The 57,671-nt window shown below is 68.0% G+C and carries 47 protein-coding genes and 4 pseudogenes (1 of these 51 running past the window's edge); 28 read left to right on the top strand and 23 right to left on the bottom strand.

All coding sequences use genetic code 11. The annotated features are described in order from the left end of the window. The 6 genes and pseudogenes from purM to dcd (VF329_03750) form a co-directional block, all read left to right on the top strand. A protein-coding gene (gene purM, locus VF329_03775; GenBank protein ID HEX7080110.1) for a phosphoribosylformylglycinamidine cyclo-ligase crosses the window boundary here: on the top strand, positions 1-564 show its 3' portion. 468 nt of this gene lie to the left of the window's left edge; 564 of the gene's 1,032 nt are visible here — the last part of the coding sequence; its start codon lies beyond the left edge, outside the window; its stop codon occupies positions 562-564. Further along, on the top strand, positions 561-1,220 hold the full coding sequence (gene purN, locus VF329_03770) for a phosphoribosylglycinamide formyltransferase (GenBank protein ID HEX7080109.1): 660 nt from the start codon (positions 561-563) through the stop codon (positions 1,218-1,220). The genes purM and purN overlap by 4 nt, the downstream gene beginning before the upstream one ends. After that, positions 1,217-1,975 carry a DUF3108 domain-containing protein gene (locus VF329_03765; GenBank protein HEX7080108.1) on the top strand — a complete coding sequence of 253 codons (759 nt, stop codon included), beginning with the start codon at positions 1,217-1,219 and terminating at the stop codon, positions 1,973-1,975. Before purN ends, VF329_03765 begins: the two co-directional genes overlap by 4 nt. Positions 1,976-2,011: 36 nt before the next feature. Further along, positions 2,012-2,344: pseudogene (gene dcd, locus VF329_03760) on the top strand (dCTP deaminase). 132 nt (positions 2,345-2,476) lie between these two features. After that, positions 2,477-3,549 (top strand): annotated as a pseudogene (locus tag VF329_03755) (LAGLIDADG family homing endonuclease). A 28-nt stretch (positions 3,550-3,577) separates the two neighbouring features. Then, positions 3,578-3,811: pseudogene (gene dcd / locus VF329_03750) on the top strand (dCTP deaminase). Between the two features lie 212 nt (positions 3,812-4,023). Here dcd (VF329_03750) and apbC read toward each other — a convergent pair. Further along, positions 4,024-5,112: an iron-sulfur cluster carrier protein ApbC gene (gene apbC / locus VF329_03745; GenBank protein HEX7080107.1), complete on the bottom strand. Its 1,089-nt coding sequence runs from the start codon at positions 5,110-5,112 to the stop codon at positions 4,024-4,026. A 251-nt stretch (positions 5,113-5,363) separates the two neighbouring features. On the opposite strand from apbC, the gene VF329_03740 reads away from it, so the two are divergent. Genes VF329_03740 through VF329_03730 form a run of 3 tightly spaced genes read left to right on the top strand, consistent with a single transcriptional unit; the run spans position 5,364 to position 9,979 of the window. Continuing rightward, positions 5,364-7,808, top strand: coding sequence for a HEAT repeat domain-containing protein (locus tag VF329_03740; protein ID HEX7080106.1), 2,445 nt, complete (start codon positions 5,364-5,366; stop codon positions 7,806-7,808). A gap of 4 nt (positions 7,809-7,812) precedes the next feature. Then, complete coding sequence (locus VF329_03735; GenBank protein HEX7080105.1) at positions 7,813-8,901, top strand: PilT/PilU family type 4a pilus ATPase; 1,089 nt, start codon at positions 7,813-7,815, stop codon at positions 8,899-8,901. A gap of 16 nt (positions 8,902-8,917) precedes the next feature. Then, on the top strand, positions 8,918-9,979 hold the full coding sequence (locus VF329_03730; protein ID HEX7080104.1) for a type IV pilus twitching motility protein PilT: 1,062 nt from the start codon (positions 8,918-8,920) through the stop codon (positions 9,977-9,979). A 13-nt stretch (positions 9,980-9,992) separates the two neighbouring features. On the opposite strand, the gene VF329_03725 is transcribed toward VF329_03730, so the two are convergent. Continuing rightward, positions 9,993-10,802, bottom strand: a complete 810-nt coding sequence (locus tag VF329_03725; protein ID HEX7080103.1) for a hypothetical protein — start codon at positions 10,800-10,802, stop codon at positions 9,993-9,995. Then, positions 10,799-11,194, bottom strand: a complete 396-nt coding sequence (locus tag VF329_03720) for a DUF6152 family protein (GenBank protein ID HEX7080102.1) — start codon at positions 11,192-11,194, stop codon at positions 10,799-10,801. The genes VF329_03725 and VF329_03720 overlap by 4 nt, the downstream gene beginning before the upstream one ends. A gap of 203 nt (positions 11,195-11,397) precedes the next feature. On the opposite strand from VF329_03720, the gene metG reads away from it, so the two are divergent. From metG to nth, 8 genes are read left to right on the top strand one after another with little or no spacing between them, the layout of a single operon-like run. Further along, positions 11,398-13,419 (top strand): methionine--tRNA ligase, encoded by a 2,022-nt coding sequence (gene metG, locus VF329_03715; GenBank protein ID HEX7080101.1) that lies wholly within the window; start codon positions 11,398-11,400, stop codon positions 13,417-13,419. A gap of 52 nt (positions 13,420-13,471) precedes the next feature. Further along, positions 13,472-14,050: an electron transport complex subunit RsxA gene (gene rsxA / locus VF329_03710; protein ID HEX7080100.1), complete on the top strand. Its 579-nt coding sequence runs from the start codon at positions 13,472-13,474 to the stop codon at positions 14,048-14,050. A 33-nt stretch (positions 14,051-14,083) separates the two neighbouring features. Further along, complete coding sequence (gene rsxB / locus VF329_03705) at positions 14,084-14,581, top strand: electron transport complex subunit RsxB (GenBank protein ID HEX7080099.1); 498 nt, start codon at positions 14,084-14,086, stop codon at positions 14,579-14,581. After that, positions 14,574-16,100: an electron transport complex subunit RsxC gene (gene rsxC / locus VF329_03700; protein HEX7080098.1), complete on the top strand. Its 1,527-nt coding sequence runs from the start codon at positions 14,574-14,576 to the stop codon at positions 16,098-16,100. The genes rsxB and rsxC overlap by 8 nt, the downstream gene beginning before the upstream one ends. 26 nt (positions 16,101-16,126) lie before the next feature. Further along, on the top strand, positions 16,127-17,167 hold the full coding sequence (gene rsxD, locus VF329_03695; GenBank protein ID HEX7080097.1) for an electron transport complex subunit RsxD: 1,041 nt from the start codon (positions 16,127-16,129) through the stop codon (positions 17,165-17,167). Continuing rightward, positions 17,148-17,774 (top strand): electron transport complex subunit RsxG, encoded by a 627-nt coding sequence (rsxG, locus tag VF329_03690; GenBank protein HEX7080096.1) that lies wholly within the window; start codon positions 17,148-17,150, stop codon positions 17,772-17,774. Before rsxD ends, rsxG begins: the two co-directional genes overlap by 20 nt. 20 nt (positions 17,775-17,794) lie before the next feature. Beyond that, positions 17,795-18,559 carry an electron transport complex subunit RsxE gene (rsxE, locus tag VF329_03685; GenBank protein HEX7080095.1) on the top strand — a complete coding sequence of 255 codons (765 nt, stop codon included), beginning with the start codon at positions 17,795-17,797 and terminating at the stop codon, positions 18,557-18,559. After that, positions 18,556-19,266 carry an endonuclease III gene (gene nth, locus VF329_03680; GenBank protein ID HEX7080094.1) on the top strand — a complete coding sequence of 237 codons (711 nt, stop codon included), beginning with the start codon at positions 18,556-18,558 and terminating at the stop codon, positions 19,264-19,266. The genes rsxE and nth overlap by 4 nt, the downstream gene beginning before the upstream one ends. On the opposite strand, the gene lpdA is transcribed toward nth, so the two are convergent. Genes lpdA through aceE form a run of 3 tightly spaced genes read right to left on the bottom strand, consistent with a single transcriptional unit; the run spans position 19,238 to position 25,547 of the window. Then, positions 19,238-21,100 carry a dihydrolipoyl dehydrogenase gene (lpdA, locus tag VF329_03675; GenBank protein HEX7080093.1) on the bottom strand — a complete coding sequence of 621 codons (1,863 nt, stop codon included), beginning with the start codon at positions 21,098-21,100 and terminating at the stop codon, positions 19,238-19,240. The two genes, nth and lpdA, sit on opposite strands and share 29 nt — an antisense overlap. Next, a complete protein-coding gene (gene aceF / locus VF329_03670) occupies positions 21,097-22,836 on the bottom strand; it encodes a dihydrolipoyllysine-residue acetyltransferase (GenBank protein HEX7080092.1) in 1,740 nt (579 codons plus the stop codon). Before aceF ends, lpdA begins: the two co-directional genes overlap by 4 nt. 14 nt (positions 22,837-22,850) lie before the next feature. Further along, positions 22,851-25,547 carry a pyruvate dehydrogenase (acetyl-transferring), homodimeric type gene (gene aceE, locus VF329_03665; GenBank protein ID HEX7080091.1) on the bottom strand — a complete coding sequence of 899 codons (2,697 nt, stop codon included), beginning with the start codon at positions 25,545-25,547 and terminating at the stop codon, positions 22,851-22,853. Between the two features lie 147 nt (positions 25,548-25,694). Here aceE and VF329_03660 point away from each other — a divergent pair, with 147 nt between their 5' ends. Then, positions 25,695-27,212, top strand: a complete 1,518-nt coding sequence (locus VF329_03660; GenBank protein ID HEX7080090.1) for a leucyl aminopeptidase family protein — start codon at positions 25,695-25,697, stop codon at positions 27,210-27,212. Next, positions 27,212-27,877: a ribonuclease T gene (gene rnt / locus VF329_03655; GenBank protein ID HEX7080089.1), complete on the top strand. Its 666-nt coding sequence runs from the start codon at positions 27,212-27,214 to the stop codon at positions 27,875-27,877. Before VF329_03660 ends, rnt begins: the two co-directional genes overlap by 1 nt. A gap of 114 nt (positions 27,878-27,991) precedes the next feature. Here the strand turns inward: rnt and grxD are convergent, their stop codons facing one another. Next, a complete protein-coding gene (grxD, locus tag VF329_03650; protein HEX7080088.1) occupies positions 27,992-28,327 on the bottom strand; it encodes a Grx4 family monothiol glutaredoxin in 336 nt (111 codons plus the stop codon). Positions 28,328-28,673: 346 nt separating this feature from the next. On the opposite strand from grxD, the gene VF329_03645 reads away from it, so the two are divergent. After that, on the top strand, positions 28,674-29,186 hold the full coding sequence (locus tag VF329_03645) for a urate hydroxylase PuuD (protein HEX7080087.1): 513 nt from the start codon (positions 28,674-28,676) through the stop codon (positions 29,184-29,186). Positions 29,187-29,312: 126 nt separating this feature from the next. Beyond that, positions 29,313-30,182, top strand: a complete 870-nt coding sequence (gene nadC / locus VF329_03640; GenBank protein ID HEX7080086.1) for a carboxylating nicotinate-nucleotide diphosphorylase — start codon at positions 29,313-29,315, stop codon at positions 30,180-30,182. A 24-nt stretch (positions 30,183-30,206) separates the two neighbouring features. Here the strand turns inward: nadC and VF329_03635 are convergent, their stop codons facing one another. The 4 genes from VF329_03635 to VF329_03620 all read right to left on the bottom strand — a co-directional run bounded on the left by VF329_03635 (position 30,207) and on the right by VF329_03620 (position 35,843). Continuing rightward, on the bottom strand, positions 30,207-32,774 hold the full coding sequence (locus tag VF329_03635) for an EAL domain-containing protein (protein HEX7080085.1): 2,568 nt from the start codon (positions 32,772-32,774) through the stop codon (positions 30,207-30,209). Positions 32,775-33,192: 418 nt separating this feature from the next. After that, positions 33,193-33,672, bottom strand: a complete 480-nt coding sequence (locus VF329_03630) for a MaoC family dehydratase (protein HEX7080084.1) — start codon at positions 33,670-33,672, stop codon at positions 33,193-33,195. Between the two features lie 36 nt (positions 33,673-33,708). Further along, on the bottom strand, positions 33,709-34,527 hold the full coding sequence (gene proC / locus VF329_03625; protein ID HEX7080083.1) for a pyrroline-5-carboxylate reductase: 819 nt from the start codon (positions 34,525-34,527) through the stop codon (positions 33,709-33,711). Then, positions 34,527-35,843 carry a dicarboxylate/amino acid:cation symporter gene (locus tag VF329_03620; GenBank protein ID HEX7080082.1) on the bottom strand — a complete coding sequence of 439 codons (1,317 nt, stop codon included), beginning with the start codon at positions 35,841-35,843 and terminating at the stop codon, positions 34,527-34,529. The genes proC and VF329_03620 overlap by 1 nt, the downstream gene beginning before the upstream one ends. A gap of 347 nt (positions 35,844-36,190) precedes the next feature. Between VF329_03620 and VF329_03615 the strand changes: the two genes are divergently transcribed. The 3 genes from VF329_03615 (at position 36,191) to VF329_03605 (ending at position 38,517) form a co-directional block, all read left to right on the top strand. Continuing rightward, complete coding sequence (locus tag VF329_03615; protein HEX7080081.1) at positions 36,191-37,360, top strand: beta-ketoacyl synthase N-terminal-like domain-containing protein; 1,170 nt, start codon at positions 36,191-36,193, stop codon at positions 37,358-37,360. A gap of 105 nt (positions 37,361-37,465) precedes the next feature. Further along, entirely contained in the window at positions 37,466-37,894 is a 429-nt protein-coding gene (locus VF329_03610) for a hypothetical protein (GenBank protein HEX7080080.1), read from the top strand. 8 nt (positions 37,895-37,902) lie between these two features. Continuing rightward, positions 37,903-38,517, top strand: coding sequence for a nuclear transport factor 2 family protein (locus VF329_03605; GenBank protein HEX7080079.1), 615 nt, complete (start codon positions 37,903-37,905; stop codon positions 38,515-38,517). Between the two features lie 84 nt (positions 38,518-38,601). Here the strand turns inward: VF329_03605 and VF329_03600 are convergent, their stop codons facing one another. Then, entirely contained in the window at positions 38,602-39,240 is a 639-nt protein-coding gene (locus tag VF329_03600) for a TetR/AcrR family transcriptional regulator (protein HEX7080078.1), read from the bottom strand. A gap of 64 nt (positions 39,241-39,304) precedes the next feature. Further along, positions 39,305-39,889 carry a nitroreductase gene (locus VF329_03595; GenBank protein HEX7080077.1) on the bottom strand — a complete coding sequence of 195 codons (585 nt, stop codon included), beginning with the start codon at positions 39,887-39,889 and terminating at the stop codon, positions 39,305-39,307. Between the two features lie 125 nt (positions 39,890-40,014). On the opposite strand from VF329_03595, the gene VF329_03590 reads away from it, so the two are divergent. Further along, complete coding sequence (locus VF329_03590) at positions 40,015-41,121, top strand: NAD(P)/FAD-dependent oxidoreductase (GenBank protein HEX7080076.1); 1,107 nt, start codon at positions 40,015-40,017, stop codon at positions 41,119-41,121. A 15-nt stretch (positions 41,122-41,136) separates the two neighbouring features. On the opposite strand, the gene VF329_03585 is transcribed toward VF329_03590, so the two are convergent. From VF329_03585 to VF329_03570, 4 genes are all read right to left on the bottom strand, one after another. Beyond that, positions 41,137-42,177 (bottom strand): CocE/NonD family hydrolase, encoded by a 1,041-nt coding sequence (locus VF329_03585; protein HEX7080075.1) that lies wholly within the window; start codon positions 42,175-42,177, stop codon positions 41,137-41,139. Positions 42,178-42,197: 20 nt separating this feature from the next. Further along, entirely contained in the window at positions 42,198-43,460 is a 1,263-nt protein-coding gene (locus VF329_03580) for a sialidase family protein (protein ID HEX7080074.1), read from the bottom strand. Continuing rightward, positions 43,453-44,049: a methyltransferase domain-containing protein gene (locus VF329_03575; protein HEX7080073.1), complete on the bottom strand. Its 597-nt coding sequence runs from the start codon at positions 44,047-44,049 to the stop codon at positions 43,453-43,455. Before VF329_03575 ends, VF329_03580 begins: the two co-directional genes overlap by 8 nt. Before the next feature lie 635 nt (positions 44,050-44,684). Then, positions 44,685-44,834 carry a hypothetical protein gene (locus VF329_03570; GenBank protein ID HEX7080072.1) on the bottom strand — a complete coding sequence of 50 codons (150 nt, stop codon included), beginning with the start codon at positions 44,832-44,834 and terminating at the stop codon, positions 44,685-44,687. A 76-nt stretch (positions 44,835-44,910) separates the two neighbouring features. Between VF329_03570 and VF329_03565 the strand changes: the two genes are divergently transcribed. Further along, positions 44,911-45,492 carry a cytochrome b/b6 domain-containing protein gene (locus VF329_03565; protein ID HEX7080071.1) on the top strand — a complete coding sequence of 194 codons (582 nt, stop codon included), beginning with the start codon at positions 44,911-44,913 and terminating at the stop codon, positions 45,490-45,492. Further along, positions 45,492-45,977: a DUF456 family protein gene (locus tag VF329_03560; protein HEX7080070.1), complete on the top strand. Its 486-nt coding sequence runs from the start codon at positions 45,492-45,494 to the stop codon at positions 45,975-45,977. Before VF329_03565 ends, VF329_03560 begins: the two co-directional genes overlap by 1 nt. Positions 45,978-45,998: 21 nt before the next feature. Here the strand turns inward: VF329_03560 and VF329_03555 are convergent, their stop codons facing one another. The 3 genes from VF329_03555 to VF329_03545 all read right to left on the bottom strand — a co-directional run bounded on the left by VF329_03555 (position 45,999) and on the right by VF329_03545 (position 47,768). Continuing rightward, positions 45,999-46,409, bottom strand: a complete 411-nt coding sequence (locus tag VF329_03555; protein HEX7080069.1) for a PGPGW domain-containing protein — start codon at positions 46,407-46,409, stop codon at positions 45,999-46,001. Positions 46,410-46,470: 61 nt separating this feature from the next. Further along, the gene (locus VF329_03550) at positions 46,471-47,271 is read right to left on the bottom strand and encodes a M90 family metallopeptidase (GenBank protein HEX7080068.1); all 801 of its coding nucleotides are present in this window, start codon (positions 47,269-47,271) and stop codon (positions 46,471-46,473) included. A gap of 122 nt (positions 47,272-47,393) precedes the next feature. Then, a complete protein-coding gene (locus VF329_03545; protein HEX7080067.1) occupies positions 47,394-47,768 on the bottom strand; it encodes an SPW repeat protein in 375 nt (124 codons plus the stop codon). 583 nt (positions 47,769-48,351) lie between these two features. Between VF329_03545 and VF329_03540 the strand changes: the two genes are divergently transcribed. After that, positions 48,352-50,433: a DUF5916 domain-containing protein gene (locus tag VF329_03540; GenBank protein ID HEX7080066.1), complete on the top strand. Its 2,082-nt coding sequence runs from the start codon at positions 48,352-48,354 to the stop codon at positions 50,431-50,433. Positions 50,434-50,456: 23 nt separating this feature from the next. Here VF329_03540 and VF329_03535 read toward each other — a convergent pair whose 3' ends face one another. From VF329_03535 to VF329_03525, 3 genes and pseudogenes are all read right to left on the bottom strand, one after another. Then, positions 50,457-51,170, bottom strand: coding sequence for a hypothetical protein (locus tag VF329_03535; GenBank protein ID HEX7080065.1), 714 nt, complete (start codon positions 51,168-51,170; stop codon positions 50,457-50,459). A 635-nt stretch (positions 51,171-51,805) separates the two neighbouring features. Beyond that, positions 51,806-57,163 carry a DUF4011 domain-containing protein gene (locus tag VF329_03530; GenBank protein HEX7080064.1) on the bottom strand — a complete coding sequence of 1,786 codons (5,358 nt, stop codon included), beginning with the start codon at positions 57,161-57,163 and terminating at the stop codon, positions 51,806-51,808. Positions 57,164-57,531: 368 nt separating this feature from the next. Beyond that, a pseudogene (locus VF329_03525) lies at positions 57,532-57,663 on the bottom strand (AAA family ATPase). Positions 57,664-57,671 lie beyond the last annotated feature (8 nt).

Raw genomic sequence — 57,671 nt, 5'->3', positions numbered from 1 at the left:
GCGGGCTTTTGCGTCGGGATCGTCGAGCGCGCGCGCCTCGTCGACGGGCGCACCATTGCCGCGGGCGACCGCGTGATCGGCCTCGCGTCGTCCGGTGCGCACTCGAACGGCTTCTCGCTGATCCGCCGCGTGCTGGAGCGCTACCCGCAGGACCTTCGGGCATCGACGTGGGGCGGCGCGCCGTTGCTCGGCCAGCTGCTCGCGCCGACCCGAATCTACGTGAAGCCTTTGCTCCGGCTGCTCGCCGAGGTGCCCGTGAAAGGCCTCGCGCACATCACGGGCGGCGGCCTCATCGAGAACATTCCCCGCGTGCTGCCCGGGGGCCTCGGCGTGCGCCTCGACTCGGCCGCGTGGACGCGCCCGGCCGTCTTCGACTGGCTCGAGAGCCGCGGCGTCGCGGTGCACGAGCTCCACCGCACGTTCAACTGCGGGATCGGCATGGTCGTGATCGTCGCCGCGGGCGACGCCGAGCGCGCGATCGAGCGGCTCGAGCAGGCCGGGGAGCGCGCGGCGCTGATCGGCGAGGTGATCCCCGATTCGGCCGCCCGGGTGCACGTTCTTTGAGCGCGCAGCCTCTGCCCGGCGTCGTCGTGCTGATTTCCGGTGAAGGCACGAATCTCCAGGCGCTGATCGATGCGGCCAGAGACGGGAGGCTGAGCGCGGAGGTGCGCGCGGTGATCAGCGATCGCGCCGACGCCCGCGGTCTCGCGCGGGCCCGGGACGCGGGCATCGAGGCGCGCTACATCGGCCGCCGGGAGCACGCCGACCGGGGCGCGTACGAGCGCGCGCTCGGCGACGCGATCGAGGCGCATGCGCCGGCCGCGATCGTGCTGGCCGGATTCATGCGCGTGCTCGGCGCGGCGTTCGTGCGCCGATTCGAGGGCCGAATGCTGAACATCCACCCGTCGTTGCTGCCGCGGCACCGCGGCCTCGACACGCATCGCCGCGTGCTCGAGGCCGGCGACGCCGAGCACGGCGCCACGGTCCACTTCGTGACGGAGGAGCTCGACGCCGGGCCCTTCGTCATCCAGTATCGAATCCGCGTGCGCCCCGGCGATACGCCCGAGACGCTCGCCCGCCGGGTGCAGCGCGGCGAGCACCTGATCTTGCCGCGTGCGACCGGCTGGCTGGCCGGCGGCCGCCTGGCGCTCGAGGACGGCCGCGCGGTGCTGGACGGCGAGACGCTCGCGAGCCCCGTCCTCGTCGAGGAGGAACGATGACGTCGATACGAAGCGCCCTTTTCGCGAAGCGCGCGACCGTCGCGGCCTGCTCGGTGCTCTTCGCCGCGCTCGCCCTCCTCGCCGCCGTGCCGCACGCGGCCGGCGCGCGGCCGCCGACCTACCAGGCGCGCTATGCGGTCGAGTACAAGGGGCGCGGAGCCGGCGAGTCGGCACATATCGTCACGTACGACGAGGCCGAAGGCCGCTACCGTTTCGTCTCGAGGACGACGGCGCACGGAATCGCGCGCCTGTTGCGGCCGCGGCCGATCGTCGAGCAGAGCGATTTCGTGCTACGCGACGGCGGGCCGCGACCGCTCGAGTTCTCGTACGAAGACGGCACCCGCAAGGGCGAAGACGATTTTCGTGTCGAGTTCGACTGGGAGGCTCGCAAGGCCGAGGTCACGACGACCAACGGCATGCGCGAGATCGAGCTCGCGCCCGGCGCGCTCGACCGTGGCACGCTCCAGATCGCGCTCATGCTCGATCTCGCGAACGGCGGCGACGTCGGTCCTTACGGCCTCGTCGACGACGACGGGCTTCAGACATATCGCTACGCCATCGAAGGCACGGAGACGGTGGCCGCTCCGGCCGGCACGTACGAGGCCGTGAAGGTATCGCAGCGGCGAGAGGGCTCGTCCCGCGAAACGATCGTCTGGGCGGCCCCCGCGCTCCAGTACGTGCCGGTCAAGATCGAGCAGCGCCGCGACGGCGAGACGTTGACGTCGCTCGTGCTCGAGGCCGTGGAAGGCCTTTGATCCGGCCCGAAAGATCACGGAGACCTTTCCCGCGAGATGAGCATCAAATCCGACCGCTGGATCACCCGCATGGCCCGCGAGCACGGGATGATCGAGCCGTTCGAGCCGACGCAGGTGCGCGCGAACGGCAACGGCAAGATCGTCTCCTACGGCGTTTCGAGCTACGGCTACGACGTGCGCTGCGCCGACGAGTTCAAAATCTTCACGAACATCAACACCACGATCGTCGATCCCAAGAAGTTCGACGAGCGTTCGTTCGTCGATTTCAAAGGGGACGTGTGCATCATCCCGCCCAACTCCTTCGCCCTGGCGCGCACGGTGGAGTACTTCCGCATCCCGCGCAACACGCTCACGATCTGCCTCGGCAAGTGCGTCACGGGAGACACGAGGGTCGTGGACGCCGACACGGGTGCGCTCGTCCCGATCCGGGAATTCGGCTGGGGACGAAAAACTCTCGGCCTTCGCAACTGGGCGCTCGGGCCGCAGCGCGTCGCCGCCGTCATGCCGAACGGACGGAAGCCCGTCTTCGAGCTTGCGACGCGGGCGGGATTGAGGATCCGTGCCACCGGAAACCACCCGTTCCGCAAGCTCACGGGCTGGACGCCTCTCGAGCAGCTGCGGCCGGGCGACCGAATCGCCGTGGCGCGGCGGATTCCGGTATTCGGCAAGACGCCCCTTGCCGACTGGGAAGCGACTCTGCTCGGTCTCGCGATCTCCGCGCGCCGGGGCCGTGCACGCGACGATGCCCCGGTATTCGCTTGCGCGGATCCGGCGCTCGTCGAGTGCCTGCGGCGGGCCGTCGACGCCGCGGGTTTCGGGAAAGTCGTTCGCCGGGGGCGATCCGGCTACCGATGGGTCGACTCGAGAAGCCGCGGCGGCGTGACGCAGGAGAATCGGGCCGCCCGATGGCTCGAGCATCAGGGTATCGACGCCGCGCCGGACGACAGATGCGTTCCTCGAGCGGTCTTCACGGCGCCGCGCGAGTCGGCGCGGCTTTTTCTGCAAGCCTTGTTTTCGGGCGGCGGGGAAATTCACACCGGGGCACAGAGCGGCTCCGTGGAGTACCCGTCGAAGTCCAGACGGCTGGCCGAGGACGTTCATCACTTGCTGCTCCGTTTCGGCGTCTTTTCGTCGATCCGCGAAGAGCGCACGAAGGCCGGCGCGGCGACGCACCGGATCAGGATTGCCGAGCGCGAGCAGATCCTGCGTTTCGGCCGGGAAATCGGTTTCCTGCCGGGCTCGATCGAGCAGGTTCGCCTCGAAACGGAGCTCCTCCCATTGCTGTCCGCGCAACCTGCTCGCTTGCGGAGCCGCCTCGACACCCTTCCTCGCGAAGCCTGGTCTTTGCTGAGCGGCACCGCTGCGAGCCGCGCGCGAAGCTTCGGCTCGATCGGATGGCTCGAGGTTGCGGTCCGGTCCGTGCCCTGCGCATCCTCCGCGCAGCTCGCGGTAGCCACGGCCACTGACGAGCTCTCGGCTTTGCTCGACGGTCCGGTTTGGGACGTCGTGGAGAACATTCGAGCCGCGGGAGAAGAAGAAGTCTTCGATTTGGCGGTGCCTGCGGTCGAGAACTTCGTCGCGAACGACATCGTCGTTCACAACTCGACGTATGCGAGATGCGGAATCATCGTCAACGTCACGCCCTTGGAGCCCGAGTGGGAGGGGCACGTGACGCTCGAGTTCTCGAACACGACGCCGTTGCCGGCGAAAATCTACGCCAACGAGGGTGTCGCGCAGATGCTCTTTCTCGAATCCGACGAGGTCTGCGAGGTCTCGTACAAGGATCGCGGCGGCAAGTACATGGGCCAGCGCGGCGTCACGCTGCCGAAGGCTTGATCACTCGAAGCCGCGAGGACGTTCGCGAGGACGTTAAGGTGTCCCGCAAACATCTTGGCATGGTGCTTGCCGGGACCGCCGTGAATACGTCCCTGTAGGCTCGCTCGCGGGCGTCCCTGCCCGGGGTCCCCGCGCGAACGCAGTGAGCGCTTGGGTGGCGTGCGCGAGCGTCCCGGCAAGCACCATGTAATAGATGCTTGCGAGACACCACATCACTCCTCGACCGTGATCTTCGGGAACAGCCGGCTGTAGTCCTTGCCGCTCACCGCGAGCTCGCCGGCCGCGCGCAGCGCGACCGCTCGAAACGCGCTGCCGACGGGCCCGTCCGGCGCCGTGATCGCGCTCGGCGTGCCGCTGTCGGTCTCCTCGCGGATACGCCGGTCGAGCGGTAGCGCGCCGAGGACCGGCACGCCGTACTCCGCGCTCAACCGTTCCGCGCCGTGCTCGCCGAAGATCGGCTCCCGGTGTCCGCAATTCGAGCAGACGTGCAGGCTCATGTTCTCGACGATCCCGAGCACGGCCACGTTGACCTTCCGGAACATCTCGATGCCCTTGCGGGCATCGGCGAGAGCGATGTCCTGCGGCGTGGTGACGATCACGGCGCCGCTCACGGGCACGCGCTGCGCGAGCGTGAGCTGAATGTCGCCCGTGCCGGGCGGCATATCGACGACGAGGTAGTCCAGCTCGCCCCAGCTCGTCTGGCCGAGCAGCTGGTTCAGCGCGGACGTGACCATCGGCCCGCGCCAAGCCATCGGTTGACGCTCGTCCACGAGAAACCCGATCGACATCGCCTTCACGCCGTGCGCCTCGAGCGGCTCGATCGTCTTGCCGTCGCGGCTTTGGGGCCGCTTGCCCATCAGGCCGAGCATTCGCGGCTGGCTCGGTCCGTAGATGTCCGCGTCGAGAAGCCCGACGCGTGCACCTTCGACGGCGAGCGCGAGCGCGACGTTCACTGCGACCGTCGATTTGCCGACGCCGCCTTTGCCGGACGCGACGGCGACGATGTTCTTGACGCCTTTTATCGGCTCGAGCCCGCGCTGCACGGTGTGCGTCTCGACGCTCCAGTCGATCTCGACCGTGACCGGCGCCTCGACCGCGCCGCGGCAGTGCTCGGCGAGCGCGTCCGCGATCGCGTCGCGCGAACGCTCGGCGGGGAAGCCGAGACGCACGCGAACGCAAAAACCCGCGGCGGACGAGTCGATCGTGAAGGGGCTTCCGCGGCCCCCGAGGGCCCTGCCCGTTTGCGGCAGAACGAACTCCTCGAGGCGCGCCCGGAGCCGCTGCTCGAGAGTAACGGTCATCGTGCGGTCGGACATGAGGTGGAGCACCGATTGTAACCTAATGCAGCCGCGCCGGCGGGCGGCGCGCGGGCCCTGTCCACGCATCCCAAACCTGTGATCCTCGTTACATTTTGGCGAATACGCTATGGCATAATTGCCCGCGTCCTGCTCCCGATTATGTCGGGTCTCGAGCGGAGGCGAGACACGGCAGCGACGCGGGACACTCAAAGTAAACAAGGACTTCGACCCCTGGATCGCACTCCCCGGGCGGAATGAATTTCATCACTGCACTTCAAGCGGACAGGCTGATCTCGCAGATCCAGGATGCCGCCGATCCGAGCTCGCCCGCCGCAAAGAAGGCGTTCGAGAAGCTCGGCAAGCTCGGCACCGGAGCGATCCCGAAGATCCTCGACGCGCTTGCCTCCGCCGACCGCCGCCAAACCGCGGAGTACGTCGAGATACTGAGCTCGCTGACGAACGACAAGACGCTGCACCTCGTGGCCCGCGGGCTGGCCGACTCGGAGCCGCGCACGGTGGCCGGCACCGCTTGGGCGCTGTCGACCAACAAGCGCTTCAACATCAACCGGCTGGTGGATCTCCTCGGCGAGGACGACTACTCGAAGCCGGCGATCATCGAGGTGCTCACGGCCCACAAGGACCGGCTCAACGTCCGTCAGCTGCTGGCGCAAATCTACTACCTCCAGCCGAACGAGAAGGCGGCGGTGTTCCGGCTGATCGACGAGGTCGCGACGGAGGATCTCGTCCCCGACCTGATCGACCGCATGGACGGGAAGGATCCGGTCGTGAAGATGCACATGATCAACGTGATCACGCGCTTCAATCACCCGGACGTTCATCGCGTCGTTCAGGAGCAGCTCAAGGATTCGAACAAGCTCGTGAGGCAGGCCGCGCTCGCGGCGGCGCCGAAGCTCGGCAGCGCGCTCGACACGGAGCTCGTCTGCAGCCTGCTTCTCGACCCCGACATCGACGTGATGAACAAGGCGGTGGACGTGATCGTGCAGATCAACGATCCGGACACCGTGAAGTACCTGTTGCCGGCGCTGAAGGCGGAGAACGAGTTCTGCCGGCGCGCGGCCGTGGAGGTTTTGAACGAGATCGGCACGACGAGCAGCGTGAAGTACCTGCTCGAGGCCGTCGCGGACGAGGACTGGTGGGTGCGTGCGCGCGCCTCTGACGCGCTCGCGCGGATCGGCGGCCCGCGCGTCGTCGATGCGGTCCTCGAGCTGATCAAGGACAAGGACGAGAACATCCGGCGCGCGGCGATCGAGATCCTGAACACGTGCAAGGACAAGCGCGCGGTCGACCAGCTGATCCTCGCGACCCAGGACAAGGATTGGTGGGTCAGCGAGCGGGCGGCGGACGCGCTCGCCGAGATCGGCAGCTCGAAGGCGGTTCCGGCCATTCTGAAGATGCTCGCCCGCAATGACCGGTCCGTGCCGGTCGCGCTCCGCGCGCTCGGCAAGCTCGGCGACCACAAGGTGCTCGGCAAGGTGCTGCCGTACTTGAAGCGCCCGGAGAAGGAAGTGAAGCTCGCGGCGATGGACGCGGTGGCGGAGCTCGCCGGCGAGCAGCAGGCCGAGCCGATCCGCACGTTCCTGCAGCAAAGCGCCGCGGCGGGCGACGACACGATCGCGCGCGCGGCGGCGAAGGCGCTGCAGCGCCTCGACGCCCGCACGGCCGGCACCGGCCAGTTCACCGCCACGGGCACGTTGAGCCCCACGCCGTCGCTGAGCGCCACGGCCGTGCCGGCTGTCCCGTCCACCCCTCCTCCGGCGCCGGCCTCGGCCACGGCGAGGACGCTGCTGATCGAGGGCGCGGACGTCGGGCCGACGGCCGAGGCCCAGGCCATCGACGTGAACGCGCTCCAGCCGGGCGACCTGATCGAAGGACGCTATCGCTTCATCCAGAAGATCGGCAAGGGCGCCTTCGGCACGGTCGTCCTCGTCGAGGATACCGTCGTCGAGGAGCGGCTGATTCTGAAGTTCTTGAACCCGAACGTCGCGTCGGACGAGGAGATGATGAAGCGGTTCGTGCACGAGCTGCGCTACTCGCGCCGCATCACGCACAAGAACGTCATCCGCATCTACGATTTCCTCTACGTCGGCGGCGGCTATGCGATCTCGATGGAGTACTTCCCGTCGCACACGCTCGGCACCGAGATCGCCAACGAGAAGCCGATGAGCCCGAAGAAGGCGGTGCGCTACGCGATGGACATCTGCCTCGGCATGCAGAACGCGCACCAGCAGGGCATCATTCACCGCGATCTGAAGCCCGCGAACATCCTGATCAATGACGCGGGGCTCCTGAAGATCGTGGACTTCGGCGTCGCGGCCGCGGCGAAGAGCGGCGACACGCAGCTCACGAAGACCGGCTACGTCATCGGCTCGCCGAAATACATGGCGCCCGAGCAGATTCTCGGCAAGAAGGTGGACGAGCGCGCGGACATCTACAGCCTCGGCGTCATCATGTACGAGATGCTGTCCGGCGCCCCGCCCTACAGCCGCGGAGATCACATGTCCGTCATGTATCAGCACGTTCAGGGCAAAGCACCGCCGCTCACGGACGCCAATCCGAGCGTACCTCCGGAGCTCGCGGAGATCGTCGCGCGCGCGATGAGCGTCGACAAATCGAAGCGGTTCGGCACGATGGAGGAGCTGCGAAGCGCGCTCGCCGCCGTCGCCCAGAAGCTCGTGTGACCCCATGGCGCGTATCGACGCGTTTCTGAAGCTCGGCCTCGCGCAAGGCTGCTCCGACGTGCACCTTGCGGTCGGCGTGCCGCCGATGCTCCGCCTTCATGGCGACCTCATGCCGATCAAGTTCCGCGATCTCGGGGACGCGGAGCTCGAAGGCTACGTCGACGAGATACTCACCGAGTCGCAGAAGGAGCGCTTCCGCGCCGGGCACGATCTCGACTTCTCCTACGTCACCGAGGACGGCGGCCGCTTCCGAGTGAATCTCTACCGCAAGGCCACCGGCATCGGCGCCACGTTCCGCAGCATCCCGACGCAGATCCCGACGCTCGAGAGCCTGAATCTTCCGCCCGTGATCACGCGCTTCTGCGACCTCCATCAGGGCATGGTGCTCGTTACCGGCTCCACCGGCACCGGCAAGTCGACGACGCTTGCCGCGATGATCGACCACCTGAACACGACGCGGAGCCTCAACATCATCAGCCTCGAGGATCCGATCGAGTTCGTGCACCCGAGCAAGCGCTCGCAAGTCATACAGCGCGAGCTCGGCACTCACATCCACAGCTTCGCCGACGGCGTACGTGCGGCGCTGCGCGAGGACCCGGACGTGATCCTCGTCGGCGAGCTTCGCGACGGCGAGACGATCAGCATGGCGATGACCGCAGCCGAGACCGGCCACCTCGTGCTCGGCACGCTGCACACGACGAGCGCCGTGAAATCCGTCGACCGCATCATCGACGCGCTGCCGACGGAGCAGCGCGAGCAGACGAAGAGCTTTCTCGCGCATTCGCTGCACGCGGTAGTCACGCAGAACCTGGTGAAGACGCCGGACGGGCGCGGGCGGCGGGCGATCGTCGAGATTCTGATCATGAACCGCGCGATCGCGAAGCTGATCATGACCGAGCAGACGCATCAGATTCCCGCGCAGCTCCAGACGGGCAAGGACGTCGGCATGCAGCTGATGGACCAAGCCCTCCTCGACGCGATCGCGAAACGCCAGATCGACGCCGACGACGCCTACCGGTTCGCGAACGACCGCAAGAAGTTCGAGCGCTTCGTCACCGACACGACCGTGCTACCGAGCTCGAGCGCGGTGTGAGAACGGGAAAGCCGCCATGTCGATGATCGAGGACTTCCTGCGCAGCATGCACCTCCGGAACGGCTCGGATCTGCACGTGATCGCCGGCGATCCTCCGCGGATGCGGGTGAACGGCGATTTGATCACCGTCCAGAACCAGAAGCTCGACCCGGAGGAGCTGCGCACGGAGCTCGCGGCGCTGATGAGCAAGACCGCCCTCGAGCAGTTCAATCGGCACGACGCCGCGGACTTCGCGCACACGATCCCGGACGTCGCGCGCTTCCGAGTGAACGTGTTCCGCCATTTGAACGGCGTCGGCGCCGTGTTCCGCAGCATTCCCGCGAAGGCGCTGACCCTCGAGCAGCTGAACATGCCGAAGGCCGTCCACGAGCTGAGCCGCGCGAACCGCGGCCTGATCCTCGTCACCGGCAAGACGGGCTCGGGAAAATCCACGACGCTCGCCGCCGTCATCGACGCCATCAACAGCCGCCTGAAGGGGCACATCATCACGATCGAGGATCCGATCGAGTTCGTGCACCAGCGTAAGCTCTGCCTCATCAGCCAGCGGGAAGTGGGCGTGCACAGCCCATCGTTCTCCGCGGCGCTTCACTCCGCTCTGCGCGAGGATCCGGATGCGATCCTCGTCGGCGAGCTGCGCGATCTCGAGACGATGAGCATCGCGATGACGGCCGCCGAGATGGGAATTCTCGTGATGGGCACGCTGCACACGAACGGCGCCGCCGCCACGATCGACCGCGTCGTCAACATCTTCCCGGCGGACAAGCAGGATCACGTTCGCAACATGCTGTCGACGTCGCTGCGGGGCGTCATCTCGCAGCAGCTGCTGAAGAAAAAGGACGGCTCCGGACGAGTCGCGGCCCTCGAGATCCTCGTCAACACGCCCGCCGTCGCCAACTTGATCCGTCAGGGCAAGCTCGAGCAGCTCGAGAACGTCATGCAGTCGAGCGCGTCCACCGGCATGTGCACGATGGACTCTTCTCTGAAGAAGCTGCTCGACGACGGCATGATCTCCGGGCAGGAGGCGTACCTCCAGGCTTTCGACAAGACGAAGTTCGAGCAGTACAAGGATATCGCGTGACGCACGGCCGCGCTCAGCGGTAGTGCTCGGAGCTCTTCTCGTTCTCGGTGCAGAAATACTCCAGCAGATCGTCCTCGGGCAGCAGCGTGAGCGTGGGCTTATAGGTGATCGGCCGCGTGTAGGCGGCCGGATCGTCGATCGTGATCTCGATCTCGAGATGGCCCGCATTCGGCCGGCGGAAGCGCTCGATCACGCGGAGCTCGGAGCTGTTCGGGTGCCCCATGCCGTCCAGCCAATGCCGATCGTTGAACCCCACGGTCTCGACGACGAGCGTGTCCCCCTCCCATCGGCCCGTGGAATAGCCCATCCACCGCGGCACCGGATTCTCCACCGGCCGTCTGCCGTCGAGGAAGATCTGGCGAAACACCGTGTTCTCCTCGTAGAGAATCAGGACCAGCGACGGCGTCTGCACGATCTTGTACGGAAGCGGAACGCTGTTGATCCACGGCACGCCGGTCGGTTTGCAGTGCGCGACCGGAATCTCGGCGGGCGAGCCCTCCGTGCGCTGCCGGAACAGGTCCGCCGCCCACGGCTGGAAGGGCACGTCCTCGGGCTTCATATCGGCCGCGATCGAGATGAAGTACTTGGGGAACGGAATGTGCTCGACGCTGACGATGTTCATCGTCGGATCGATGTCGGGAATCCAGACGCCGGACAGATCGGGCTTCTCGTCCGCCGTCTTCGGCGCCGGCGCCGAAAGGTCCGGCTCCCCGTCCGCGGTGCGGGGGAACGAAGCGTCGACGCGCTTCGCCCACTGGGCCTGCGCGGAAGACGCGGCCGCGAACGCGACGGCTAGCGCCGCCGCGGCGACGACGGGTCTCATCGCCCGCTCCTGCCGGCCGGGCCCGTGAGCAGCGTTTCGCCCGTCGCGGTCAGCACGATCGCCTTGGCGTTCGCCGTGTTCGAGCCGTCCTTCGCATGGTAGCCGTCGACCCTGACGACGTCGCCGACCTTCATCGAGTCGCGCGTCCAACCGTTGCGCATCAGCAGGTTCGGGCTCGCGAGCTCCACCGCCCAGCTCGCGACCTTTCCGTGCTCGTCCGTGACATCCATGTAGAACCAGGTATGCGGGTTCTGCCACTCGAGCTTCGTGACCATGCCGGTCAGCTCGATCGGCTTGTCCACGTCGAACGTGGCGGAGAATGCGTGGTGGGATTGCGCCGCGGGAAGAAATGCGATGCCGAGGAAGAGTGCGACCAGCCTGCCGATGCTCATGACGGCTCCTCCTTGGAGAAAGAAGGAAAGCAAAGACCAGCCGCGGACGAGTATAGGCGATCGCGGGCGCCGGGGGTATCGGCGCGAGCTGCCCGTGCCTGCCCGTACGCGCGCCATGCTCGGAGTGCGCCAAATTCTCCCCGCAGCCGCATCGGGACGCCTCCGGATGGCATAATTGCACGGCCCCCATCGGAGCTCCCGGAGTGACCGCACAGAGAAGGATTCTCGTCACCAGCGCCCTGCCCTACGCGAACGATTCGCTGCACCTCGGCCACGTCGTCGAGTACGTGCAGACGGACGTCTGGGTGCGCTTTCAGCGCATGCGCGGCCACACGTGCTATTACGTGTGCGCGAGCGACGCTCACGGCACGCCGACGATGCTGCGCGCCGACCGCGAAGGCATCTCCCCCGAGGAGCTGATCGCGAGAGTCAGCGAGGAGCACGCCCGGGATTTCGCGACGTTCCGGATCAGCGTCGACAACTACCTCACGACGCACGCTCCGGAGAACGAGGAGCTCACGCGCGGAATCTATTCCCGGCTGCTCGCGGCCGGGCACCTGCACCGGCGCACGATCGAGCAGGCGTACGACGACGTCAAGAAGATGTTCCTGCCCGACCGTTACGTCCGCGGCACATGCCCGGTCTGCGGCAAGGAGGATCAGTACGGCGACTCCTGCGAGCGCTGCGGATCGACGTACTCGCCGATGGACCTCGTCGATCCCGTGTCGGTCGTGTCCGGCACGCGTCCGAGCGTGCGCCGGTCGGAGCATCTGTTCTTCCGTCTGGGCGACTTCGAGGACGAGCTGCGCGATTGGGTGCCGCATCACGTCGACGAGGTCATGGTCCGCAAGCTGGACGAGTGGTTCGAGGCGGGCTTGAAGGACTGGGACATTTCCCGCGACGCGCCCTACTTCGGCTTCGAGATCCCCGGCGAGCCCGGCAAATACTTCTATGTGTGGTTCGACGCGCCGATCGGCTACATGGCGAGCTTCCTCGACCTCTGCCGGCGCTGCGGAATCGACTTCGACGCCTATTGGGGGCCGGACAGCGACGCCGAGCTCTATCACTTCATCGGCAAGGACATCGTGTATTTCCATACGCTGTTCTGGCCGGCCGTGCTGAGCGGCGCGGGCTACCGTCGCCCTTCCGGAGTGTTCGTGCACGGTTTCCTCACCGTGGACGGGCAGAAGATGTCGAAGAGCCGCGGCACGTTCATCAATGCCGCCACGTTCGCGAAGCACGTCGACCCCGACTACTTGCGCTACTACTTCGCGTCGAAGCTCGGGCCGAACGTCGACGACATCGACTTGAGCCTCGCGGACTTCGTCGCCAAGGTGAACGCCGATCTCGTGGGCAAGGTCGTGAACATCGCGAGCCGTTGCGCGGGCTTCGTGCACCGCCTCGGGGACGGAAGCCTCGCCGCCGCGCTGCCGCGCGCCGATCTGCTCGAAGCGTTCGCGGGCGAGAGCGACGCGGTCGCGGCCGATTACGAAGCGAGGAACTACGCCCGCGCGATGCGCCGCGTGATGACGCTGGCCGATCGCGCCAATCAATACATCGACGAGGAAAAGCCCTGGGTCAAGGCGAAGGACTCAGCGCGGGCCGCCGAAGTGGTCGGCGTCTGCACGCTGGGGCTGAACCTCTTCCGCGTGCTGATCGTCTACTTGAAGCCGGTGCTGCCCGAGCTGGCCGCGCGATCCGAAGCCTTCCTCGCGATCCCGCCGTTGACCTGGGACGACGCGAAACGTCCGCTGCTCGGGCATGCGATCGAGAGATTCCGGCCGCTTCTCGAGCGGGTCGATCCGGCCGCCGTGGAGGCGGTCGTCGAGGAGACGCGCGCGGCGGCCGAAAGCCGAAAGGGAAACACCATGACCGACCAGGCGCAAATCGAACCCGCGGAGATCGACATCGATCTCTTCTCACGCATCGATCTCCGAGTCGCGCGCGTCGTCACCGCCGAGCACGTCGAAGGCGCGGACAAGCTGCTGAAGCTCACGCTCGACACCGGCGGCGCCGAGCGTGTCGTCTTCGCCGGCATCCGCGGAGCCTACGAGCCGACCGCGCTCGAGGGGCGGCTCGTCGTGCTCGTCGCCAACCTGAAGCCGCGCAAGATGCGCTTCGGCACGTCGGAAGGCATGGTGCTCGCGGCGAGCGGATCGGACCGCGGGGGCGTCTTCCTGCTGCACCCCGACGAAGGCGCCGAGCCCGGGATGAAGGTGAGCTGAGAAGCTCGCGCGCACGGCTCGAGGTGCGGCCCACGGACGGAACGAGGCGACCATGGAGCTTTTGCTGATCATCATCGCGGCCGCGCTGGTCAACAACTTCGTGCTCGTGCAGTTCCTCGGCCTATGCCCGTTCATGGGCGCGTCGCGACGCGTGGAAGGCGCGGTGGGCATGGCGCTCGCCACCGGGCTCGTGCTGACCACGGCCTCGGGGCTGAGCTACCTCGTCGACAGCCTGCTCCTGATCCCGTTCGACCTCGAGCATTTGCGCCTGATCGCCTTCATCCTGGTGATCGGCGGGGCCGTTCAGCTCACCGAGATTCTCGTGCGGCGGCTGTCGCCGATGCTCTACCGCGTGCTCGGGCTCTACATCCCGCTGATCGCCAGCAACTGCGCCGTGCTCGGGGTCGCGCTCCTGAACTCCACCGCGAGCCGCAGCCTGGTCGCGGCGCTGTTCTACGGTGCCGGCGCCGCCCTGGGCTTCGGAATCGTGCTCGCGATGCTCGCCGGCCTGCGCGAGCGGCTCGATCGTGCGGACGTGCCGCGTCCGTTTCGCGGCAATGCCATCGCGTTCGTCACTGCGGGTATCATGTCGCTCGCGTTCCTGGGATTCGCCGGCTTCGCCCGGCTGTGAGTAGCGGCTCCCTTCCAGGCCCCGTCCCTTTTCATGTTCACCGGTGTCATCATTCTGACGGGACTCGCCCTCGCGCTGGCCGCCACGCTGCTCGCCGCGTCCCGGCTGCTGCCCGGCGACGACGACGGTGCCGTGGAGCGGGTCGAGCGCCTGCTGCCTCGCATCCAGTGCGCCCAGTGCGGCTATCCCGGCTGCCGCCCGTATGCCGAAGCGATCGTGAACGGTTCCACCGACATCAATCGCTGCCCGCCCGGCGGTGAGACGACGATTCGGGATCTCGCGGCGCTGCTCGGCCGCGAGCCGAAGCCGCTCGATTCGAGCCTCGGCCGCGCAAGCATGAGCCGCGTCGCACGTATCGACGAGGAGGCCTGCATCGGCTGCAATCTCTGCGCCCGAGCCTGCCCGGTGGATGCGATCGTCGGCATCCCGCACATGATGCACACGGTGATCGCGCGCCATTGCACGGGGTGCGAGCTCTGCTTGCCGCCGTGCCCCGTGGATTGCGTCGAGCTGGTGCCGCGCGATGCTTGAGCTCACGCCCGATCGCAGGCTGACCGGCGGCCTGCGGCTGCTCGCGCACAAGTCGGAGTCGACGACCGAGCCGATTCTGCGCGGGCTCGTTCCGCCGGAGCTGATCCTTCCGCTGCACCAGCACGGCGGCAACCCGGCCGTGCCGATCGTCGACGTCGGCCGGGAAGTCGCGAAAGGCGAGACCGTGGCGGCGGCCGGCGACATGCCGTCGGCGGCCGTGCACGCTTCGAGCTCGGGCCGTGTCCGCGCGATCGAGGAGCGGCTCGTGCCGACCGGGAGCCGACTACGGCGCTCCCTCTGCATCGTGATCGAAACGGACGGCGAGGACAGGCGCGCGGCGCCGTCCGAGCCCCTGGGGTGGCCCGAGTCGGCGACCGCGCGGATCGAGCGCATCGCCGAGGGCGGGCTCGCGGGCCTCGGCGGAGCCGTCTTCCCGACGGCCGCCAAGCTCGCGGCGGTCGCCGGCCGCTGCAAGGCGCTGATCGTCAACGGCGCGGAATGCGAGCCGTACATCAGCTGCGACGACATGCTGATGCGCGAGGCGCCGGAAGAGATCGTCGCCGGGGCGCTGCTGATGTGCGATCTCGTCGGCGCGCCGGTCTGCATCCTCGTGATCGAGCGCGACAAGCCGCGTGCGATCGAGGCGATCGGCGCGGCCGCGCGCGCGGCCGGCGACCCGCGCCTGCGCCTCGCCGAGGTCCCGACGATCTACCCGGCCGGCGGCGAGCGCCAGCTGGTCGAGCTCTTGACCGCGGAAGAGGTCCCGAGCGGCGAGTTTCCGAGCGCGATCGGCTACGTGTGCCAGAACGTCGGCACGGCGTTCGCGCTGCACCGCCTCGCGACGCGCGGTGAGCCGCTCACCTCACGCATCGTCACGATCACGGGTCAGGGCGTGGCGCGGCCCCGAAATGTCGAAGCGCCGATCGGCGCGCCGATCGGATGGTTGATAGAGCAATGCGGCGGCTACCGCCCGGACGTGGCGCGGCTCATCCACGGCGGCAGCATGATGGGCTACGCGTTGCCGAGCGACGACCTGCCGATCACGAAGGCCACGAGCTGCATCGTCGCCGCCGGCCCGGGCGAAGTCCGGCAGAGCTTCGAGGAATGGGCGTGCATTCGCTGCGGCGACTGTGCGTCCGCGTGCCCGGCGCGGCTTCAGCCGCAGGAGCTCCTCGTCGCCGCCGGTGCCGGCGATTTCGCCCGGCTCGAGGCGCTCGGCCTCGACGACTGCATCGAATGCGGCTGCTGCGACGTCGTCTGCCCGAGCCACATCGTCCTGACCGAGCGGTTCCGCGCGGCGAAGCGCGCGCATGCCGCCCACGTCCGCCGCCTCGAATTGTCCGCCGAGTCGGAGGAGCGCTACCGCCGCCGCGAGCGTCGGATCGAAGACGCCGAGAGCCGCGCCCGCGCGGCGCAGGAAGCCCTGAAGGCCAAGCTGCGCGCGGACGAAGCGGCCCGCCGCGAGGCCATCGAGGCCGCGGTCGAGCGGGCGAGACGCCGCAAGAGCCGCAATGTCTGACGGCGAGCCGCTCGGAGACGGGTGACGTGAAGTTCGAGACCGCGGCGCCGCCGCACGCCGTTCCCGTCAGAGGCGTGCCGCAGATCATGCGGCGGGTGCTGCTCGCGCTCGTCCCGGCGGCCGCCGCCTACACTTGGTTCTTCGGCTTCGGGCTGCTGATCAACTTCGTGATCGCGGCCCTCGCGGCCCTCGTCACCGAGGCGGCGATCTTGAAGCTGCGCCGCCGCCCCACGCGGCGCGCGCTCCGGGACTGCAGCGCCCTCGTGACCGCCGCGCTGCTTGCGTTCGCGCTCCCGCCGCTCCTGCCGTGGTGGATCCCCGCCCTCGGCGGCTTCGTCGGCATCGCGCTCGCGAAGCAGCTTTACGGCGGCCTCGGCAAGAACCTGTTCAACCCGGCGATGGTGGCCTACGTGCTGCTGCTCGTGTCCTTTCCGATCCAAATGACGCAGTGGGTCCCGCCGCGGATGGGGGACATCGACTATCGGCCGCTCGGCTTCGTCGGCACGCTCCGCTACAGCCTGTACGAGGAGCTGCCGCCATCGCAGTCGCTCGACGCGCTCACAAGGGCGACGCCGCTCGACACCGTCAAGGAAGGCCTCCGCTCTCAGCGCACGTTCGAAGAGCTGCGGGGTCTGTCGCTGATCGGCACGTTCGGCGGCCGCGGCTGGGAATGGGTCAACAACTTCATCGCGCTCGGCGGACTGTATCTCCTGTACGCCGGGATCATCCGCTGGCAGATTCCGGTCGCCGTGCTTGCCGGCCTGCTGGTGCCCGCGGGGCTGCTGCACCTGCTCGACTCGAGCCGTTTCCCTTCGCCGGCCTTCCATCTCTTCAGCGGCGCCGCGATGCTCGGGGCGTTCTTCATCGCCACGGATCCGGTCTCGGCCGCGACCAGCGACCGGGGCCGGCTCGTTTACGGCGCCGGAATCGGCGTCCTGACTTACGCGATTCGAACCTGGGGTGGGTACCCGGACGGTCTCGCCTTCGCGGTGCTGCTGATGAACGCCGCCGTGCCGCTGATCGACCGGTACACGCAGCCGCGCATCTATGGACACTCCGCAGGGTAAGCCGCTCGTGACGCTGCTGCTCGTCGGCCTCGTCGCGGCGGGCGCGGCGCTGCTCGTCACGACGAGCTACGAGCTGAGCCGCGAGCGGATCCTCGAAAACGAGCGGGAACGCCTTCTCCAAAGCCTCTACAGCGTGCTCGACCCCGAGCTTCGAGAGCGCGGGCTCGTGCCGACGCACATCACGGCCACCGACCGGGAGCTCCTCGGAAGCGACAATCCGATCGACGTGTTCGTCGTCGCCGACGACGGCAAGCCCGCGGCCGTGATCTTCGCGCCGGTTGCGCCCGACGGCTACAACGCGCCGATCAGGCTCCTCGTCGGCGTGTCGCCCGAAGGCGTGCTGACCGGCGTGCGTGTGCTGAGCCATCGGGAGACGCCCGGGCTCGGCGACGCGATCGAGCTGCGCAAGTCCGATTGGATCCTCCAGTTCGACGGCAAGAAGCTCGGCGACCCGCCGCTCGCGCAATGGGCCGTGGACAAGGACGGCGGGGCGTTCGACTCCCTCACCGGCGCGACCATCACTCCGCGCGCCGTCGTCGGGGCCGTCCGCAACACGCTGCTATACTTCGAGCGCCATCACGACGAGCTGTACGCCGAAGCGCAATGACGGTGCCGGATAGGCAAAACGTGCAAATCCTGCAACAGATGCCGGACATGCAGTCGGGCATGCAAGGCGTTCTTTACGCCACCACGCAGCAGGACGCGCCGGCCGGAGTGCTGCGCGGCGCGCTTTTCGCCGGGCTCTGGAGCAGCAACCCGGTGCTCGTGCAGCTTCTCGGCCTTTGCCCGCTGCTCGCGATCACGACGACGGCCGTCTACGGTTTCGCGCTCGGCGTCGCCACCACGGCCGTGCTCGTCGTCACGAACGCGGTGATCTCCGCGATGCGGCGTTCGCTCGTGCCCGTCGTCAGGATCCCGCTGTTCGTGCTGATCATCGCGTCTCTGGTGACCTGCATCGACTTGCTGACGAATGCGTTTCTTCACGACTTGCACGAGGTGCTCGGGCTCTTCATCCCGTTGATCGTCACGAACTGCGCCATCCTGGCGCAAGCCGAGACGGTAGCGAGCCGCAGGCCGGTCTGGATCTCGGCCTGCTCGGGGTTCGCCACCGGGCTCGGGTTCTGCCTCGTGCTGGTCGCGCTCGGCGCGCTGCGGGAGGCGGCCGGTCAAGGCACGCTGCTCGCGGGCACCGGTCTGCTGCTCGGCGGCGGCGAAGATCCGTTCCGGATCGACTTGCCGTTCGACGGCGTGCTCGCCGCGGTCCTGCCGCCCGGCGCGTTTTTCGGGCTGGCCGTGCTGCTCGCGATTCGCAATCTGCTGACCCGCGAGCCCGACCCGTCGAGGCTGCCGATCGCGGAGGAACCCGCGTCGAGCGAGGACCGCGCCCCGTGAATCCGGCGAAGCGCAGGGCGATCTTCGAGCGCTTCGCGCGTCACGACCCGAGCCCCACGACGGAGCTCGAGTTCGGCTCGCCGTTCGAGCTCCTCGTCGCGGTCGTCCTTTCGGCGCAATCCACCGACGTCGGCGTGAACAAGGCCACGGCGAAGCTGTTCCCCGTCGCGCGCACGCCGCAGCAGATGCTGGCGCTCGGCGAGGAAGGGTTGAAGCGTTACATCAACACGCTGAACTTCTTCAACACGAAGGCGCGCAACCTGATCCGCACCTGCGAGGCGCTCGTCGAGCGGCACGGCGGCGAAGTGCCGCGTGACCGCGAAGCGCTCGAGGCTCTGCCGGGCGTCGGCCGCAAGACGGCGAACGTGATCCTGAACACCGCGTTCGGCGAGCCGGCGATCGCGGTCGACACTCATATCTTCAGGGTCGCGAACCGCACGAATCTCGCCCCCGGCAAGACGCCGCGGGACGTCGAGGACAAGCTCGTCAAGGTCACGCCGGACGAGTTCAAGAAGAACGTCCACCACTGGCTGATCCTGCACGGGCGCTACGTCTGCAAGGCGCGCAAGCCGAACTGCCCGGAATGCCTGATCGCGGACCTCTGCGAGTACAAGGCGAAGACGTTGCCGGCGGCGGACGGGCGGGCACGATCGAACGCCCGTCCGAAGCGTGCTGCCGTCAGCGCTTCGGGACGTACAGGTCGGTGACGGTGCCGGCCGCGACCTCGGCCGCGAATGCAATCGTCTCCGAGAGCGTCGGATGCGGGTGAACGGTGAGGCCGATGTCCTCCGCGTCGCAGCCCATCTCGATCGCGAGCGCCGCCTCGGCGATCAGGTCGCCGGCGTTCGGACCGACGATGCCGGCGCCGAGCAGGCGCTTCGACTCGGGATCGAACAGCAGCTTGGTCGAGCCCTCGGAGCGGCCGAGCGACAGAGACCGGCCGCTCGCGGCCCATGGGAACACGCCCTTCTCGTACGGGACCTTGCCGGCCTTCGCCTCGTCCTCCGTGAGACCGACCCACGCGATCTCCGGATCCGTATAGGCGACCGACGGGATCACGCGGGCATCGAAGAAGCTTTTGTGGCCGGCGGCCGCCTCGGCCGCGACCTTGCCCTCGTGCGTCGCCTTGTGCGCGAGCATCGGCGCGCCGACGATGTCGCCGATCGCGAAGATATGCGCGACGTTCGTCCGCATCTGCTTGTCGACCGGGATGAAGCCCCGCTCGTCGACGTGAACACCGGCCGCCTCGGCACGAATTTCCCGGCCGTTCGGCCGGCGGCCGACGGCGACGAGCACACGGCCGTAGACCTCGGGCTCGGCCGGCGCCGCGTCGCCCTCGAAACGGACCGCGATCCCGTCCTTCCCGGGCGTCATCTCGACGACCCGGGTGCCGAGCATGATCGCTCCGTACCGCGCCTCGAGCCGCTTCTGCAGCGGCCGCACGAGATCGCGATCGCAGCCCGGGATCAACGTCTTCGTGAGCTCGACGATCGAGACCTCGACGCCGAGCGCGTCGTACACGGTCGCCATCTCGAGCCCGATGATGCCGCCGCCGACGACGAGAAGCCGCTTCGGCAGCTCCTCGAGCTCGAGCGCCGACGTCGAATCCATGATCCGCGGATCGTCCGGCAAGCCCGGCAGCCGCGCGGGCTCGGAGCCGGCCGCGATGATGCACTGATCGAACGTCACGCTTTCCGTCTTGCCGTCGCGCTCGACCTCGATGCGGTCGTGCGCGGCGAAGCGACCCGTGCCCTGAACGACCCGGACGTTGCGCTGCTTCGCCATCGTGCCGAGGCCCTTCGTGAGCTGCCCGACGACGCCGTTCTTCCACTCCCGGAGCTTGCCGGTATCGATTCGAGGCGAGCCGAACTCGATGCCGTGCGCGCTCATCTCCCTCGTCTCCTCGATGACGCGGGCCGCATGGAGCAGGGCCTTCGACGGAATACAGCCGACGTTCAGGCAGACGCCGCCGAGCGCCGGCCAGCGCTCGATCAGCGTGACCTCGAGCCCGAGATCCGCGGCGCGGAACGCCGCGGTGTAGCCGCCGGGGCCCGAGCCGAGCACCGCGAGGCGCTTGCCGCCGCCCGCGGCCGCTTCCGCGAGCGCCCTCGCGCCCGGGGCGCGTTCCGGCCCGTTCCCCGTCCGGCCGGGCCCGGGGCCGCGCGCTTCGCGGGTCGCGGGCTCGACGTCGGCGGAGCCGACGGCGGGTTCGGGCGAAGGCGCCGCTGGCCCGCCCGCTCCCGAAGCCGCCCCGGCGGCCTTGCCGGCGTCCGGCGGCGGCGCGCCCGCCTCCGTTGCCGCCTCCTCCGGGTCGAGCACGACGATCAGATCGCCCGCGGACACCTTGTCGCCGACCTCGACGCCGACCGACTTGACGACGCCGGCCTGCGGCGACGGCACGTCCATCGTCGCCTTGTCCGTCTCGAGCGTGATCAGCGGGTGTTCCTTGTCGACGCGGTCGCCGACAGCGACATGCAGCTCGATGACGTCGACGGCCTCGAAGTCCCCGAGATCGGGGACCCGGATCTCGGCCTCGCTCATGGAATCGCCTCGAGCAGCCGGTCGACCTGACCGAGCGTCTCGGCGAGGCGGGTCGTGAAGCGCACGGCCTCCGCGCCGTCGATCACGCGATGATCGTACGAGAGCGAGAGCGGCAGCATCAGGCGCGGCACGAACTGGCCGTCTTGCCAGACCGGCCGCCATTGGTTGCGCGACACGCCGAGGATCGCGACCTCGGGCGCGTTGATGATCGGCGTGAAGAACGTGCCGCCGATGCCGCCGAGGCTCGAAACCGTGAACACGCCGCCCTGCATGTCGTCAGGCCCGAGCTTGCCGGCTCGCGCGCGCTCGCTGAGCGCGCCGAGCTCCGCGGCGAGCTCGTAGACGTCCTTGCGGTCCGCGTCGCGGATCACCGGGACGACCAGTCCGTTCTTCGTGTCGACGGCGAACCCGAGGTGCGTGTAGCGCTTCACGATCAGCGTCTGGCCGTCCTTCGCGAGCGACGACTTGAAGCGCGGGAACTCGGCCAGCGTGAGCACGCACGCGCGCAGAATGAACGCGAGCGGCGTGAGGCGGATGCCGCGCTCGGCGGCCTGCTCCTTCAGAGACTGCCGGGTTTCCTCGAGCTCCGTGATGTCGGCCTCGTCGTGCTGCGTGACATGCGGCAGGTTCACCCAGCTCGCGTGCAGGCGCTGCGCGGAGATGCGCTGAATCCGACTGAGCGGCTGATGCTCGATCTCCCCGAACTTCGCGAAGTCGATCTCGGGAAGCGCGGGCAGCGCACCGCCGCCGGCTCCGCCGCGGAGCGCCTCCTTGACGAACGACTTGACGTCGTCGGCGCGAATACGCCCCTTGGGGCCGGTGCCGCGCACCCGCCCGAGATCCACGCCGAGCTCGCGCGCGAGCTTGCGGACCGACGGGCTCGCGTGTGCACGCGAGAACGACCTTTCGTCGATCGGCGCGGGGACCGGGGGCTGCGCGGCCGGCGCCGCCTCGGGCGCCCGCCGGGGTCCGACGGCCGCCGGAGCCTCGGATGGGACCGCCGCCGCATCGGCCGAGCGCGTGGCGATCGCCGTCGGCGCGCTCTTCGGCGGCTCGGGCTGCGGCGCGGATGCGAGCCGGGGCTGAAGCTTCAGAATCTCGTCGCCCGCCGACACTCGGTCGCCGACCGCGACGCTCAGGGACAGCACGACGCCGGGCTCGGGCGCCGGCACGTCCATCGACGCCTTCTCCGTCTCGAGCGTGATCAGCCCCTGCTCGGCCTCGACCTCGTCGCCCTCGCGGACGAGCACTTCGATCACCTCGACGTCGGCGAAGTCGCCGAGGTCAGGCACGGTCACCGATCTCGGCCGGACCTCCCCGGCGGCCGCCGCTGCATCCTTCGCTCCGCTCGGCTCTCGCCCGGCAGCGCCGTTGCCGCCCCCGCCTTTCGGCCTCGCCGCCGCGGCGGGCGGGTCGTCGGAGGCGCCGCTCTTCGCTGCGGACGGCGATGGGCCGCCGGTTTTCGGCGCCGGCTCCTGCGTCCCTGCGTCGGCACCCTCCCGCACCGTGTCGCCGTCGACGACCATCAGCACGTCGCCGGTGGATACGCGGTCGCCGACCGAGACGCGGATCTCGACGACGGCGCCGGCGGCCGGGGACGGCACGTCCACGGTCGCCTTCTCGGTTTCGAGGCTGACGAGCGGGTCTTCGGGCTCGATGCGGTCGCCGACCTTGACGAGGATGTCGGTGATCTCTACGTCGCCGGCGTCGCCGAGATCGGGTACGGAAATTTCCACGGTTCGTCGGAGCCTCAGAGCGTGACCGGCGCGCGCCTCTCCGGGTCGATGCCGAGTTCCTTGATCGCGCCGTCGACGACCTTCGGTTCGAGCGCGCCCTCGTCCGCGAGCGCCTTCAGCGCGGCGACGACGATCGCGTTTCTGTCCACCTCGAAGAACTCCCGTAGCGCCTTGCGGCCGTCGCTTCGGCCGAAGCCGTCGGTGCCGAGCGTGACGTAGCGGCCCGGCACCCATTGTCGGATCTGGTCCGGCACCGTCTTGATGTAGTCGGTGGCGGCGACGAACGGCCCGCTGCGCCCGGCGAGACACTTCGCCACGTAGGGCGTCCGCGGCTTCTGGAGCGGATGCAGCTGGTTCCAGCGCTCGACCTCGAGCGCCTCGCGGCGGAGCTCGCTGAAGCTCGTGACGCTGAAGACGTCGGCGTTCACGCCGTACTGCTCGTCGAGCACCTTCGCGGCCGCCTGCACCTCCCGGAGGATCGTGCCCGAGCCGAGAAGCTGGACGCGCGGCTTCTTCTTGCTCGCACCGCCTTTCTCGAGCAAATACATGCCTCGCAGGATGCCCTCCTCGACACCCTCCGGCATCGGCGGATGCACGTAGTTCTCGTTCATGCAGGTGATGTAATAGAAGATGTTCTCCTGCTCCTTGCACATCCTGCGCATGCCGTCCTGCACGATGACGGCGAGCTCGTACGCATAGCATGGATCGTAGGCGCGGCAGTTCGGCACCGTCGTGGCGACGAGCTGGCTGTGGCCGTCCTGATGCTGCAAGCCCTCGCCCGCAAGGGTCGTCCGGCCGGCCGTGCCGCCGATCAGGAAGCCGCGTGCCTGCATGTCGCCGCCGGCCCAGATGAAGTCGCCGATGCGCTGGAAGCCGAACATCGAATAGAAGAGGTAGAACGGAATCATCTGCACGCCGTGATTCGAGTACGACGTGCCGGCCGCGGCCCACGAGCAGAACGAGCCCGCCTCGTTGATGCCTTCCTGGAGAATTTGCCCCTTCTTGTCCTCGCGGTAGTACGTGAGCTGATCGGCGTCCTGAGGCGTATAGAGCTGGCCGAGCGGCGAGTAGATCCCGACCTGCCGGAACATGCCTTCCATGCCGAACGTGCGCGCCTCGTCCGGCACGATCGGCACGATCCGCGGCCCGATCTGCTTGTCCCGGATGAGCGCCGTGAGCATTCGGACCAGCGCCATCGTCGTGGAGATCTCGCGATCCCCGGTGCCTTCGAGCTGCGCCTTGAAGAACTCGAGCGGAGGCGTCTCGAGCGGCTCGGCCTTCGTGCGCCGTTGCGGCAGGAACCCGCCCAACTGCTTGCGTCGTTCGAGCAGGTAGCGGTGCTCCTCGCTGTCCTCCGGCGGCTTGAAGTACGGAATGTCGGCGATCTCCTCGTCCGAGATCGGAATGTTGAAGCGGTCGCGAAACGCCTTGAGATCGTCCTCGTCGAGCTTCTTCTTCTGGTGCGTGATGTTCTGGCCTTCGCCGGCCGCGCCCATGCCGAAGCCCTTCACGGTCTTCGCGAGAATGACGGTGGGGCGGCCCTTGTGTCGCACCGCCGCGTGGTATGCCGCGTACACCTTGACCGCGTCGTGGCCGCCACGATTCAGCCGCCAGATGTCGTCGTCCGACATGTGCGCGACCATCGCCTTCAGCTCCGGGTAGCGTCCGAAGAAGTGCTCGCGCGTGTACGCGCCGCCCTTCGCTTTGAACGCCTGATACTCGCCGTCGACGCACTCCTCCATCGTGCGCCGCAGCACGCCCGTCTGATCCCTCGCGAGCAGCGGATCCCAGCGCGATCCCCAGATCACCTTGATGACGTTCCATCCGGCGCCCTGGAACTCGGCCTCGAGCTCCTGAATGATCTTGCCGTTGCCGCGGACCGGGCCGTCGAGGCGCTGCAGGTTGCAATTGACGACGAAGATCAGGTTGTCGAGGTGCTCGCGCACCGGCATCGTGATCGCGCCCATAGACTCGGGCTCGTCGGTCTCGCCGTCACCGATGAAGCACCACACCTTGCGGTCCTTCGCGTCGAGCAGCCCCCTGTTCTCCATGTAGCGCATGAAGCGGGCTTGATAGATCGCCATCATCGGCCCGAGGCCCATCGAGACCGTCGGGAACTGCCAGAAGTCCGGCATCAGCCACGGGTGCGGGTACGAAGAGAGCCCCTTGCCGCGGCCGACCACCTCCTGGCGGAAGTGCTTCAGGTGCTCTTCCGTGAGCCTCCCTTCGAGATAGGCGCGCGCGTAGATGCCCGGGGACGAGTGCCCCTGGAAAAATACGAGGTCGCCGCCGTGCTCCTCCGTGGGCGCACGCCAGAAATGATTGAACCCGACCTCGTAGAGCGTGGCCGACGACGCGTAGCTTGCGATGTGCCCGCCGTACTCCGAGCTCTTCCGGTTGGCCTGCACGACCATCGCCATCGCGTTCCAGCGCAGGTACGCCTCGATCCGGCGCTCGATCGCGCGGTCGCCCGGATAAGGGGGCTGCTGACCGACCGGAATGGTGTTGAGGTAGGCGGTGTTCGGGCTATACGGCAGGTACGCGCCGGAGCGGCGCGCATGATCGATCATGCATTCGAGCAGATAGTGGGCGCGCTCGGCCCCGTGCACGCGGAGAACGGAGTCGATGGACTCGAGCCACTCTTGTGTCTCCTCCGGATCCACGTCGTCGCCCGCGGTCCTGAACGCCGGCAATGGTCGTGCGCTCGCCATGACGTCTCCTCGATCGAACCGAGAATCAAGGATTTACGGGTGAATTCCCGGGTTGCTCCTGCTACGATGCGGGCCCGATCCTTGATTGTACCCTCGTTCGGCGGCGCTATGATCGGGGTTTGCCTACGACGGGTCAAGGCAACCGGAATGCTCGAGCTTCCCGACTTTGCACCGCTGAAAATCACGCAAAGCTCGCGCGCGCTCACCGAGTCGCAGCTCGGCTCGCTCGACCATGTCGCGATCGCGCTGCCGAAAAATCCGCCGGCGGCGCTGCTCGCCGATTTGCCGCAAGGCAAGCAGCTCTACAAGCTGCTCGATCGTGCGAAGGCCCAGGGTCTGAATCGCTGCTCCTCGCGACTCACGAACGCTCGGGCCACCGGGGTGACGCTCGCCACGATCGAGGACGGGTCGCCGTTCGCCGCGCTCACGTGGGCTCGCGAGGTCATTGCGGATTGCCTGCGCGACAGGCCCGTGAAGATCGGGCTGCTGACGGCGGGCCTCGACGAGCAGGCCCGCGGCGCGGCGCTGTCGCGGCTTGCGGCCGCCGCGCATGCGGCGGCTTTCAGGATGCCCTCGTTCAAGACGGACGATCACCCGAAGCCCGTGGAGCTCGAGCAGGTCGTCGTCCTCGACGCGAAACCACGGCTGCCGCTCGACCGGCTCCGCGCGGAAGCCCTCGGCAACAATCTGGCGCGCTGGCTCACCGCGCTTCCGGCGAACCGGCTCACCGCGTCCGCCTATCGCTCGGCCGTCGAGGATCTCGCCGCGAAGCGCTCGCTCGGCTGCAAGTTTCTCGGCGAGAAGGAGCTCGAGAAGCTCGGCGCGGGCGCCTTTCTCGCCGTGGCCCGGGGCAACCCCGAGCGCGACGCCGGGATTCTGCGCGTCTGCTATCGGCCGAGCGGCACGCACCGGCCGGATCTCACGCTGGTCGGTAAAGGCGTGCTGTTCGATACCGGCGGCACGAACTTGAAGCCCTTCAAAGGCATGCTCGACATGCACACGGACATGCAGGGCAGCGCGGTGGCGCTCGGCACGCTGCTCGCGCTCGCCGAGCTCGAGGTGCCCTACCCGGCGGACGCGTGGCTCGCGATCACGGAGAATCGCCTTTCCGCGTCCGCGTACAAGCCGCAGGATGTCGTCATGGCGGCAAACGGCACGAGCATTCAGGTGATCCACACCGACGCCGAAGGCCGGATGGTGCTCGCCGACGCGCTCGCGCTCGCCGCGCGCGACGAGCCGAAGCTGATGATCGACTATGCGACGCTCACCGGCGCCTGCATCTCCGCGCTGACGCAGCGCTACTCCGGCGTGTTCAGCAATCGCCCGCGCGCCAACGCCTTGCTGCTCGAGGCCGGCGCCGCGTCCGGCGAGCGCGTCTGGCCGTTTCCGATGGACGAGGATCTCGACCAGCTGCTGCGCAGCGACGTCGCGGACATCAAGCAATGCGCCGTCGACGGTCAGGGCGACCACATGCTGGCCGCGCGTTTCCTGTCGCGATTCGTGCCGAAGTCCATCCCGTGGGTGCACGTCGATCTTTCCTCCGGCGAGCACAAGGGCGGGCTCGCGCACGTCCCCACCGACATCACCGGATTCGGCGTGCGCCTTACCCTGGAGCTTCTCGCCGAAGCGACGCCCGCGGCGCTCGCCGAGCGGATGAAGGATTGATGGACGAGGATTCGGTCGAGGCGGTGCCCGAGGCGCCGGCCGAGTCGCGCATCGCGCAGCGCTTCCGCGGCTTTCTGCCCGTGGTCGTCGACGTCGAGACGGGCGGCTTCAACCCGGCGACCGACGCGCTCCTCGAGGTCGCGGCCGTCCTCGTCCGGATGAACGACGACGGCGACCTCGCGCCCTTCGAGAAGTCGCGCTATCTCGTCAAGCCTTTTCCGGGCTCGAATCTCGAGCCTGCGTCGCTTCAGGTGACCGGGATCGACCCGTTCCATCCGCTCCGCCCCGCGCTCGACGAGGCCGAGGCGCTGCGGCGACTTTTCCAGGACGTCCGCAAAGAGGTCAAGGAGCAGAAGTGCAACCGCGCGATCCTGGTCGGGCACAACTCGTTCTTCGACCTTCAGTTCCTGAACGCGGCCGTTGCCCGCAACGCGATCAAGCGTAACCCGTTCCACCCGTTCTCGAGCTTCGACACCGCGACGCTCGCCGGGGTCGCCTACGGGCAAACCGTGCTCGGCCGGGCGGTGGCGGCGGCCGGGCTGCAATGGGACGACGGCCGCGCACACTCAGCGCTCTACGATGCCGAGATCACGGCCGAGCTCTTCTGCGCGATCGTCAACCGCTTCAGACGGGTTTTCGACGCACCGCCGCCGCCGTCGACCTGAAAGACGAACCGCAACGGCTCCGGCCTGCGGCCGAGGCGTCGCGGCGCGCATTGCGCGGGCATCGGGACTCGCCGGGGCCCGACGCGCGTGGGTGCCGCTCGAGCGGGACCGTTGCTACTGCGTCTCCGAGCTCTCCGGCGCGCGCGCCTGCTTGACCAGCTGCTCCAGCTCGCCGGACTGGTAGAGCTCGAGGGTGATGTCGCATCCGCCGATGAGCTCCCCGTTCACGTAGAGCTGCGGGAACGTCGGCCAGCTCGAGTACCGCTTCAGCCCTTCCCTGATCTCCGGATCCTCGAAGATGTTGACGTAGGCGAACTCGGCGCCCACGGCGCGCAACGCTGCGACGGTCTGCGCGGAGAAGCCACACTGAGGGAAATCGGGTGTTCCCTTCATGTACAGCAGCACCGGGTGCTCCGAAAGCTGCTTCTTGATCCGGTCGTTGACATCCATTCGTCGTCCTCCAGCATTCGTCGTCCTCCAGCCCGGCTCGACGCCCTGGTCCGCCCCTTCCTCCGGGCGTCCCGGAGCCGCCGGATGAGCCGGGGCCGCGGGGGGCGGGGGAAAGCGGGACGGGGCCGGAACGTTGAACTGCCTTGATCTCTCACCTATTCTTCTAGACTCGCCGAGCCGGGGCAAGTGCCGGCCGGCCCCGACAAGAAGAACGAGCCGGGCTGCGCAGCCAAAACGAGGGGGAAGCCCGATGAACCCGCTGAACTCCATCAACGGCACGATCGGTGCCGGCGTGGTGCTCGCCATCGTGATCGCGCTCCTGACCGGCGAGCCGATGGTCGCCTTCATGGACTCGAGCTTTATCGTCTGGATCCACGTCCTCGCCGGAATCGTCTGGATCGGACTGCTCTACTACTTCAATTTCGTGCAAGTCCCCGCGCTCGCGCAGGCCGCGGCGGATGCCGGCGGTCCCGGCGGCGCCGGCATCTCCAAGTACGTGGCGCCGCGCGCGCTCGCCTGGTTCCGCTGGGGCGCCGTCGTCACATGGCTCTCCGGTGCCGCAGCCCTGCTGCGCTACCGCATCTTCGACGACGCCTTCATGCTCGGCTTGAATCCAAACGCGCCGGGCAACGCGTGGGTGATCGGGGTCGGCGCGTGGCTCGGCACGATCATGCTGTTCAACGTGTGGGTTCTGATCTGGCCGAATCAGAAGAAGGTCCTTGGGCTCGTGGAGGCGAGCGCCGAAGAGATCACCAGGGCGCGGCGGGTCAGCTTCCTCGCGTCGCGGACCAACACGATGCTCTCGATCCCGATGATCATGAGCATGGTCGCCTACGGCCACGGCGGGTTCTTCATTTAAACTGCGGCGGAAACCGGGGCAGAGCCCTTTTCTGGACCGGCTTCAGCCGATCGCCCTGCGGCAAAAGGCGCTGCTGCCTCGGGGCGCCCGCACAAGGGCGCCGGACATGGAGCGAGTCCCGAGACGATGATCCGACCGCCATCGACGGCAGATATCGGCGCCGACGTCGCCCGCGCGCTCGACGAGGATCTCGGCAGCGGCGACGTGACCGCGGCCCTGATCGACCCCGGCGTGCCCGCCGCCGCGCAGGTGCGTTGCAAGGAGCCGGCGACGCTTTGCGGCTCGCCGTGGTTCGACGAGGTGTTCCGCCGCATCGACCCCGCCATCGCGGTCACGTGGCGTTTCGCCGAGGGTGCCGACGTGCCGCAAGAGGCGATCGTCTGCGAGCTGCGGGGGCCGGCCCGGGGGATTCTCAGCGGCGAGCGCACGGCGCTGAACTTCCTCCAGACGTTGTCCGGCACGGCGACCGCCGCGCGGCGCTACGTTGCCGCCGTCGCCGGTACCGGAGCGCGCATCCTGGACACGCGCAAGACGCTGCCGGGGCTGCGCAACGCGCAGAAATACGCCGTCGCCTGCGGCGGCGCGCTGAATCACCGGCGCGGGCTGTACGATGCGTTCTTGATCAAGGAGAACCACATCGCGGCTGCCGGGAGCATCACGGCGGCCGTGAACCGCGCGGCAGAGCGCGGGACTGCGCTGATGATCGAGGTCGAGGTCGAGACGTTGGACGAGCTGCGCGAGGCGCTCGGGACGGCGGCCCACCGCCTGATGCTCGACGACTTCTCGTTGCCGCAGCTGCGGGAGGCAGTCGCGCTCAGGGACGCGCATGCCGCCTCCCGTGGTGTGCGCAAGGAGCTCGAGGCGTCGGGCAGCATGGATCTCGATAAGCTGCGCGCGGTCGCCGAGACCGGCGTCGACTTCATCTCGATCGGCGCCTTGACGAAGCACGTGCGCGCGATCGACTACTCGATGCGCTTCGTCGAAGCGGGTGTCTGACACTTTCGGTGTCTGACACCTTTTTTACGCCACCGCGTCCAGGAGCCGTTTCGGCTCCTCGACGCCGTAGCCCTGGGCGTAGTCGACGCCGATGCCGCGCAGCATCGTGATGATCTCGGCGTTCTCGGCGAACTCGGCGATCGTCTGCTTGCCGGTCAAATGACCGATCTCGTTGATCGAGCGCACCATCTCCCGGTCGATCGGATCGTGCAGGATTTCCTTCACGAAGCTGCCGTCGATCTTCAGGAAATCCACCGGAAAATGTTTCAGGTAGCCGAACGACGAGAGGCCGGTGCCGAAATCGTCGAGCGCGAACTTGCAGCCGATCTCCTTCAACGCGTGAATGAAGCGATTCGCCTGCGAGTAGCTCGCGATCGCCGCCGTCTCCGTGATCTCGAAGCAGATGCGGCTGCCGTCGAGCCCGCTTCGCTGGAACTGCTCCACGACGAACGGCAGGAACTTCTCGTCCGCTAGGCTCTGCCCGGAGAGATTGATCGAGCAGAGAACCAGCCGCTCGCGCTCGTCGGCCTCCGAGACGAGCCAACGGAAAGCCTGGCTGATCACCCAGCGGTCGATCGCGGGCGTCAGGCTGTAGCGCTCGGCGGCGGCGATGAAGAGCTCCGGCGAGACGAGAGCGCCGTTCTCGTCCCGCATCCGCAGCAGCAGCTCGTAATGTGCGCCGGTCTCGAGCCCCGGCTGCAACGGCTGAATCGTCTGCCGGAAGAGCTCGAAGCGCCCTTCCTCGAGCGCGTTGCTGATCCGCGCCGCCCACTGCATCTCCTTGCGGCGCTTCATCAAGTCGAGGTCGTTCTCCTGGTAGCTGTAGACGCGATTGCGGCCTGCGTCCTTCGCCGCCGCACACGCGCTGTCAGCGGCCGTGAGCAGCGCCGCCACGTCGTCGGTGGCCGGCGTGATCGGCACGACGCCGATGCTCGCCCCGAGCCGGAACGTGCGGTCGTCCCAGACGAACTTGAACTCCGTGATGACCTCGCGCAGCGTCTCGGCGGTCCTCAGCGCCTCGTCCATCGTGCAGCTCTCGAGCAGCACGCCGAACTCGTCGCCGCCGAGGCGCGCGAGCGTGTCGCGCCAGCGGATCTTGGCCTTCAGCAATGCGCCGAGCTGCCTCAACAGCTCGTCGCCGGCGCCGTGCCCGCACGCGTCGTTCACGATCTTGAACTGGTCGAGGTCGATGTGGAGCACGGCGTACGAGGTCTCCCTCGCCTTCGCGCTCTTCAGCGCGCGCTCGAGCCGGCTCTCGAACTCGCGCCGATTGACGAGCTCGGTGAGGATGTCGTGGCTCGCGGCGTACGAGAGGCGCCGGTTCAGCTCCCGCGACTCGCTGACGTCGTGGAACACGAGCACGCCGCCCGTGACGTTGCCGAGCGGATCGCGGATCGGCGCGGCCGTGCTCTCGATGTAGAGCTCGTTGCCGTCGCGCCGAATCAGGAGCGTGGGACGTACCGATTTCGTGGAGCGGTTACGGCGCATCGCGACCGCTACCGGATTCTCGACGGGCTCGCACGTCTCTTCGTGGAACCCGCGGAAGATCTCGTCGATCGTGCGCCCGACCGCGTCGTCGAGCTTCCAGCCCGTAAGCTCCTCGGCCACCGGGTTCAGATACTGCACGCGGCATTCGGCGTCGGTGGTGACGACGCCGTCGCCGATCGACTGAAGCGTGATCTGCGCGCTCTCCTTCTCGCGGAACAACGCCTCCTCGTAGAGCTTGCGCTCGGTGATGTCGGTCTCGACGCCGACCAGGCGCTTCAGGCGGCCGTGCTCGTCGACCCTCCCCTTCACGCGGCTCTGTACCCACCGCCACTCGCCGTTCGCGTGCCGCATGCGATGCACGCTCTCGAAGAGCTCCGTCTTGCCCTCGAGGTGCTCGCGGATCTGCGCCTGGACGCGCGCCATGTCGTCCGGATGCACGAGGAAGCGCCACTCGGGCACCGGCTCGTCCTCGCCGTAGCCGAGCATCGAGCGCCAGCGCGGCGAGAAATACATCGAATTGTCGCGAACGTCGTAGTCCCAGAGCCCGTCGTTGGCCGTGTTCGTCACGAGCCGGTCGCGCTCCTGCACGGTCAGCAGGTCTTCCTTGAGCCGGATGCGCTCGAGCCCGGTCGCGCAGCTCACGCCGACGAGCTTCAACGCGAGGTGCAGGTCGGCATTCCAATCCGGGTTCGGCGTCGCGCTGCAAATGCCGAGCATCCCGCCGAGCCGGTCGCGGATGTTGAAGGCGACGACCAGCAGCGCGCCGACATTCAGGCTCGCGAGCTGCTCGGCGTCGCGGCGCTGCGCGAGCGGCGGATGCGCGGTATCGGCGACCTCGAGCAGGCGGAGGTGATCGAGCCGTGTGCGAAGCCAGGGAAAATCGCCGAGCTCGCGTCCCTTCAAGACCTCGGGATTACACGTGGAGAACGTGGACCGCGCGGCGTAAACGGTCTCGATGACCGTGGCGTCCTCGTCGAACAGAGCGACGAACAGCGAGTCCGCCCCGTACGCATCCGTCAGCGCCTGCAACCCGGACTTCAGCCGCTCCTCGGCGTTGCCGAGGGACATGCATTGGAAGTCGACCGCGACTTTCGTGCAAGTCAAATCGAGCCCGGGCCCTCGAGGCAGCCTAGCCGCCCTCCGGATCGAGCTGGTCGTGGCGGAACCTTCTTGGATCGGATCCTCTTCGATGACGTCAACGCTCCCCGTCCGTCGCCCGCTTGCGCGGCCCGAGGAACGTCTCCGGTGCAATAAGACCCCCAATGCCGGCTTCATTGTGACAGCAATAGCAAAGATTACAAGAAGGTATTCCTTAAACTGAGAACCCTCTACCGGTATTTGACGCCCCGCGGCCTGCGGCGTGCCGAGGCGGCGCGGGGCGTTCGCGACGAGCGGCGGCGCCGGCGAGCCGCCGCAGGCGGCGCAGGCCCGCGGGGCGGCGGAGCCACTCGAATGGATTCCGCCGCCGCCCAGGGCAAGGCTCCCGCCGGCCGACCAGGATTCGAGCCCGGCGGACCGCCGCCTACGGCGTACCCTCGGCCGGGCGCGCTTCCGGGCGGCGGAGCATCAGCACATTGCGCTTGCAGACCGCGACCAGGACGTCGTGCTGATTGTAGCCGCGGTGCTCGAGGGTGAGGATTCCGTTGTTCGGCCGCGAGCGGCTCGGCCGCATCGCGAGCACCTCGGTCTCGGCGTGCAGCGTGTCGCCCGGGAAAAGCGGATGCGGAAATCGCGTCTCCTCGAGCCCCAGATTCGCGACCGTCGTGCCGAGGGTCGTCTCGTGAATCGAGATGCCGACGATCAGCCCCAGGGTGAAAAAGCTGTTCATCAGCGGCTGCCCGAACTCCGACTGCGTGCGCATGTACTCGCGATCGATGTGGAGCGGCGCCGGATTGTGCGTCAGCGCGCTGAACAGCACGTTGTCGGCGTCGGTGAGCGTCCGGCGGATCGCGTGCCGGAACACTTGCCCGACCTCGAAGTCGTCGTAGTAGCGGCCCGTCATCGAGTGACCTCCTTTCGCGGGGAGAGCGCCCTAAGGCTACTCTTGCGAAAGCTCCCGGCTGCGCTCGGCCGCAGCGCGCACGGCCCGCTCGAGCAGGTCCGGGAGACCGTCGGCGGCAGCGAGGATGCGCAGCGCCGCCTCGGTGGTTCCGCCCGGGCTCGTCACGCGCCGGCGCAGTTCCGCGGCAGGCTCTCCCGACGCCGCCGCGTACGCCCCGGCACCCGCCACCGTCACGGTGGCGAGCTTCTCGGCGAGCGCGCCGTCGAGGCCTGCCGCCGTTCCTGCCCGGGTCAGGCACTCGATCAGCAGGAACACGTACGCCGGACCGCTGCCGGATACCGCGGTCACGGCATCCATCAGCGTCTCGTCGTCGACCCAGGCGACCTCGCCGACCGCCGCCATCAGCGCTTCGGCCGCAGCCCTCTGCGGCGCGCTCACGCGCGGCGACGCGGTCAGCACCGTCATCCCCCGCCCGACCGCCGCCGGCGTGTTCGGCATCGCCCGGACGACGGGCGTGTCGCCGCCGAGGACTCGTGTGATCGACGCGATCGGCTTGCCGGCGGCGATCGACAGAAACAACGGTCCGGCGGCCGCGACGCCAGTGCACGCGCGCAGCGCCTCCTCGAGCTGACCGGGCTTGACGGCGAGCAGCACGACGCCGGGCGCGTGCGCGAGCGCGCCCGCGTCCACGGCCTCGCTCCGGGCGACGCCGAGCTTCACCGCGGCTTCGAGCGCGCCGGCCGCCGGATCGACGACGCGGATCGCGGCCGCGGGCACGCCGCGGTCGAGCCAGCCCTTCACGAGCGCCTGGCCCATGTTCCCGAATCCGATCAGCAATACCCGGACGTCCATCATTACTCGGGAACGCTCCCCGCGGGCTCCGCCGGCTCGCCTGCCCGGATCGCGGGCGCGGATGCCGCGTTCCCGGCGCCTGCGCTTCGGTCGTTGTAAGTCGTGAGATCGAGCGCGCCTTCGGACTTCGCGACGATGCACGTGACGACGCAGTCGCCGGTGACGTTCACGGCGGTGCGCATCATGTCGAGCAGGCGATCGACGCCGATGATCAGCGCGATGCCTTCGACCGGCAGGCCGACCTGTTGCAGCACCATCGCGAGCATGATGAGGCCCGCGCTCGGAACGGCCGCGGTGCCGATCGACGCGAGCGTGGCAGTGAGGATCACGGTAAGGTATTCGGCAGCGCCGAGATCCACGCCGTATACGTTGGCGATGAAGACCGTCGCCGCGCCTTGCATGATCGCCGTGCCGTCCATGTTGATCGTGGCGCCGAGCGGGATCGTGAACGCGGCCACGGAGTTCGCGACACCGTGGCGGCGCTCCACCGTGCTCAGCGTGACCGGAATCGTGGCGCTGCTCGACGACGTGCTGAACGCGAAGCTCATCACATCGCGCATCTTGACGAAGAACGTGACAGGGCTCAAACCGCCGAGGCGCAGCAGAGTCGTATACGTGAGCGCGACGTGCACGACGAGCCCGGCGACGACGACGAGGAAGTAGTCCGCGAGCGGGCGAAGGACGTCGAGGCCTTGCGTCGCGAACGTGCGCGCGAGGAGCGCGAATACGCCGATCGGCGCGGTCTTGATGACGAGCATGACGAGACGCATCACGACGTCGTTCAGATCCGAGAAGATCGACGCGACGCGGCGTCCCGCCTCGCCCGAGAGCGATATCGCGAAACCGAGGAGCAGCGCGAAGACGATGATCTGCAGCATCTCGCCGTCGGCCATCGCGCGCACGGGATTCGCGGGAACCATGTCGACGAGCACGTCCGCCACCCGAGGCGGCACCGCGCTTTCGTAAGCGACCTCGCCGGAAAGCTCGAAGCCCTGCCCGGGCGACGCCGCAGTGGCGATCACCAGCACGAGCGCAACGGCGATCGCCGTCGTCAGCAGATACAGGACGAGCGTCTTCGCGCCGACGCGTCCCAACGAGCCGATGTCCCCGAGCGACGTGACGCCGCAGACCAGCGATACCAGCACGAGCGGCACCACCATCATCTGCAGCAGCGCGACGAAGACCTGCCCAACGACGTAGAGCACCCCTTCGACGAGCAACTCGCTCACGAAGGCCGACTCGCCCGCGAAAGCGCCGAGCACCGCGCCGACCGCGATGCCGGCCGCCATGGCAATCAGGATCTTTTGCGTGAAGCTCATCGTCGCCGTTCGTGCGAGCGGTGCCGGGACAACCGGACACTACCGGCTGGGCCGAGGCGGCGCAACCGAGGCCCGGCGCCGGCCGTATCCGCCCGCCGCCGGCTCTCCGGCGCGCCGTGCCGAGCCCGGAATCGCGGCTCGCCCGTCCAACCGGCGGCGCAGATTGGGTAATATGCCGGCTCGGAACCCGCGGGCACGGCTCGCGTTTCTCTTTAGGACGGAGCCGAATGCTCGTCGACCCGAGGACGTTGCGATGACCGAGCTCACTCGAGCGAAGCTTGCCGCCTGCGGCCCACCCGCTCGCCCCGCGACGGATTCCCCGCACTCTTCCTAGCGCCGGAGACGAAGTGAGAGAGGTCCACATCGTCGGCGTGAGCCAGGCGCCGATCACGCGCGACACTTCGGTCCGCGGCCGCTATCTCGCCGCGTCGGTCGTACGGCAAGCCCTGGCCGATGCCGGCGTCGAGAAGGACCGTGTCGACGCGCTCTATGTCGGCAACATGACCTCGGGTCTTTTGACCGGGCAGCAGCAACTCGGCGGCCTGATCGCCGACTATGCGGAGCTGCCCGGCCTCGACGCCGTGACGATCGAGGCCGCATGCGCGTCCGGAGCCGCGGCGGCCCGCATGGCGTATCTGACGATCGCCGGCGGCATGCACGACGTGGTCGTCGTCTGCGGGCTCGAGCGGATGACGCACGTCGACCGCGACACGGTCACACGCGCGCTTGCCACGGCCGCGGACTGGGAGCTCGAGGGCGCCCGCGGCGAGTCATTCATGTCGCTGAACGCGCAGCTCATGCGGCACTACATGGATCGGTACGGGGCCGAGCCTCGTGACTTCGCGCCGTTCTCGATCAACGCGCACCGCAACGCGATGACGAACCCGAACGCGCTGTTCCACAAGGACGTGGATCTCGAGCGATACCTCGAGTCCCGGGTCGTCGTCGATCCGATCCGCATCTTCGATGCCTCCCCGCTCTGCAACGGCGCGGCGGCCGTCGTCCTCGCCGCAGCCGACGTCGCGAGGCAGCTGCGCCCGAACGACGCCCGCGTCGCCGTCGCGGCTTCGGCGGCCGCCACGGCGCCGCTCGCGCTGCAACGGCGCTCGGATATCCTCAAGCTCGATGCGGTCGAGATCTCGACCCGCAAAGCGCTGGCCGACGCCCGCGCGGCACACCGCGACGTGAGCTTCTTCGAGCTGCACGACGCTTTCACGATCATGGCGGTGCTGAGCCTCGAGTCGGCCGGCTTCGCCGATCCCGGCACGGGCACGCGTTTCGGCGCGGAGGGACGCATCGGGCTCGACGGGGAGCTGCCGCTCTCGACGATGGGCGGGCTCAAGGCGCGGGGCCATCCGGTCGGCGCCACGGGCGTGTACCAGCTCGTCGAAGCGTACCTGCAGCTCACCGGCGCCGCGGGGGATAACCAGGTTCCGAGCGCGAGCCTCGGCCTCGTGCAGAACATCGGCGGCACCGGCGCAACCGTCGTGAGCCACGTGCTGCGCCGCGTGGACTGAGCGCCGCTCCCCCTGCGCCGCCGGCCCGCCGCGGCCCGCCGCGCGCTCGATAGCCCGTCGGTGTTAGCCTATGGGGTCCGGCGCATAGGAGAGGAAAGAGGACAGATGGCAGAACAGCCAACGGACGTCGACATCGCGATGGACGGCGCCAACCTGTACCACGAGGAAACGTTCACGGACCGCCGGATCGGAAGTCTGCAGCGGCTGACGCCGGTCACCGCGTCCGGCGCGCGCGACCCGTCGCGGCCGGTGCTGTACGTGGGCCAGACGCAAGTGCTGACGCCGGCCGGGGCGCTGCCGATCAGCTTCGAGGTGGACGCGGCCTCGCTGGACGAGGCGGTCGCGAAGTTCGGCGACCTCGCCCAGCAAGCCTTGCAGAGCACGTTGAAGCGGCTCGAGGAGCTGCGCCGGGAGGCCGCCTCGTCGCTGATCGTGCCCGGAAGCGGCGGAGCGGGCGGGCCGGGAGGCTTCGGAGGGCCCGGCGGATTCGGCGGACCCGGCGGCGCCCGCGGCGGCGGCATCCAGATTCCGTGAGCAGCCCCATGGATACCGCCGCCGACGACAAGCGCGCGATCATCGAGATCGTCAACAACTGGGTGATCTGGAGCGACGCCGGAGATTGGGCGCGCTTCGAGACGGTCTGGCACGACGATGCGTGGATGACGGCCACCTGGTTTCAGGGCCCGGCGAAGGAATTCGTCAAGGCGCGCCGGGAAGGCTTCGAGCGCGGTGTCAACATCATCCACTTTCTCGGCGCGGTCACGTGCGACGTGGCCGGGAGCCGCGCAATCGCGCAATCAAAGATGACGATCGGTCAGCGCGCGACGGTGGACGGCGTTCTGGTCGACGCGCTCTGCACGGGCCGCTTCTACGATTTTTTCGAGAAGCGGAGCGGTCGTTGGGGCATCGTGCGGCGGCAGCCGATCTACGAGAAGGACCGTCTCGACCCGGTGGACCCTGCGGCCCGTCTCGAGCTCGACGCGACGCTGCTCGCGCGCTTCCCCGAAGGGTATCGGCACCTCGCGTACCTGCAGACCAAGGCGGGCTTCGAGGTCAAACAGGGGCTGCCGGGCCTCCGAGGGCCGGCCGTCGAGAAGCTATACGCCGAAGGCAAGGCGTGGCTCGACGGCGCACCGACGCCCGGCGAGCCGCCGTAGCGCCGAGACCGCACGCGCGCACGTCGTGAAGCGGGGCGGGACGGCCGGCTAGGCTCGACCGTCCGCGCGGGGGCCGCGCGAAGGCTAGACCGTGCGCGGGCGCCGCGCGAAGGCTGCGAGAAAGCGGTCGACGACGCGCACGACGCGGTCGCGGATGGCTTCTTGCGTCGGGCTGCCGCCGAGTAGCAGCACCTCGATGATCCACCAATGCGCGAGCATTCCCGTCAGGAATTCGGCCGCCTCTCGCGGCGTGCCGGGGTCGAGGACGCCGCGTCGCTCGAGCTCGACGAAGTAGTCGCTCAGCACCGAGCGCGTCTGCATCGGCCCGCGCTCGTAGTACATACGCGCGAGATCCGGGAAGCGCTCCCGCTCGGCGATGATCAGCCGGAGCAGCGCGTGATGGCGTGTCGAGAAGATGGCCTCGAGCCGCTGCGTCAGAAACTCGACGAGCGTGCTCTTCGGGTCGGCGCCGGTATCGAGCTTCGGCACGTGCGTGGACGAGAGGACCTCGTCGATGACCGCACGAAAGAGGTCGTCCTTCGTCGGGAAGTAGTTGTATAGCGTGGCCTTCGAGCCGCCGGACACGTCGAGAATCGCGTCGATCGACGTCGCGCCGTAACCGTCTCTCAGAAACAGCTCCGTCGCGGCGTCCAGAATGCGCGCCAGCCGCTCTCTGCCGCGGGACGAGTTCGGGACCGTGATCGAACTGATCAGCTCTTCCATGATTGCCTCTGCCTCGCTTGACGATCGGCGGCCCGGCGTTCTCCCGATCGGCCCGAGCCGCCCGCTACGGCCGCTGCACCACTATCGCGGCGACCTCGCGACGCTTCTTGCTGGGCACGACCTTCGGCCGCCCGTACCAAAAGAAGCCGACGAGCATCTCGGCTGCGGGATCGATGCCGACGATCTCGTAGAAGCGCCGCTCGCGCGTCATAGCGCCGGTCGTCCACTTCACGCCGATGCCGCACTGCCAGAGATAGAGCATCAAGTTCTGCGCGGCGCAACAGCAGGCGGCATAATCCTCCTGCTGAAGCAACGCGTCGTCGCTTTTCCTGCAAGTCAGCACGAAGAACGCCGGAATCGCCTTGAGACGCGCGAACCGTGCGGCGCCCGCCTGCTCGCCTTTGACCGCGGTCTCGAACTCCGCGGCGAAGCGGACGATATCATCAGCGGTGCGCTCACCGATAAGGTAAAAACGCCATGGCTCCGTGAGCCGGTGATTCGGCGCCCAGCGCGCAAGCTCGATCGCCTGGAGAAGCACCTCGGTTCCGGGCGCTCCGGGCTCGAAGAGATCGATCGAGCGCCGCGAGCGAATCGCGTCGGCGAAGTCGTCGAGTTGCGCGGGCCGCAAACGCGGAACGCTGTCGGGCATCTGACCTCCGGGATTCTTGCGCTATAAGCCGATGATTCTAGTTACCTTTCGACGCAAGTCGAGCTTGACGGCCGGCGCCACGCACGCCAATAATCCGGCGCCCGCAGCCGCCCGAGTCGGAACGAATGAGTGAGCAGATCGAAAGCGTCGTCATCGGAGCGGGCGTCGTCGGCCTGGCAGTCGCCCGCGCGCTCGCGGTCGGGGGCCGCGAGGTGGTCGTGCTCGAGAAGAATTCGGCGATCGGGGCGGAGACGTCGTCGCGGAGCTCGGAGGTCATTCATGCCGGCATCTACTATACGCCGGGCAGCCTCAAAGCGCAGTTGTGCGTGCGCGGCCGCGACGCGCTGTATCGATACTGCGCGGAGAAAGGCATCGCGCATCGACGCTGCGGTAAGGTCATCGTCGCCGTCGACGACGAGCAGGAGCCGCGACTCGACGCGCTGCGCGCGACGGCCGCGGCGAACGGAGTCGCCGATCTTCGCAGGCTCGATAGCAGCGAGCTCGAAGCGCTGGAGCCGGCGGTCGTCGGCGTCTCCGGGCTCCTGTCGCCGTCCACCGGGATCGTCGACAGCCACGGCTTCATGCTCGCGCTGCAAGGCGATCTCGAGCGTGCCGGCGGCCATGTCGCGCTGCGCTCGGAGCTGATCGACGGGCGAGTCGACGGCGGCCGCCTGCGGCTGCGGATCGCGACGGACGGCGAGATCACGGAGATCGATGCGGCCTGCGTGGTGAATGCCGGCGGTCTGCATGCGGAGAAGGTCGCGCGGTCGATTCGCGGCCTCGGGGGAAGTGCGCCGAGCGTGCGCTATGCGAAAGGAAATTACTTCCTGTACGCCGGCGCGAGCCCGTTTCGGCACCTCGTCTACCCTCTGCCGGAGCCCGGCGGGCTCGGCATCCACGCGACGCTCGATCTCGCCGGCCGCACGCGCTTCGGCCCGGACGTCGAGTGGACCGAGCGCATCGATTACGCGCTCGATGCGTCGCGAGCGGAGCGCTTCTACGCCGCAGTGCGGCGGTACTGGCCGGCGCTTCCGGACGGCGGGCTGACGCCGGGTTATGTCGGAGTCCGCCCCAAGCTCAGCGGCCCCGGGGAGCCGCCGGCCGATTTCGACATCCGTGTCGAAGGCGATTCGGGCGGGCCGCGCCTCGTGCATCTTTTCGGGATCGAATCGCCCGGGCTCACCGCGTCGCTCGCGATCGCCGAGCACGTTCGCGAGCGGCTCGGCGCCTGACAACGGCACCCGGCGTCAATTCGGCGACGCGAACTGCCGCGCGAAGAAGTCGTACGCGCTGCTGCGCAGCAGCGGGAAGTAGATGACGGAAGTCCGATGTCCGGTCGGCAAATACAGCGTCTCCGGCCGGCCGAGGCGCGCGCGCAGCGCCTGCTGAGTCTCGAACGGCACGATCATGTCCGTTCGCGTCATCACGAGCATCACGTCCTCGGCGTCGACGTAAGGGGCGAGCGCGAGCGGGTCGGTGGAGATGAGCTCGTCGAGGCGCTGCCGCATGCCGGAGCGGCTCATGCCGGTCTCCTGGAGCGCCCTGTGCACTTGCCGCGCGATGCTGCGATAGCTCGTGTGCGTCATCAGGTACGGAAGATCCCCTCCCGCCATCGCGGCCACGACCGCGTCGATCCGGTCGTCGAGCGCGGCCAGCATCACGGCCGCCATGCCGCCGAAGCTGATCCCGAAGACGCCGATCGCATCGAATTCCGGGTTCGCCTCGGCCCAATCGAGCACCCGGAGGTAGTCGAGGAGGTTGCGCCGGATCAGGTGCTCCGGATCCTCGAGCGCGTGATCCAGCGGATCGCCCTCGCGATCGAGGACCGCCACGGCCCACCCCTGGTCGACGAAATACCGCGCGAAGTAGCGCGATACGATCAGGTTCCCGTTGACGATCGGTAACACGACGATAATGGGGGTCGCGGCGTCGCCCTCCACGTCGTAGTACTCGAATGAGATCGGCTCGGCATCGGGCTCGCCGACTCCCGGCAGCACGATCTCGTGCACGTCGAAGCGCCGCCGCTCTCGAAGCGGGTCGCTCTCGACGACGAGCGGCTCAGGCTCGTACGCGAATCGAGCGGCCAGCGCGGACGGGAGCTCGCGCGGCCCGTCATAGGTCTGCGCGAGCGGCGCGCGCGTGACGCAGCCGGAGAGCGCCGCGATCGCCGCGAGGCCCGCGGCGGCCAGCAGCCCGCGCAATCCTCCGACGACCAGCTTCCGCGTCCGCACGACGGGCGACGGTCGCAAAAACCCGACGATGTGGGGCCTTCCGAGCAGCCGCATCATGATCCCGGACGGGCTCCTCGCTAGCTCCGAGGAAGCCGCATTGCTGCCGTTTTCACGCGCATTTCCGCGGCATCCGTCCAGACGAAGACCAGGCGGTCGCCGGCCGCGACCATCTGCGGCACGTCGAGCGGCTGCGCGACGTCGCTTTCCGCGACGATCCGCATCTCGCCAAGCCCGCCGTCGGGGGCAACGCGCCGCACGGCGAGCGCGAGGCCTCCCGCCCCGCCGCGGCGCCACCAGCTGACGTAAGCGGCGCCGTCGTCGAGCAGCACGACGTCGGCGTACCCGAATGCGCGGTTCCCGTCGACATCGATCGCCGGGGCGAACGTGGCGCCGCCGTCGGTCGACCGCGCGAGCCGCAGTCGCGGACGCTCCTCCGCGGCGGTGAACCAAGCGGCCGCGATCTCCTCGCCCCGGGCGGCGATCGCGGGGCCATTCACCGGGCAGCCCTCGATGCGCCAGCCGTCCGCGGCGACGCTCACGGGCGCGGCCCATTCCGAGCCGATGTGCCGCAGAAGCTTGATGTCGCGAATCTCCTCCGGGCTGCGGTCGCGGTAGACGACGGCCGGCCCGGCATCCGTGACGACGGCATCCGTCGCGCAGCAGTCGCACACGAGCTCGTCGAGCTCTCCCCGCTCCGTGACCGTCCCGTCGTAGCGGATGCGCGCGAAGCGCAAGCTCGTGCCGACGGGCACGTCCGGATCGACGACGCCGCTCTCGAACTGCTCCGCGAGTCGGCGGCCGTCGAGCCATACCGCGCCGATGTCGCCGCCCCACGGAAACAGCGACGCGAATCCGTGCTCGGTCAGCACGCCGTCCCTGTTCAGCAGCTCGCCGTCGCTCCACGTGCGGCCGCCGTCGGTCGACAACGACAGAACGATGTCGTACGAAGCGAAGCTGCCCTCGGCCATTCGCAGCCAATGCGCGGCCCAGACGTCGGCCGTGATCGGCTGAACGGACGGAAAATCAGCCCAGTTGACGAAGAAATCCGTGCCGCTCGCAACGACCTGGGGCGCGCTCCAGCCGCCGTCCGTGAGCGTGGAGAAGCGCAGCGCGTAGCCGTCCGCGGTCGGCTCGAGCCAGCTCAGCACGGCCCGGCCGTCGTCGGTGACGGCGAGATGCGGCTCGCCGCTGCCGGCGCCCGCCGGCGACATCAGCGCCTGCGGCGCACCGGCGCCCCCTGCGCCGTTGCTGCCGCACCCGGCGAGCAGCCACGCGAGCGCCGCGGCCGCGGCGACCCGCGTCGCGATCGGTGTCGAAAAGACGACGGGCGATTCAGTCATGAGCTCTGGTCAGACGGTAAACGAACGCGGGCGGGATGTTGCGTGCGGCAACGCCGATCAGCGCGGCATCGAGCCCCAACCGCGAAAGCAGCGCGCGGCCGACCGAGCACCGGCCCCCATAGGTGAACTGATGTAAGCATCCCTGCGGCATCAACATCGAGAAGGCCTGCTCCAGCACCCGCATCTTCTGCCGGGCCGTGAAGAGCAGCAACGGCAGGCCGCTGACCACATAATCCATGCTTCCGCGAAGGCTATGCAAGTGCCGAGAGAGCGATTGGGCATCCGCCGTGACGATCGTGCACGACGGGAACCGGTCTTTCAGTATGGCCGCAAATTTCGGATTCTGTTCCACGGCGAAGAGATCGGCCGGCGAAACGCCGCGGTCGAGAATCGCCTGCGTGAGCGTCCCCGTCCCCGCGCCGAGCTCGAGGACGCGCGAGCCCGGGCCGATACCGAGCGTCATCAGCCGCCCGAGCTCGCGGCCGCTCGGCGCCACCGCTCCGACCGAGAACGGACTCTGCAGCCAGCTCAGGAAGAAGCTTCCGGGCGCGGGCGCCCCGTCGTGCGGCTGCAGATCCTGTCCATCCATCCGAATCCTCCGTGGGGTTCGCAAACGGGGGCCCGCGGGCGTCGGGCCCGCGCGGCGATGCAATCGGGGGTCATTCGAGCTCCCTGTGCCGTACGTTTCGTCGAGTCGCTCTCACGGCTCGAAGGTCGTGCCGCCGAGCAGCACGGCCCATTCCGGGCCGTTGCGCGCGCCGCTGGCGCTCGCCGAGGAGGACGCCGTGGCCGACTCGCCGCCGGGGCGAGCCGGCAACGCAGGCCGAGATCGCGAACGCCAAGGCGTGACGGCGCATCGGGAGCCCCCCTTCGTTTTTCTTCGCACGGTATGGCGGTTGCGAACTATCCGATACTCGGACCGTTGTTGACAAGGATGAGGGCCGCACTCTGCGATCTTGCGGCGTAGCGCGACCCGCGCGAGGTGAGCCGGCGAGCGCGCGGGAAAGGCGCCCCGGGGGCGCCGCTCTGGGGGTCGGTTGGTTGAGAGGGACAACCATGGGCGCGCCGCGCCCCGGGGCATGATCGATTGTACGGGATTCTTCCGTATCCCGAATAGTCGATGTTTAGCCTATTCAAGAAGCCCGACGCTCGCTCCGGGAGCGGCCTCCGGCGGCTGCCCGCGGTTCGATGCCGGCAAATCCGCCTCGAAATGCAGCCCCGGCATCACGCCGGCGCCGAGATCGTGGCCGGCGTCGGGATCGTGCCCGGCGGCGTCGCGATCGTATCCATCGGGGTCGAGATCGTGCCCGGCGGCGCCCGGATCGCGTCCGGCGGCGCCGAGATCGTGCCCGGCGCCGAACGCCCGAAACGCATGTCCGGCACCCGGCGCCGGTACCGGTACAATAGAGGGCCGATGCCCCCCGAACCGGGGAGTTCATGAGACGAGTCGATGCCGATCAAGGATACCGCTGCCGGCTACGGATGGCTTTCAATCGCGCTGCACTGGTTCACGGCGATCGTCGTGATCGTGCTGCTTTTCATCGGTGACACGATCTCCACGCTGCAAGGCCAGGAGCGGGCCGACACGCTCCTGCTCCACACGTCGATCGCGATCACGAGCTACGTGTTTTTGTGGGCGCGCATCATCTTGCGCTTCGGATACGGGCATCCGGGGCCGCTGCCGAAGCAGCGCGGCGTGTTTTTCCTGATAGGGAAATACGTCCACTACACGCTGCTCGCAGCGCTCGCGGCCATGCTGATCTCCGGCCCGCTGATGGTGTGGTTCGGCGGCGACGGGATCGGCGTGTGGCACTGGTTCGTGATTCCGAGCCCGTTCGAGCAGAATTTCGCGGTCCGGGACGCGCTGCACCGCGTGCACGCCGGAGCCGCCGTGACCGTGCTGATCCTCACCCTCTTGCACCTCGTCGGCGTTTACAAGCACTCCGCGTTCAACCAGGACGGCACCTTCGGCAAGATGCTCGTGCCCGGAAAAGCCCACGAGCAGGCGGAGCCGGCGCGCCCGCCGGGCTGATGTTGACGACGACCCTCCTCTGGCTCCTCGCGGTCGTCCTGATCGTCGGGGGCCTTGCCGGGCTCGTGCTTCCCGCGCTGCCCGGCCCCGTGCTCCTGTTCGCGGGCTTCGTCGTCGGTGCATGGGCCGAGGACTTCCAGTACATCGGCGCCGGAACGTTGGTCCTCCTCGGCGTTCTCGCCGTCCTCGCCTTCGTGCTCGATTTCATCGCCGGATCGCTCGGCGCCACGCGCTACGGCGCCTCGCGCCGGGCGGCATTGGGCGCGGCGATCGGGGCGATCGTCGGAATCTTCTTCGGTCTGATCGGCGTGCTGATCGGCCCGTTCATCGGCGCGGTGCTCGGCGAGCTTTCCGCGGACAAGGATCTGACGGAGGCGGGGCGAGCGGGCTTCGGCGCTACGCTCGGCATGCTGCTCGGCGCCGCCGCGAAGCTCGCGCTCGGCTTCGCGATGGTCGGCGTATTCGTCGTGATGCGCTTCGTCTAGACGGCTCGGCGCCGGGCGACGTCAGGGCGCGATCAGCGGCCGCCGGCCGTAGCGAGCCCGCAACCAGTTCAGCGCGGGCAGCACGCGCGGCCGCCGGACGAGCCAGCGCTCGAAGGCGTACTTTCCCGGGTAGTCCATGATCGTCAGGCCCGCCAGCAGCGTGAGCAGTCCCTGCCCGGGAAGAAAGAGCAACGCGACGCCGACCAGCAAAAGCAGCGCGCCGAGGCCGTTCTTCGCGGCCGCGAGCGCGACTTTCGCGGCGGGGTGCCTGCCGCCCGCCGCGAGCCGCCGTCGGCGGCGCGGCAGAAAGTAGTCCGGCGGAATCCTGACGATCATTGCCGGCACGAGCAGGGCGCCGATCAGGAGACTCACGACGGAGATCGCAACGAGCCACGGCGCATACGCCGCGACGAGGTCGAGAAGCTTTACCAACAAGCGAGTCTTGGGCCACAAGCACGAGGCCGCGGCACGATTGCAGGTTGCGGCGGCGCGGTCAAGTCGCGCCCTCGAGCCGCGCGGGCTTTCTCCCCGGGCCCGCCGCCGGATCCTGCTTGAAGAACGCGGCGAGCTGCGCGTAAAGGTCCGGATAGCGCCGCGCGAGAGCGCGCGGGACGTCGAAGAAGAGCTCCGTGCAAACCGCGAAGAACTCACCCGGGTCTTCGGCCGCATAGGGGTCGATCCACGTGTCGCAGCCGCGCTCGACGCGCTCGACGAGATCGTCGTAGGCGGACTGAAACGCCGCGGTCCATTCGGCGACCCGCATTTCGCGGTGCAGCGGCGGCAGCCCGTCGACCGCCCCGTCCAGCAAGTCCAGCTTGTGCGCGAACTCGTGCGCGACCACGTCGTAGCCGTCACCCTGCCCGCTCGCTTCGACGTCTTCCCAGCCGAGCACGACCGGCCCGAAGTCCCAAGACTCCCCGCTCAGCACGTCGTCGCCGACGTGCACGACTCCGCTCTCGTCCACGTGCTCACGATCCCGGACGACGAACTCTCCGGGATAGACGATCACCGATTTGAAGCCGGCGTAGCAATCGAGGCCGAGCTCGAGCACCGGCCGGCACGCGAGCGCCGCGATTCGCACCCGCATCGCGTCGTCGAGCACGAGCCCTCCGGCCGGCTCGATCCGCTTCTCGTGAAGGAACAGAAGCGCGAGCGCCCGAAGCCTTTCCTGCGTCTCGGGATCGAGGCGCGCCAACGCGGGCACCGCGTCGATCGTGGCACGCCACAGCGCGTCCGGGATCGACGCGCGCTCGAGAATCCGCCGGCGCCGCCGCCTGGTGAGGAATCCGAACACGGCGCCATGATACAGAGAGAAAGGGCCGCGGCGAGAGACCGCCGCGGCTCGGGATTGCGGGCCGGCATCGAACGGGCGCCGCTGGACGCGCCCGCTCGTGGTCGGCCGAATTCAGCCGCGCGCTACCGGTGCCTTCGCCGCGACGCGGCGTGCGTCGTGCCGCCGGTCGTCGTCGTGTCCGTGGTGACGGTGCGGTCGGCTTCGTACTCCGTCGGCAGCGACGCGCTCCATGCGCCGAAGATCAGGACGAGCACGCCGACGATGATGTCGTTCCACCTCTCCTGGTCCTCGGCGTAGCCCAGGATGAAAGGCGCGGCGATGAGCCATACGCCGATCGCGGCGTTCACCCAGCCCGCCGGCTTCGTGCCCTCGGTCGGCCGCGAAAGTCGGGTCACGCCGAGAATCAGCACGACGATGCCGACCAGCAGATCGTTCCAGTAGGCCTCCTGCGACACCGCGACGGTAAAAGCCGCGATGATCAGCCATACGCCCAGCAAGGCAGTGATCCCGCTCGCGGTGCGGATTCGGTTCCCGGTGTGGGGCGTTACAGCATCGGCACGAGCCATGATCCACCTCCGAGTCTTTCCGTCAGGTCCTCCCGCCCCGAGTGCAACTTGCATGCCACGGGTTTGGAACACGACGCAGGATTTGCGAACCGCAAGCCCACGCTCGCGCCGCGTCGTGCGCCGCGTCGTGCGCCGGCCGGGCTTGGCGCCTCTCCAACCGATCGTTCTTGAGAGTTTCCTTAATATGGAAGTACATCTCCGCAAGCTTGCGCCGGGTCTACCGACATGAATGGCCCGCGTCTCGGCGGGAGCGCGCAGTGTCGCCGGGCGCCCCGGGGCCGCCGTCGTGGCCTCTTCCGCTCCGGCCGCGCTTGTGCTTAAGTGCGCGTTCCCCGAAGCTGGATCAGAACAGAAAACAGTGAGTTGCCGCTCTCGCTCGATGCCGCCCCGCGCCCGTGTCGCTTTCCTCTCGATCCTCCCCCTCGTGCCGTGCTGGGCGGCCGAGCAAGAGCCCGCCCTTCCACGGGACGAGTCGCTGCCGGTAGTGCGGATCGAGCGAGCCAGCGAGGCTCCCGTGATCGACGGCGTGCTGGACGATGCGGCCTGGGACGATGCGGCCGTGATCAGCGACTTCGTCCAGGCCCGCCCGATCGACCAGGGGACGCCGACCGAGCGCTCCGAGATCTATTTGATGTACGACGAGAACGCGCTCTACATCGGCGGCCGGTTCTGGGACAGCGAGCCGGAGCAAATCAGCGCCAACATTCTCAAGCAAAAGACCGGGCTCGCGAACGACGATCGCCTCGCGGTCATCATCGATCCATTCAATCAGCGCCGTGGAGGGTACCGGTTCGAGCTGAACCCTAACGGCGTCCGCGTCGATGCGATCTATCAGAGCAATTCGAGCTTTCAAACGAACTGGGAGGCGATCTGGGAAGGAACGGCCACCATCGACGACGAGGGGTGGTCTACGGAGATGGCGATCCCGTTCAAGACGCTCTCGTTCGATCCGGACAACGATACCTGGGCGATGAACTTCGGGCGCGCGATCCGCCGTAAGAACGAGGAGGCGGCCTGGGTATCCCGCAACCGGACCATCAATCCGAGCATCGTCGGTCTCGTGACGGGCTTCAGCGGCATGAATCAGGGGATCGGCCTCGATGTCGCTCCCTCCGTGTCCACGGTTCGCACCCGGAGCTTCTCGCCGTCCGGCAGCGACACCGAGATCGAGCCTTCGCTCGATCTTTTCTACAAGCTCACGCCGTCGCTGAACGCGACGCTCACGCTGAACACCGATTTCGCGGCCACGGAGGTGGACGACCGGCAGGTGAATCTCACCCGGTTCAGCCTGTTCTTCCCGGAGCGCCGCGCGTTCTTTCTGCAGGACAACGACCTGTTCGAGTTCGGCAACATCGGCAGCCGGGAGAGCACGGCGGCCGACCGCGCGACGCTCGAGAACGGCCGCCCGTTCTTCTCCCGCCGGCTCGGCTTGAGCCCATCGGGAGAGCCCGTGGATCTCGAGTACGGCGGCAAGATCAGCGGACGGGTGGGCCGTTGGACGATCGGCACGCTGGCGGTCCGCCAGGACGAGCACGAGGACGTTCCGGCGAGCAACGCCTTCGTCGGCAGAGCCACGGCGAACGTGCTCGCGGAGTCGTCGGTCGGCGTCATCGTCACCGACGGGGACCCGAGCTCCGGCGCGGACAACTCGCTCTACGGCTTCGATTTCCGCTATCTGAACACGCGACTGCCGGGCGGGCGCACGATCTCGGGAGAGGCCTGGTACCAACGCTCCGACACGGAAGGCGTCGACGGCGACGACGGGGCCTACGGCCTCGGATTCAGCATGCCGAACAGTGAAGGCTGGCGGGGAGGCGCAAGCATCCGCCAGCTCGAAGCGAACTTCGATCCCGCGCTCGGGTTCGTGAGCCGGCGCGGGGTGCGCGCCCGCAACGTGGAGCTCGGGTACACGCGGTTCACGGACGGCGGCTTCGTCCAGCAGGTGTTCGCCGGCGTCGACGCGCAACGGATCGATCGGCTTTCCGGCGACCTGCAATCGCAACGCATCTCGTGGACGCCGCTCCAGCTCCAAAGCCGCGCCCGCGACGTGTTCCAGCTCCGCTACCTCGCCGACAAGGAGAACGTGCTGGAACCCTTCGAGCTCTACCGCGATCCGACGCGGACCGTGGGCGTCGCGCCCGGACTCTACTCCTTCAAGCGCTACGGCTTCGATTTGGAGACCGGAGCACAGCGCAAGCTGTCGGGCAACTTCACGTACCGCACCGGCGACTTTTACGACGGTGAGCGCCTCCAAGTCGAAGCGGGCCTCGGCTGGCGCCCGTCGAAGCACTACTTCCTGAACGTGGGTTACGAGTGGAACGACATCGACCTCCGCGCGGGCGACTTCATCTCGCGGCTCGTAGAGCTCACGAACGGGGTCGTCTTCTCGTCGAAGCTGTCATGGGTGACCTTGGTGCAGTACGACGACATCTCGGAGACCCTTGGAATCAACAGTCGCCTGCATTGGATCCCGCGCGAGGGCCGCGAAGGGTTCATCGTTCTGAATCACAATCTTCAGGACTTCGACAAGGACAACAGCTTCGAGTCGATGGCCTCGGAGCTGACGTTGAAATTCGACTACACGTTTCGCTTCTGAAAGAGCCGGGACTTTTTTTTCCATCACGGAGCCCGGAAGACATCCCCTTCGGCAGCGGCCTCGCCTTGCTTCCGCGCGCTCTGCCCTCTTCGCAGCCTCGTCGCGCTGAGCAGGCTCGCGACGATCGTGTTGCCTTCATGGCACGCGTATTCGAAGATTTCGTACCCTTCGTCGCGCTTCCAGGGGAAGGCCGCCTTCCACGGCCCGGTCAGCGTCTCCGGATCCATCACCTCGATTTCGTACTCGAGCTCGTCCTCGGCCGTTCTCGTCAGCCGCTCGACGATGCGCATCGACGCGCTCGTCGGGATCGCGCCGCCGTCCGGGCCGACGAGCATCGGTGTCCGCCCGTTGAATCTCGCTGTCTCGATGACGAGCGTGTCGCCTTCCCAGTGTCCGCGCGACTCGCCCATCCACTGACGAATTTCCGGGGCGAGCTGCGGCCGCCCGTCCACGGGCACGATGCGGGTCTCGTGGATCATCTCGAGGCGGATCACGACGTAGCCCGGCGATTGAACGATCTCGATGCCGCTGTTGTACGTGAAAGGGAACATCGAGGCCGGCAGGCCGCGCGTGATGCACCGGTCCAGCGTGCCGAAATCGTCGATGTCGTCGAACGGAACGTCGGACGACGAGCTCGTCATCGCCGCGGCCTTGCGCTTGCCCGCCTCGGTGAGCGGCGGCACGCGGCCGTTCGCCGGCTCGATGATCAGAGACGTCAGCCGATTCGGCTCGCCCATCTCCGTCCAATGGCCGGCGCCGATACGGTGCGACGCGACCTCCTCGGCGTAGCGGCCGTTCAGCGCGGCAAAGCGAGCGGTGCGCTCCGCGAACTCCTCGTCCGTGAGGTAGCGGCGGCGCCCGAGCTCCGGAGGGCCGGCGTCCCATTGAGGTCATCGAGAGGCCACGTTCCCTGAAGATCGGGATCGCCCCACGGGGTGACCGGCGTCCGCCACGGCTCGGCCGGCGCTGGAAGCGGCCCCTCGGGCCACAGCGCCTGCGCGGCGATGACCCCAGCCAGGCCCGCCGCGCCAAGCAATCCGACGACGCGCGCGCGGATGCCGAATCGCATGGATCTCTCCCCTTTGCGAAGCGGACAGGCGCCGCTGTCGGGTGAAAACAGTATCGTTTCCCTGGCGTATAACGAATCAGACACATAGAGTGCCCTCTTAGGACTTGGCATGGTCCTATCCAAAGGCACTGCGCATCCTCCCGCTGATCCGACCCGCAGTGTACGCGCAGGCTGGCGGCATCTTCGAGATGATGGGAAATTGGCAGTATCGCTGGCGATCGAAGGCAGCTTGCGGCGCAGGCGCCGTGAGCTGGCGCCGGTGAGACTCAGGCCGCGGCTACACGGCGGCGGTGTCTGTTAGCCTCAGCTCTCCGGGTTCTGACCGCCGAACGAAGCGACGCGCCTTGGCTTCGGCTGTTCCGCTTCTGCTGCCACTGCCTCTTTCGCCCCGCCGGCGTCGTCCCCGGCCCGCTTGCTCTTCGCACGAGCCCGTGCCCGCTCAGCCTCCAGGTGCGCGCGCAGCTTTCGATCAAGCTCCTTGAGCGCGGCCGCCTTGTTGATCCACCACTCGGTCGACCACACGCGGAACAGTGTCCACCCGAGGCCCTCGAGAACAGCCTGCCGAATCTTGTCGCGCTCCCGGGCGTACGCCGAGCTGTGGTACATCGCGCCGTCGCACTCGATGCCGGCGAGGTACACACCCGGGCGCTCCGGGTGCACGATGCCGAGATCCACGCGGAAGGCGGAGACGCCGATCTGCGGGTGAACCGTCCAGCCCTTTTCTCGAAGGGCGGCCGCCACTGCGGCCTCGAATGGGGATTCGAAATCACCCAGCGAGCCCTGAATGCTGGCCGCAAGCACCGATGGGCCCCGTTCGGCGTATTCGAGGAAGTGCTTCAGGTCCGCGACCGCGCGGGCGCTGGTGCGCGAGAGGTCGATCTTGTCGGGATGCATCGTGGAGAACACGATCATTTCAAACCGCGCCCTGGTCATTGCCACGTTGAGCCGGCGCTCGCCACCCTCGCGATTCAGCGGCCCGAAATTCATGGTGACGTGCCCGGAACGATCCGGCCCGTAGGTCACGCTGAACAGGATCACGTCCCGCTCGTCGCCCTGCACGGTCTCCAGGTTCTTCACGAAGACGGGCTCCGTGTGATCCTCGGCGAACGCCCATTCGATCTCCGGATGCTTGGAGCGCTCCTGGTCCAGCAGATCCTGAATCAGGGACTGCTGTTCCGCGTTGAACGAGACTACGCCGATCGTCCGGTTTCGCACTACCGGATCGGTTGAGGTCAGGCGGCGCACCACCTCGGCTACGATCGCGCGCGCCTCACCCTCGTTGGTGCGCGACTTGCCGCGATCGTAGAAGCCTTCCGGCCGCACGAGCTTGACGCCCCGGTCCGGGCGCTCCGGCGGCGGGAACGTCACTAGCTTGTTGTCGTAGTAGCAGTTGTTCGAGAACGCGATTAGGCTCTCACGCCGCGACCGGTAGTGCAGGTTGAGTGTGATCTCCGGCACGTTCGCGCTGCGGAGCTCGTCCAGAATGCTCTCGAGGTCGCCCTCATAGTCGATGTCGCCATCGACGTCGTCCTCGGACCGGCCGAAGAAGTTGGACGGCGGCATCTGCTTGGGATCGCCGGCCACGATGACCTGCTTGCCGCGTGCGATCGAACCGACAGCATCCCAGACGGTGATCTGCGAGGCTTCGTCGAAGATCACCACATCGAACAGCGCCTGTTCGGCCGAGAGGTACTGGGACACCGAGAGCGGTGACATCATCAGGCACGGGGTCAGCGTCGTAATGGCCTCCGGTGCCTCCTGCATCAGCTGCCGCACGGGCTTGTGCCGCGCCCGCTTCGTGATCTCGTGCTTGATGACGCCCCATTGCGACTTCTTGGGCACGTTGTTCTGCGACGGTAGTTTGGCGCTCAGCTTGGCCGCGATGTAGCGGGCCGTGGTGGCCTGGAATGCGTCGTCGGCCGCACGGAAGTTCTGGATCGTGTCCATGTGCTCGGCGCTCGAGAACGTGCGGAGCACTTCGTCCTCGTCGAGAACGCGCTCGGACCACCATGCCGCGTATGCAGCTTCGAAGGTCTCCGGGATCTCCTCCACCGGCACGTTGCCGGCCTCGATTGCATCCACCAAGGGCCCGAGGTCGACATCGAGAGCCTCGTTACGGCGCCGCTGCCATGCGCACCAGTGATTCAGGCGGTCCCGGTGCTGCACGATCGATTCCGCGGCCTCGTGAATCTGCTCCAGCGTGTACCCCGCTTTGGCCATGAGCTCGCGAACCGGGCGGCCAGCCTTCTCCTCGAACGCAGCCAGGGCCGCGGCCAGCTCGGACAGTGCCCGGCGGAGCTCGGCCGCGAGCCGTCCCGTCGGCGCATCTGGGGCCAGCAGATCGTTGCCATCCTGGAGGAGGGTGCGCACCTTGGCGCGCACCTGCATCAGGGCCTCCGGCGACTCCGCCAGGCGGCCTACGGCTCCGCGGATCCGGGCACCGAGCTCGCGAAGGCTGTTCAGGGCTTCGGGGTCACTGCCGTGCGCTTCCCAGTTGCGAAGCGACTGGAGCTGCTTGTCAAGTTTGTCGATCGCCTCGCCTTCCTTCCGCAGCCGGATCAGCACCTCTGCGTCGGCACGGGCGTCGGGCTTGCCCTTCGCACCTCCCGCGCGCAGCTCTTTGCGGATGGCCCGCTGCTTCAGCACGCGCTTGAGCCACCAGAATCCCTCAGCGTCGTCCCAACGAGCGAGCAGATCCTCTCCGTCCAGCTTTCGCCAGACCATCGGTTCGTACGGGCAACTCAGCTCGGCCTGCGCGGCTGCGTAGGCCTTGAGGTGCAAGACCGCCGCTTCCAGCGCCTCGATTCGATCCTGCCCGTCCGCTTCCAGCGCGTAGGCGGCCTGCGTCCGGTATGCCTTCTGCAGCGCACCGGCAAGGTCGCCGAGCGCGAGGAGGTGCCGGAGACGCAGCTCCGGAAGCTCGATGCCAATCGAGGAGCAGAGCGCGCGGCTGGCCTCTTCGACCGGGCGTGTCGCGCCGGCGAGGCGGGTCGCGCAGCCGATCACCTCGTGCTCCCAGCTGGGGCTCCATTCGCCGTAAGCGATCAGCCGCAGGGGGCTCGAGCTCACGTCCTCGATAGCCCGCGCCTGCACCTGCAGCAACCCGACCACCTCGCGCATGCGCTTGAGGTCGGCTTCGGAGTGCTGATCCTTCGAGGGCCAGGAGAAGCGCACACGCTGCGCGAGCACCTCGTCGCGGACCTTGAGGCCCATGGCCTCGTGCGCGGTCAACCCGTTGGGGTGGACGCGATGCAGGTGGTCGACTACTAGGTTGAGGCGATCCCGCAGCTGCTCGAGCCGCTTGGCCTCTTCATTCCACGCCCTCTCGGTGCGAGCGAGCCCCGCGTCCCACGCCTCCTTGAGCTGGTTCAGCACGTCGGCCTTGCGCGCCTTGTTAGAGTGCAGCTCGAGGCAGAACCGGCCGAGCCCGATCTCATTCAGGCGCCGATATACGACCTCGAGTGCCGCCGTCTTTTCGGACACGAAAAGCACGGTCTTGCCCTTGCCCAGCAGGTGGGCAATCATGTTCGCGATCGTCTGGCTCTTCCCGGTGCCGGGCGGGCCGATGATGATGAAATCCTTACCGCGGTCCGCCGTGGCGATCGCCGCCATCTGCGAGGAGTCGGCTGGCAGAGGTACAAGGAGGTCGCTCGGCTTGAAGGTCCGATCGATCTCGTTTCGGTCGACAAAGCCCTCGTCCGTGCCGTACGGGTCTCGGGGCGTATCGATGAGATGCGCTACGACCGGATTCTGGCGCAGGTCTTCCGTGCGGTCGACCAGGTCCTTCCACATGAGGTACTTGGCGAACGAGAAGTGGCCGAGCACTACGTCTTCCACGACCTCGAACCCGGGCGACTCCACGATGGCTCGCCGCACCTTAGTCCAGATGCCGCGGACGTCTACGCCACTCGCGTCGGTCGGGAGTGGCCCATCCAGGCCCGGAACCTCGATGCCGAAGTCCTTGCGGAGCATCTCCAAGAGCGTGGTGTTGAAGCGCGGCTCATCGTCGTGAGCGAGCATCTTCACCCCGCTGCGCACGGACTGGCGCTGGAGTGACACCGGGAGGAGGATCAACGGGGCACGGAAGCGACGGTCGTCCTTCGGGTCGCGCTTCCAGAACAGGAATCCGATCGCGAGATAGAGAGTGTTCGCGCCACCCTCCTGCAGCGAGGTCTGGGCCTTGCGGTAGGTCTCAACCAGCCGCTTTTCGAGCTCGGCTTTCGGAAGGTCCACCAGCACCTGGTTGCGGGCAAGCGCGTCCCGAGCGTAGGCCTCGTCGATTCGCTCCCCCGTGCGCTGCTGGTGCAGCTCCTTGTCCTGCGACTTGTCGTCGGGCCGCGGCGCCTGCGTGATGGAAATCTTGGCCCCATCCGCCAGCTTGTCCTCGAGCAGCCCGGGGTCGGGGCAGAAGATCGGGATGCTGGTCTTGGTCAGCCGGTAGTTCAGCAGAGGGTTCCGGGCTGACAGGTCGAGCAGCTTGCGCTGCCAGCGCTCGAGGCGGCCCTCGGGCGTTTTCGGCAACTCTTCCTCAACTTCCTGATCAAAGTCCGGCAGGCCCGGCGGTTCCTCCAGCGCAACCTCGCCCACGACCTGTCCGTCGCCGGCGCCGGGCACCCCTTCGCTTTCCACCCGGAAAGCCAGCGGCGAGATTCGGTGGGCGCGGGCCCGCGCAATGTCAACGGCCGTGACGAACTTCGCCTCGTTCTCGGGCGTGAGCTGGTCCACGGCGCGCTGCACGGCCCGGGAGAAGGGCGGCGCCGGGTGCGAGGTCACGAGCGTGGACTCGATCAGGATCAGCTCATTTAACGGGAAGCGCTTCCGCAGCACCTCCGCCTCGTCGTTCGTGACACTCGCGAGCGTCTCGGGCTGGAGCCAGACGCCGGCCAGGGCGTGATCCTTGAGCAGCACCACGATGGGGTTGAGGCCCGCCTGCTCGAACGCGGCCGCAAGCAGCAGCGTGCTGTCCAGGCAGGTGGCAACGCGGTTCTGCAGAATTTGGCTGGGCAGGCGAATCTTCTGGCCGTTGGTCTCGAAACTCGCCGGCGGGGTAGCGTAGGTGATACCCAAGTTGGCGACCGCGGCATAGATAGCCTCGGCGATCTCCCACACACGCTTCCGGCTGCCGGAGTGGTAGCCGTCGATGGAATCCGGTCGGCGGGAGCGACGCAGGAGGTTCGCGGCGTCATGGAGGACTCGGTCCACCGCCGGGTCATTGGGCAGGCAGAAAGCCGCGAGGAGCTCGGGCATATACCCGGCGCCGCCCCACTCGTTGCGGGCGAGCGCAGTCATCGGCTGGGAGTGCTCGCCAAGCAGCTCACCGGCGCGCTCGACGCGGACTTTCAGCGAGCCGTGCACGGCTTCGGTGAGCTCGAGCAGGAATTGCCCGTTCAGATCGATGTCTCTGAGCCGGATCTCGACGGTGCCTTTCGGATCGACGCGATCCACCTGCCAGCTCTTCGGCTTCAGGAAGGCCGGATCGGACTCGATGGTGACGGTGAGGTTTTCGAGGGGCTGCGTGTCGTTGAGGTTCTCGATGCGCAGCTCCCGGAGGACCGCGTACGAGTTTTGGTGGCAGGCAAAGTTCAGCCGTTCGGCGGCCGCACAGTGGATGGCGGCCTTGTGGTTGGGTAGAGTGTTTTTCCGCTGTTCGTTCTCTTGCATTTTCAGAACCTGGCCCTCACAGACCCGCGACTGGCCAAGCGGGCCTCGATGCTCCCGGAGGAGCTTAGCCCGCGTGGGTAGTCGTCACCGCGCTCGACCGCACAAAAGGCGGACCCGGGTGCTGATAGTTGCGACGCAGTTCCCTTTCAGGCCTCTCGTGGGCCTCGCTGATTGTTGGCTCCCCGCTGGACCCCGACGGGCTCAGCAGTCTGCGTTGATCAAAACAACCGCGGCAAACCCGTCCTTGCAGGGCGCGGAGGGATAGCGGCAAAGCGAGGAGGCTCGACGCCGACAAGCTTTGTATAGAGCCCGTTCCATATGCAATGGCGGCAGGGCATGCCGTGTCAGCCTGTAGAGCTGAGCTATCCGACGAGCAGCCCGAGCCGCTCCTCGAAGCTCAAGGGGCCGAGGTCATTCGCGCGCAGCTGCTCGGCGAGCGCGCGGTGCATGCCCGTGAGCTTGAGCTCGAGCAGCTGGTCGAGGATCGGATGGGTCAGCATAGGGCTTT

This window comes from Gammaproteobacteria bacterium (assembly GCA_036381015.1).
Classification (GTDB): Bacteria; Pseudomonadota; Gammaproteobacteria; order Steroidobacterales; family Rariloculaceae; genus ZC4RG20.
Note: the sequence above shows the minus strand (reverse complement) of the source record. Positions and strands in the feature narration are given on the sequence as shown.

Excerpts from the sequence above, each read along its gene's own strand:
- VF329_03765 (HEX7080108.1), top strand. The coding sequence starts at position 1,217 with ATGACGTCGATACGAAGCGCCCTTTTCGCGAAGCGCGCGACCGTCGCG.
- apbC (HEX7080107.1), bottom strand. The coding sequence starts at position 5,112 with ATGACCGTTACTCTCGAGCAGCGGCTCCGGGCGCGCCTCGAGGAGTTC.
- VF329_03740 (HEX7080106.1), top strand. The coding sequence starts at position 5,364 with ATGAATTTCATCACTGCACTTCAAGCGGACAGGCTGATCTCGCAGATC.
- VF329_03735 (HEX7080105.1), top strand. The coding sequence starts at position 7,813 with ATGGCGCGTATCGACGCGTTTCTGAAGCTCGGCCTCGCGCAAGGCTGC.
- VF329_03730 (HEX7080104.1), top strand. The coding sequence starts at position 8,918 with ATGTCGATGATCGAGGACTTCCTGCGCAGCATGCACCTCCGGAACGGC.
- VF329_03725 (HEX7080103.1), bottom strand. The coding sequence starts at position 10,802 with ATGAGACCCGTCGTCGCCGCGGCGGCGCTAGCCGTCGCGTTCGCGGCC.
- VF329_03720 (HEX7080102.1), bottom strand. The coding sequence starts at position 11,194 with ATGAGCATCGGCAGGCTGGTCGCACTCTTCCTCGGCATCGCATTTCTT.
- rsxA (HEX7080100.1), top strand. The coding sequence starts at position 13,472 with ATGGAGCTTTTGCTGATCATCATCGCGGCCGCGCTGGTCAACAACTTC.
- rsxB (HEX7080099.1), top strand. The coding sequence starts at position 14,084 with ATGTTCACCGGTGTCATCATTCTGACGGGACTCGCCCTCGCGCTGGCC.
- rsxC (HEX7080098.1), top strand. The coding sequence starts at position 14,574 with ATGCTTGAGCTCACGCCCGATCGCAGGCTGACCGGCGGCCTGCGGCTG.
- rsxG (HEX7080096.1), top strand. The coding sequence starts at position 17,148 with ATGGACACTCCGCAGGGTAAGCCGCTCGTGACGCTGCTGCTCGTCGGC.
- lpdA (HEX7080093.1), bottom strand. The coding sequence starts at position 21,100 with ATGAGCGAGGCCGAGATCCGGGTCCCCGATCTCGGGGACTTCGAGGCC.
- aceE (HEX7080091.1), bottom strand. The coding sequence starts at position 25,547 with ATGGCGAGCGCACGACCATTGCCGGCGTTCAGGACCGCGGGCGACGAC.
- VF329_03660 (HEX7080090.1), top strand. The coding sequence starts at position 25,695 with ATGCTCGAGCTTCCCGACTTTGCACCGCTGAAAATCACGCAAAGCTCG.
- rnt (HEX7080089.1), top strand. The coding sequence starts at position 27,212 with ATGGACGAGGATTCGGTCGAGGCGGTGCCCGAGGCGCCGGCCGAGTCG.
- grxD (HEX7080088.1), bottom strand. The coding sequence starts at position 28,327 with ATGGATGTCAACGACCGGATCAAGAAGCAGCTTTCGGAGCACCCGGTG.
- VF329_03645 (HEX7080087.1), top strand. The coding sequence starts at position 28,674 with ATGGACTCGAGCTTTATCGTCTGGATCCACGTCCTCGCCGGAATCGTC.
- nadC (HEX7080086.1), top strand. The coding sequence starts at position 29,313 with ATGATCCGACCGCCATCGACGGCAGATATCGGCGCCGACGTCGCCCGC.
- VF329_03630 (HEX7080084.1), bottom strand. The coding sequence starts at position 33,672 with ATGACGGGCCGCTACTACGACGACTTCGAGGTCGGGCAAGTGTTCCGG.
- proC (HEX7080083.1), bottom strand. The coding sequence starts at position 34,527 with ATGATGGACGTCCGGGTATTGCTGATCGGATTCGGGAACATGGGCCAG.
- VF329_03620 (HEX7080082.1), bottom strand. The coding sequence starts at position 35,843 with ATGAGCTTCACGCAAAAGATCCTGATTGCCATGGCGGCCGGCATCGCG.
- VF329_03610 (HEX7080080.1), top strand. The coding sequence starts at position 37,466 with ATGGCAGAACAGCCAACGGACGTCGACATCGCGATGGACGGCGCCAAC.
- VF329_03605 (HEX7080079.1), top strand. The coding sequence starts at position 37,903 with ATGGATACCGCCGCCGACGACAAGCGCGCGATCATCGAGATCGTCAAC.
- VF329_03600 (HEX7080078.1), bottom strand. The coding sequence starts at position 39,240 with ATGGAAGAGCTGATCAGTTCGATCACGGTCCCGAACTCGTCCCGCGGC.
- VF329_03595 (HEX7080077.1), bottom strand. The coding sequence starts at position 39,889 with ATGCCCGACAGCGTTCCGCGTTTGCGGCCCGCGCAACTCGACGACTTC.
- VF329_03590 (HEX7080076.1), top strand. The coding sequence starts at position 40,015 with ATGAGTGAGCAGATCGAAAGCGTCGTCATCGGAGCGGGCGTCGTCGGC.
- VF329_03585 (HEX7080075.1), bottom strand. The coding sequence starts at position 42,177 with ATGATGCGGCTGCTCGGAAGGCCCCACATCGTCGGGTTTTTGCGACCG.
- VF329_03580 (HEX7080074.1), bottom strand. The coding sequence starts at position 43,460 with ATGACTGAATCGCCCGTCGTCTTTTCGACACCGATCGCGACGCGGGTC.
- VF329_03575 (HEX7080073.1), bottom strand. The coding sequence starts at position 44,049 with ATGGATGGACAGGATCTGCAGCCGCACGACGGGGCGCCCGCGCCCGGA.
- VF329_03570 (HEX7080072.1), bottom strand. The coding sequence starts at position 44,834 with ATGCGTTTCGGGCGTTCGGCGCCGGGCACGATCTCGGCGCCGCCGGAC.
- VF329_03565 (HEX7080071.1), top strand. The coding sequence starts at position 44,911 with ATGCCGATCAAGGATACCGCTGCCGGCTACGGATGGCTTTCAATCGCG.
- VF329_03560 (HEX7080070.1), top strand. The coding sequence starts at position 45,492 with ATGTTGACGACGACCCTCCTCTGGCTCCTCGCGGTCGTCCTGATCGTC.
- VF329_03535 (HEX7080065.1), bottom strand. The coding sequence starts at position 51,170 with ATGGGCGAGCCGAATCGGCTGACGTCTCTGATCATCGAGCCGGCGAAC.
- VF329_03530 (HEX7080064.1), bottom strand. The coding sequence starts at position 57,163 with ATGCAAGAGAACGAACAGCGGAAAAACACTCTACCCAACCACAAGGCC.